The sequence below is a fragment of the Rhodothermales bacterium genome (assembly GCA_040221055.1).
Classification (GTDB): Bacteria; Bacteroidota; Rhodothermia; order Rhodothermales; family UBA10348; genus 1-14-0-65-60-17.
The window spans coordinates 1-57,671 of sequence record JAVJVN010000022.1; the positions used below are offsets into that span (position 1 = coordinate 1).

Below are 57,671 nucleotides of genomic sequence, written 5' to 3' on the forward strand. Positions count from 1 at the left end.
GGGGGGGGTGGTTTGTGTTCCCGCCCCCTCAAAAAATGGGGGGGGGGGCCGCTCCCGCCCCCCCCCCCACAGGGTTCGTTCGTTCCGGCACACCGGGTTACTTCATGAGCACCATGGAGCGCGTGAAGACCTTGCCACCGGCTTCCATGCGGACCAGGTAGTTGCCGGTCGGCAAATCACCTGCTTCCCACGTAATCCGGTGCTGTCCAGGCTCCATGACCCGGTCGACCAGCATGCTGACCTCACGGCCGAGCACGTCGTAGACGGCTATCCGGACCGGGCCGCTTTCCGTCAGACCGAACGGGATGGTGGTCTGCGGATTGAACGGGTTCGGATAGTTCTGGTCGAGCGAGAACGCCGACGGCAATTCGCTTCCGGTCGGAGCTTCCTCCGTATCGGTGGCGAAGCTCGCCCGGATGTTGTGGTTCAGGTAGACGCCCGATCCACTCGTTCCGATGACCAACGTTTCGCTGGCCTGGTGCACGGCGAATGCGATGACCGGGATGTCGGCCAGACCGAGGTCGGTCCAGTCGCCCGTACCGCTGTCGTAGAACACCAGTCCTGCATTCCATGTGCCGGCGTAGATGTCGGAACCGACGAACTCGATGGTCCGCATCTGATAGACTTCACTGCCGTTGCCGTACAGGCTCCACGTGTAGGTCGGGAATCCACCCTGGTCATCATACACATAGACCCCAGCGTTGGTGGCAGCGAAGAGACGTCCGGTCGGACCGAACTTCAGGTCGAAGCCATTCGGATCGGCCAGTCCGTTTGCCACCGCACCGATCTGGTTCCACGTGGCGCCCTGGTCCAGGCTCTCGTAGATGCCATCGCCGAGCGTGCCCACGACAATCCGGTTGGAGTTATTCGGGTCGATCTGGATGGCCCACACCGGCTGGATGAAGGACTGCAGCTGCTGCCACGTGTCGCCACCGTCCAGGGACCGTACGATGGATCCCTCACCGGCCAGGTTGGCGCCGGCGTAGATGATGTCCTCGTCGTTCGGATCCACGGCCAGCGAAATGATCTGACGATCACCATAGGCCAGGAATTCCCAGTCACGACCGTTGTTCGTGGAGCGCCAGATGCCACCCAGTCCGTCGGCCCAGATGCCGATGAAGAGTGTACCGTCCGACGTGCGTGCAATTCCGAACGTCCAGAGGTTCTCCAGGCCACGGTTCATGCGCGTCCAGCAGTTGCCACCGTCGCTCGAGTAGAGGACGCCGTAACCATAGCTGGCGGCATAGATGTCGCCGTTGGGGGCAACCACCATGTCCTGGATGACCGCACTGGTCATGAAATTGGCCACCTGATGCGCCTGATCCGGGATGCCGTCGAAGTCCGTGTCGTAGATGACATAGATGCCTTCACCCGGCGCACCGGCGTAGACTTCGCCCTGGGCTCCAGCGGTCATGGATGCGACCGTGAAGATGGGCAGGTTGCCGATGGACTCCCATTCGAAGGAGACCTGGTTGAAGTAGTAGGCACCCGACTCACGTGCACCGGCGAGGATTTCGCCGTTGCCGCCCAGGCCGAGTGATTCAATCGGCTCGCTGTCGAGACCCATGCCATACTGGAACCAGCCGCCGCCACCGAAGACGTACACGCCGTCGGAGTTGGTACCGGCCAGCACAGCACCGGCAGGCGTCTGCAGCATGGTGTTGATCTTGCCGATGGGCAGACCCGCGCTGACGTCCGTCCAGGAGCCGGCCTCGTACTTCCACGCACCCGCTCCGGCCGAGGCCGCAATCAGACGGTTCGTATTCTCATCATAGACGAGCGAGAGGACCTGGTCGTTGAACGGGTCGCCGGCGACGGTACCGGTCGTGCCGGTGCCGAGGTCGATGAACATGACCTTCCCTTCCACAGCTGCATAGAGCAGGTTGTTGTTCAGGTCGAGGTCCAGGTCATTGACCGTATTCGTGCCGAGCTTGTACTTGCTCCAGTTTTCACCGCCGTCCGTCGAACGCCATACGCCGTCTCCGAACGTACCCACGTAGATGGCCGAGCCATTCGGGGTGGCCACGATGTCCTGGATGGCAGCGCCACCGTTGGACTGCATGAACACCGGCCAGTTCAGGCCCTGGTCGTTCGAGATGTGGACGCTGCCCACTTCCGAGCCGGCCAACACGATGTTGTGGTTCGGCTCGTACAGGATGGCATTGATGGTGCCGATGTCGGCGCACTCGGCGCGGGTGATGTCACCCGCTGCTCCGGGTCCGCGGGATTCCACCAGGGCGTTGTCCTGGTCATCCTCACTCGGTATACCGTTGCCTGGCGTCGAGTCGATGTCCGGCTGATCGACGGCCACCACCTGCGCGATGTTCTCGATCATGTTGGTGATGACCACCGTCGTGGTGATGGTGAGCACCTCCGTCTGTCCGGGCTCCAACGTTCCGATGGTCCAGTACCCGAGCTTCGTGGCTTCGTAGCCACCCTGCGTGGCACTCGATTCGACGAAGACCAGGCCGACCGGGATGATGTCACGGACAATGACGCCCGTGGCCGTACCTGGACCCTGGTTCCGGATGGTGATCGTAAAGGTCACGTCATCGTTCAGGGCCGGGCTCGACGTATCGACTTCCTTGACGAGCTCCAGGTCGACCGTGGTCAACTGGGGATCGTAGTAGTAGCCGAAGTCCGCATCGTCATAGGCATCACCCTGGGCCAGCGTGACCGTCATCGGGTCGTTGCCGGTGGACAGGACGTAGCCGAAGGGCACCGTATCGTCCCGGACATCCACGCAGTAGTCGCCTGCGGGCAGACCGGTGAACAGGTACGATCCGTTGGCCTGTGTCGTGCGGAGGGCGATCGGCGTACCGTTCGGTCCGCATGCACCGGCGTAGAGACGCACAAGGACGCCACCCAGACCGGGTTCGCCCGGATCCCACTGGCCGTTGTTGTTCTGATCCTGGAAGACCAGATCGCCAATGGAGCCCGTGACGGGTGCATTCACCGTGATCTCGACCGGGAAGCAGTCGTAATCGTCCTCGTTCACGTTGCCGTTGCCCGGCGTGGAGTCCGGGTCGTTGCCCGTGGCCGTGCCCACCTGGGCACAGTTCACTGCATTCCCGACAGCCGTGGCTTCGGCAAGGATGGTCAGCTGGGTCGACGCACCCGGCGCGAGGCTCGGGATGGTCCACTTCAGCGTTCCGTTGTTGTTGTTGAATACCACACCTGCGGCCGGAGCCGTCGACTGGATTTCAATCAGGGCATGCGGGAACGTATCCCAGATTTCGATACCGGTGGCCGCCTGTGCCGCCTGGGCGCTGTTCGTGAGCGTCAGCGTGTAGGTGATGAATCCACCCACCTGTACGGCGTTCACGTCAGCCGTCTTCTCGAGACTGAGGTCGATTTCAGGACCCTGCTGGGCCGCAAAGAAGCCGAAGTCATTCCCGGAATCCACGTTCCAGTAGTTGGCGAACACGGCGGTTTCCACGTTGTCCGTGGTCAGGGCAGAACCGGCCGGATAGGATCCAGGGAAGTCCGTGGTGACCACGAACGATCCGGTTTCCGGTACGAGCACGGCGTAGAAGCCGTTGGCCGGCGTCACGGTCGAGGAGAACACCGTGTCACCGCCGTCTACCTGGCCGTTGGTGTTCACATCGCGGTACACCGTGACCGTCACATTGTCCTGACCCGGCTCGCCGCCGTCACGCACGCCGTCCTGGTCGAGGTCCAGGAAGACCGTACCGGTGATGAAGTTCAGACCGGGATCGTCGACCGGAGGCGTCACTGTGGTGAAGCACGACGCGTCGTTGTTCGGGTTTGCATCCATCTGATCCAGTGCATGCACGGTCAGGCAGTTTTCCAGCGCGTCCGGAGCCGGTGTCGCCATGAAGCCCCAGTCCGATGCGGAGTAATAGCCCATGTCGCCGGGGCCGTCGTGGCTGAGCCATCCCCAGCCGCTCACGCCCGGTGTGGAACGGAATCCGAGGTCGTCATCCTCATTGCCGAGACGGAAGGTGTAATTGCCGTCCGACTTGCCGGTGAGGGCAAACGGGTCGCCGGCATTGAAGTAGGCCGTCGTGTAGAGCGGGGTGATGGTGCCGTTGTCGGTTTCGACGGTGACCAACAGGTCATCATCGCCACCGGCCGGAGCCACCGTGCCGTCGTACTGCATGTAGATTTCCCACAGACCGTCCTGCGAATAGGCCGCTCCGGTGTCGATCCCGCCCCAGGCGGTACCGAACAGGGTCACGGTCGATCCACCGTTCTCAATGCGCATGCGCATGTCCGACTGCGGGTGGTCGAAGTTGAACGTGATGGGCCCCGTTCCGGCATACAGCTGGTCAAGACGCAAGCCGTACGGCGGCGGTGCCTGCCCGTGCACCGGATGGTTGATGAGGCGGTAGAATCCATCCTGCAGGAAGCTGCCGGAGAACGTACCCGTCATCCAGTCCACCAACACGTTGACCGTGATCTGGGACGATGCACCGCCCGCCAGCGTACCGACGGTCCAGGTGATGGTGTGGGTGTTGGCGTCATAGACCACCCCGGCATTCGGATTCGCCGAGACAAACGATACGCCGTAGGGCAGTTCGTCCGTCAGGACCACACCGGTCGCCTGGGCATTTCCCATATTCGTGGCTGTGAGGGTGTACTCGATCGTGTCACCCAGGTCCGCGGCGCTCAGATCACCGTCCTTCTGGACCTTGATGTCCACCTCCGGAGGTGCCTGCTGCACGTAGAAGCCGAAGTTGTTGTTGGCATCGTGGTTGCCGAAGGAGGCAAAGAAGGCCGTTTCCACATTGTCGGTCGTCAGTACGGCGTTGGCCGGGTAGGTGGCCGGGTGAACCGACTCCACGACGAAGTGACCCACGGTCGGGATGGCCACCGAGTAGGTGCCGTTGCCGGCCGTCACGGTGGTCGCGTAGAGCGGCTCGCCGCCGTCCTTCACGCCGTTGCCGTTCAGGTCACCGTAGACGTTGATGGTCACGCCACCCTGGCCCGGCTCACCGCCGTCCAGGATGCCGTCCTGGTCGTTATCCTTGAATACGGTACCCGAGAGGCTGTTCGCACCCGGATCAACAGGCGGCGTATCCACACACGCCTCGTTGTTGGCCGCATTGCTGTCCGTCTCGTTCATGGCCGACAGTTCGACGCAGTTCTCCATGGCATCCGGTGCAGGATGTGCGGTGAACAGGAAGTCACTCGTGGCCTTGTGCGACAGCTGTCCGTCGCCGTTGTGCTTGAGCCATCCCCATCCGGAGATTCCGTCGAAGCCGCGGTGTCCGTTGTCATTGTCCTCGTCGCCGAGGCGGAACGAGAAATTGCCGTCGGACTTGGGCATGAGGTGGTAGACCTGGCCCGCGTTGAAGTATGCCGTCGTGTACAGGGGGGTGACACTGCCGTGATCGGTCTCGGCCGTCACGTAGAGGTCGTCGTCGCCAGGGACCTGGGAAACCGTCGTGTTGTAAACGAACTGGATGTTCCAGAGTCCGGCATTGGCATAGGCGCCACCCGTGTCGTTGCCGCCCCAGGCCTGGCCGTAGATCTCGATGGACGTACCGCCATTCAGGATGCGCATGCGCATGTCCGACTGGGCGTGCTCGAAGTCGAACGTGATGGGCGTCTTGCCACCGAACAGCTTGTCGAGACGCAGCCCGTAAAGGGGAGGTGCGACGGAGCCGTCCGGATGGTTCTGAAGCGTGTAGACGCCGTCCTGCAGGAATCCACCGGTATACGAGCCGGTCATCCAGTCGACCATCACGTTCACGACAAGTTGGGTCGATGCGCTCGGCGCCAGCGAACCCACCGTCCAGGTGATGGTGTGTGTATTGGCGTCATACGATACGCCGGCATTCGGGTTGGCCGATACGAATGCGACACCGTAGGGGAGCGCATCGGTCAGCACAACGCCTGTTGCAGGACCGTCACCGATATTGGAGGCCGTCAGCGTGTAGGAGAACGCATCGCCCAGATCCACGTCCGTTTCGCTGGCGGTCTTTTCGACCTTTACGTCCGGCGTGCCTGGATCGCGTTGCGGCTCATAGGAATGGCAGTCCTGATCATCCTCGTTCGCGTCGTCGTTGCCAGGCGTGGAGTCCACATCCGGTTCGTTGGCCGTCATGACTTCCGCGCAGTTCTCGACCGTGGAGGTCGCTGTTGACGTAGCGTTGATGGTCAGCGTCACCGATGCGCCCGGTGCCAGGTTGGCCGGCGACCACACCTTCGTGCCATTGTTGAATGAGCCCGAAGCGGTGGATGCCGATACGAACGTAGCGTTGGCGGGGAACGTGTCGGCGACCGAAATGCCGGTTGCCGTCGTGAACGTCGTGAAGAAGAAATCGTGGTCGTCCGAGCTGCCTCCGAATCCGGCGAAGGAAACGGCTTCGATGTTGTCGGTCGGGTTGACCGCCAGGTTGGCCACGCTCGAAAGATCGACGCGGACCAGGAAGTCGCCGTTGGCCGACACGTCGAACGTATAGCTGCCGTCGCCGGCGGTAACCGTGGAAGCCAGCAGTTCGTCTGTACCTGGCTCGTAGGTGCCCACCGTGCCGTTGTCACGGAACAGCTCGACCGTCACACCCGGAGCGGCAACGCCCGAGTTGGCCTGCGGGCTGTTGGCCAGGTCCGTGGTGGCATTGGTCAGGGTCACTGTGTATTCGATGGTGTCGAGGGCCTGCGTTTCCTGCACGGAGGCGGTCTTGTCGAGCTCCAGGTCGATGAGTGCCGGGTCCACGAAGACCGAGCCCATGATGACGTTGTCCGGCTCGGTGAGGCAGGCAATGCCTTCATAGTCGCCGAATCCGTTCACGCCCAGGTTCTCGATGAGGGTCGTGGTGGAGGAGAAGGGGCTGAGGCTGATTTCCACGACGGAGCGCGTGGCGTCACCGGTAATGGCCAAGAGGCGGCCGTCCGGGTAGAAACCGAGTCCTTCGACGTTCGGAACGTCCAGGTCACCGATGTCGGTGGTGGTGCCGTCGGTCTTGTTGATCAGGATGAGACGGCTGTCCTGGCCGCTCTCGTTCTGGATGGCGTACATCTTGCCGTCGAAGGTCGAAATGGCAATGTCATCGATGTCGTCCAGGTTGTTGATTTCATCGACACCCACGTAGTCGACGCCGGGTCCGAACGCATTCTTGACGACCTTCCCGGTGGTCACATCGACCTGGAACAGGACGTCCTCACCATTGCGTCGGGACGTGGCGTACATGATGTCCTGGAAGGGATCCCACGTCAGGCCGTCCACATCGCTCAGCGAGATGGTACCGAATTCACCCGATCCCGAACCGAATGAGCCCACCACCGTGGCCGCTCCGGTCAATACATTGATGGTGACGAGCTCATTGGCATCACCCCCATACAGGATGCCTGTCTCCGGAACGAACGCCAGCGCCTCCGTATTCGGCGTGCCCGTCATGCCGATATAGAACTCGTTGAACGAGCCATCCAGGAAGGTCAGCCCATCGGCGCTCCCGGATTTGAAGTTGTCATTGTCCGCAATCAGGTAGCAGAATGCGTCCTCAGGGTCGGGTACGGGATACACGTTCGCGTCGCAGAAGTCGATGTTCGAGATGCCCATGCCCGTCGTCCCGCTGGGATGCATCCACGACGTGCCGGAGAACGTGTAGGTGGTCGTACCGGCCTTCACTTTGCCGTTCTCGATGTACTTGTCCAGCGTGAACCCGACGTATTCAGTCGACGATCCGGACTTGAAGATCCAGCTCGTGACAGTGACGTATTCGCCGTCCACCAGGATCTGGACGTTGTTCTTGCCGATGTCCAGCCCTTCGATTTTGCACTCTGTTGCCACCCCTGCAAAGGTGGCGGGCACGGCCTGTGCCGTATTGGCGAACCAGCCCGGCAGGGCGGCGGCCAGAACGAGCACCAGGAAGGTGGATGCAACGAAGAGGGAACGGAATGAGGTTGTACGCATGGTAGTCTGGAAGCGGGAGTTGCTGCGGATTCCCGTGGGCGCTTCGCTTTTTGGGGTTGGTTGTGTAGTGCGCATGGTTGGCGCAGGACACGCTTTCTCAAACGGCGTGCCAAACGGGCTGAAAGGCCTCTATTTGGCTGGAAACACCGCCTGTCCGTGGTATCCGTCTCACTATGGAACCCGTAATTGACTTTTCTGGAATGTGCGGGTAGCTTCAATCCATCCATCCACCATTGCTCCTGTATGCTCCGGGTCCTGCTCGCCCTTCTCGCCGTCGTTTCCATTGTGCTGGCCATCGTCTTGGCAAGGCCCGAGCTGTATGGCGTCGCGGTCCTTTGCGTGGCTGGAGCCGTGGTTCTGACCACCGTCGGCATGAAGCGGCGCCATCGCGACGTGCCGGAGATCTACAGCGAGCTTCCCGAGCGGGAGGATGACGACCTGTCGGCACTGGGCATCATGGAAATCAAGCCCAAAGCCCCGTCTGCCGACCGGAAGCCTGCGGACGTACGGAAGCCCGTGGACATGCATGTTTCGGGTGACGAGGTCCGGGTCGGCTCGGATACGGACGATCACGTGCCGGCCGGCGTGGAGGCGAACGCCACCGGGAGTTCCGCCGAAGGTCCATCCCGTGAAGGGTCGCTCGGCAAGGCCCGGACGCGACCGCCGCGCGTGCGCATCATGGTTTCCGAGGCGTCCACGCCCCAGCAAGCCGATATTCTTATTCCCGCCTTCCGCTCCCTGCGCGCTTCAATCGATGCGTACACCGTGTGTCTGCTGCGGCAGGAGAATGGCACGCTGCGGTACCATGTGGAAGTCATGGTCAGCCAGAATTCCTACGCCCGGAGCGGCGGATCCTTCTCGGTAAGCGATCCACTCCTGGCCGGCAATCGGGCGTTGGTCCCGGTGGTTTACCCGCGCGTCGGTCCCAACGGCTTCGCCAAGAACAAGCTGGGGTATTACCACGAACCGATCGCCGTACGGCAGGTCGCCATGGTCCCGGTCGTTCCCAAGAAGCACGACGACCTGTTCATCCTGGTGGTCGATACCGTGAGCGACGGCGGTCTGGAAGCGGCCTCGGTCCGCGTCCTGCTCGAGCAGTACGCCCGTCTGGTGACGGCCATCCTGGATACCGCCGCGGACGGCGGATTGGCCGAATCGCGGGTGGACCACGCGAAACCCCGGCGGGACATCATATCCGACGAAATGGAGCGTTCCCGGACCCTCGGGAATCCGCTATCTTTGGCCCTGGTATTCCTGAACAAGGGTGAGGCGTTGGACGGAGAGGACCGGGAAACCCGGGTCGCGGAACTCGAAATCGCGTTCGAAGGCCGGCTGCGCGAGGTTGCCATCGATGCCCGGATTGAGCGGTTCGGCGAACTCACCTTCGGCGTATTCTACCACGGCGCGCGGCAGAACGTGGCCGCCTGGGCCAGTCGCATCCAGGATGCGTTCCGGGAGGACGAATCGGAATTGGTGGGCGGGGTGAGCGTGGGCGTGGTCGTGTATGGTCCCCAGCACGAATCGCCCGACGACCTCCGGTCCCATGCCACCGCAGCGTTGCAGGAAGCCTTCGAGACCGGGGAGTGCACCATCGTTGAATAGCCTGTTTGTCACCATCGTGCTTGACGGCGTCGGCATCGGCGCGGCGCCCGATGCCGCCGCGTACGGCGACGAGGGGAGTCACACACTGGGGCATGTCCTGGAAGCCTGCCGGCCGGACCTGCCGAATCTGGCGCGACTCGGTCTGGGCAACATTGCTCCGCTTCCCGGTCTGGCTCCGGTGTCGGATCCTGGCGCGGCCTACGGACGCATGCAGGAAGTATCGGCCGGCAAGGATTCCACCACCGGGCACTGGGAATTGGCCGGTATCCGGCTGGAAACGCCGTTTCCGACCTATCCTGACGGGTTTCCGGAGCCCGTCATAAAGCAGTTCCTGGACGTTACCGGCAGCACGCGCGTACTGGGCAACCGTCCGGAGTCCGGAACCGCCATCATCACCGAATTCGGCGCCGAACACCTTGCCACGGGCAATCCCATCGTGTATACGTCGGCCGACAGTGTCTTCCAGGTTGCGGCCCACGTGGACCGGGTTCCGCTGGAAACGCTCTACGACTGGTGCCGTCTGGCCCGCGAACAGGTCTGCACGGGCGAGCACGCGGTGGGGCGGGTGATTGCCCGACCCTTCACCGGGGAGCCCGGTGCGTTCGTCCGGCTCTCCGGAAAGCGCCACGACTATGCGCTCGCGCCCACCGCCGAGCCTCTCCAGTCCACCCTCCAGGTAGCCGGCATCCGGACGGTCTGTGTCGGGAAGGTGGCCGATCTGTTCGCCGGGGTCGGTTTCGACGAGGTCCGCAAGACCAGTGGCAACGCCGAGGGCATCCGGGAGACGCTCGTGGCCATGCAAGCCGCTACCGCCCAATCCACCTTCATCTGGACCAACCTCATTGACTTCGACCAGGAATTCGGCCACCGCAACAACCCGGAGGGATTTGCCGGTGCACTGGAGCAGTTCGACCGGGCCCTTCCGGACCTTCTGGCGGCGCTGCCCGACGGGGGACGCCTCCTGATTACGGCCGACCACGGCAACGATCCGACGACCGCGTCCACCGATCACGCCCGTGAATACGTCCCGCTGCTCTACGTCGGCGTGCCTCCGGTGGACCTGGGCATCAGGCACGGCTTCACCGATCACGCCGCAACAGTCGCGGATTATTTCGGTGTGCCGTACCCTGTGGACGGACAATCATTTGAACCCGCATGATACTCGGAAAGGTAATCGGCACCGTCTGGGCCACCCGCAAGGCGGAAAGCCTGCGCGGCTTGACGCTCCAACTCGTCCAGGAAGTCGAGGCGGATGGCTCGCCGAAGTCCCGCGTGGTGGTGGCCGTGGACAGCGTAGGCGCCGGTGTGGGTGAACTCGTGCTCTTCGCCCAGGGCTCAAGCGCCCGGCAGACCCCGGTCACCAAGGACAAGCCGGTCGATGCCGTCATCATGGCCATCGTCGACAAGATGGACCTCGAATGAACGTGGGCCGGGTCATGGGCACGGTGTGGGCCACCCGCAAGCAGGCCTCCCTGGAAGGCCGGCGCATGCTGGTCGTACAACCCATGACGTTCGCCGGAACGGACATCGGCTCGCCGCTGGTTGCCCTGGATTCCGTAAATGCCGGCGTCGGAAGCACCGTGATCTATGTCACGTCCACCGAGGCGACCATTCCGTTCAAGCCGACGCCCACCCCGGTGGATGCCACCATCGTGGGGATCCTGGACCGCATAGATCGGAAAGGATAGGAACTCAGCGCGACGTATCGCTCAAAAGCGGAACGAACTTGAAGTCGTCCAGGATTTCCTCTTCGAACGCATCGTCCCCCATCCGCGTAATCCGGTACATCTGCTGGACCGACCGGTCCCCGACCGGAATGACCAGGCGCCCCCCGGGCTTCATGCCTTCCGGCGCCCGCAACTGGGCCAGCAGCGGCTTGGGCACGGACTCGGCGCCGGCCGTGACGAGGATGCCGTCGAACGGCCCGACCGATTCCCATCCGTGTGTCCCGTCCCCGTACCGGCACACCGCCCGGTAACCCAGGCGCTTCAGCAACTCCGATGTCTTGTCATACAGGGGGCGGATCCGCTCGATGGTAAACACTTGCGCCCCCATTTCACACAGGACGGCGGCCTGGTATCCGCTGCCGGTCCCGATTTCCAGGATCCTCGAATCCGGTTTCACGCCCAGGATGTCGGTCTGGTAGGCTACCGTGAAGGGCTGCGAAATCGTCACGCCATGCCCGATGGGCAGGGCCACGTCGTCGTAAGCCCGGGTCAGCATGCCATGCTGCACGAACGCATGGCGCGGCACGGAGCCGATGGCGTCCAGGACCCGCTCGTTCGCTATGCCCTTTTCGCGGAGCAATGCAACCAATTCCTGGCGCCGTCGCTGGTATTTCGCTTCGGACGTGTTCATGCCTTTTCTACCGCGGACTCAGGTTCCGGAACGGCAATCCGGGGCGAGAGCGCCTCGGTCACATACTTGCTGATGGAAAGCACGGGAATATTCTGTTTCAATTCGCCGTCGCGGGCCACGGAAATCTGCCCCGTTTCTTCCGATACCACGATCACGAATGCATCGGAAACCTCGGTGACCCCCACCGCCGCGCGGTGCCGGAGCCCGAGATGCGGGCTCAGTTTCATGTTGGTGGATACCGGCAGGATGCATCGGGCGGCCTCTATCCGGCCGTCCCGGATGATGACCGCGCCGTCGTGCAACGGGTTCTGGGAATAGAAGATGGTCACCAACAGGTCCTCGCTGACCTGGGCATGCAGTTGCGCGCCCGTTTCGATATAGCTGCGCAGCCCGCTGGAGCGCTCGAACACGATGAGCGCGCCAATGCGCCGGTCACTCATGATTTCCACGGCGCGCACGATTTCGGATATCCGTTCCTCCTGGGCCGGCGACCGCATGATGCGCCGCACCAAGGGGTTCTGTCCCAACAGCAACAGCAGCCGCCGGATTTCCGGCTGGAACAGTACGATGACGGCCAGCACGAACACTTCGGAAATCGAACCGAACAGCGCGCGGAGGATGGTCATATCGGCCGCCGTCACGAGCACCTGGACAATATAGAGGGCCAGGATCCCCACCCCGATCTGCACGGCAATCGTACCGCGCATGAGCTGGTACAGTTTGTACAGCACGAACGCCACCAGGCCGATCTCAATGAGATCGACCACGCGGATGGGTATGATCCAGGGGATCAGGGTCATGCTGATTGGAGGTGTTGCCGGGCCCTGCAAAATACGCGCAGGAAGTCAGCGGTTTCCTTCACGTCGTGCGTGCGCACCATCCGGGCACCTCCAATGACGGCCAGCGCCGTCAGCGCGAGGCTGCCGGAAAGTCGGTCGTGGGGGGGTGGCACGGGAGCATCCTCCGGGTATGACGGGCGAAGTGCAGCACCAACGCTGCTTTTTCTGGATACACCGACCAGCACGGGAGAACCTACTGCCACGAGTTCCGGCAGGCGCGCGATCAGCGCGAGATTGACGTCCACCCGCTTGCCGAACCCGAAGCCGGGATCCAGCCATACGTCCCGGGCGCCGGACTCGAGGGCCCGCGCGCGCGCATCGGACAGCTCGGCCACAACCGATTCCACCGTAACCTCCGACGCATGCGGCATGGTGCCGGGCATGCCGACCGAGTGCATCAGACAGATCGGAACGTCAAACTCCGCTGCGACGGCCGCCATGGCGCGGTCGAACCGCAGGGCCGTGATGTCATTCAGCATGGCGGCGCCGGCCGCCAGGGCCTCGCGGGCCACGTTCGAGCGGAACGTATCGACGGAAATCCGGATGTCCGGATGATGCGATGCAAGGCGCTCGATGACGGGCAGAATGCGGCTGAGCTCCTGGCTCCCGGAGAGGAGGGGAGCACCTTCGCCGTATACCCCACCACCCGGCCGGGACGATGCGCCCCCGATATCGATCACATCCGCGCCCTCGGCCACCATTTCGGTGGCGCGGGCGGCGGCGGCATCGGGATCCATGAACAGGCCGCCGTCCGAGAAGGAGTCGGGCGTCACATTCAGGATGCCCATGATGAGCGGTCGGTCGGTATGGGGGATTCCGGGCATACCCGAATATAGAGCCTCGGGAGCAGACTGCACGGATCCGGACGGCTCGCATGGCATTGAACCAGCCATGCAGCCGACGGCCCCATGATCACCCTTCCCAAGCATTCCCAACCCCAGATCCTGAAGGATCGCCCGTGGCCTCCGCCCATCACGCCGCTCTGGATTGTACGGGCGTTCAAGGACGACCCGGTCGGGACCCAGACGCGCGTGCTGGTTGAACTCCTGGAGCGGGCCAAGGACACCGAATGGGGCCGGAAGTACGGATTCGAGGCCATCGCGCATGCCCGTGATCCGCGGGCCATGTACCGCGAGCGGGTGCCCGTGCATACGTATGATGCCATCCGGGCCGACGTGGATCGGCTCAGGGATGGGGCCGCGGACATCATGTGGCCGGGTCGCTTCCATCACTTTGCGGTCTCGTCGGGCACCGCATCTGCGGGCAAGATCATTCCGCTGTCCGTGGAAATGCTGGACAAGAACCGCTCCTTCAGTCTGGCGGCCGCCCTGTCGTATTTCGAGTCGACCGCCGACCCGTCCATGTTCTTCGGCAAGCTGCTGTCCATCCCCGGGCGCATTGAACCGGACCCCCGGTCGGCCGAAAGCCACATCGGGGAAGTATCCGGACTGCAGTTCCTGTTTGCGCCTTGGGTCATGAAGAACTATCTCCAGGCGGTTCCGGAGGATATCCTGTTCATGCCGCACTGGGAGAAGAAGCTCGATGCCATCGTGGCGCACACCATGGACATGGACATCCGGGCCATTGCCATGGTCCCGTCGTGGGCCATCGTCCTCTTCCGGAAACTGATGGCGGCCTGGAATGCCCGGCACGCCACGCAGGTCACCTCCGTCAAGGAGGTCTGGCCGAACCTGAAGGTGTTCTTCTCCGGCGGAGTGGCACTCTCGTCATACCGTGGGTTGATTGAGCAGCAGTTCGGGGGTTCGCTGGACTTCGTGGAGAGCTACGGCGCGAGCGAGGGATTCATTTCCTTCCAGGACGACCCGGCGCGACGGGACATGTTGTTGCACCTGGACAACGGGGTCTACTTCGAATTCGTGCCGGTCGATGAGCCGGAGCGCCGCCTGTCGATTGCCGAAGTGGAGGTGGGCGTACGTTACAGTATCCATGTCACCACCTGCTCCGGTCTTTGGTGCTATCCGGTCGGGGATGTGGTGCGGTTCACGTCCGTCAACCCGTATCGTCTGGAAGTGGCCGGCCGGACGAACGAAATGCTGGACAAATACGGCGAAGCGGTGTACGGCGATGAGGCCCGGCAGGCGCTCGAGAAAGCCTGCGCGGAGACGGGCGCCCGCATACGGGATTACCACATTGCCTCGGTCGAAGCCGCCCCCGATGTGCTGCCCGGACACCAGTGGCTGATTGAATTCGCGGTGGAGCCGGCCGATCCGGAGCAATTCGCCGGGATCCTGGACACGTACTTGATGGACGTCAACCGGCACTATGTCATCCGGCGTGAGGCGCAGGCGTTCCAGCCCCCAACCGTCGTTCCGTTGCCTGTCGGGACGTTTTTGTCGTGGCTCCAGGCGACCCGCGATCGCGTTGGTGCGCAATCCAAAGTGCCAAGAATGAGTGAGGATCGGAAAATTGCCGATTCCATCCTTCAAATTTCCGGAAACAATCCGTAATCCTGTCATATAAGGTTGTCCGAACGCCGAGCAGCCCAACGTCACGGCACTGTCACCAGGAACCAGATAGAGGAAGGGGAACATGTACGTCCCACGCCAGCAACGCATGCTGGACCAGTACCTGCAGGAAATCGGGCAGATTGCCCTTTTGACCCCGCAGGAAGAGGTCGAACTGGCTCGTCGCATCAAACAGGGTGACCAGGAAGCCCTGCACCGCCTGACGCGGGCCAATCTCCGTTTCGTCGTATCGGTCGCCAAGAAGTACCAGGGTCAGGGCCTGACGCTGGCCGATCTCATCAATGAAGGCAACTACGGCCTCATCAAGGCTGCCCAGCGGTTCGATGAGACGCGGGGGTTCAAGTTCATTTCCTATGCCGTGTGGTGGATCCGCCAGGCCATCCTGCAGGCGCTGGCCGAGCAGAGCCGCGTGGTCCGTCTGCCGTTGAACCGGATTGGCACCATCTCCAAGATCCGCAAGACGAGCGCCCGCCTGTCGCAGGAGCATGAGCGTCAGCCGAACATCGAGGAGCTGGCCAAGGAACTGGATGTGGACGTGGAGAAGGTCCGCGAAGCCATGCAGCACACGGGTCGGCACCTGTCCATGGATGCGCCCTTCAACGAGGACGACGACAACAGCCTGCTCGACGTGCTTCCGGACGAGGATGACATCAAGCCGGACGACACGCTCATGGACGAGTCGCTCAAGATCGACATTGAGCGCGCCCTCAGCCTGCTGCACCCCCGGGAAGCTGAAATCACGCGCCTCTACTTCGGGATTGGCCGAGAGCATCCGCTGACGCTCGAGGAAATCGGGCAGCGCTTCGGTCTCACGCGCGAACGCGTGCGTCAGATCAAGGAGAAGGCCCTCCGCAAACTCCGCCAGAAGCACCGCCGCGAAGAGCTGCAAATGCACATCGGCTGAGTATCACCCGCCCATCCATGGCGGGTTTGTGGCCGCAACCTCACGGTGCACCGGACACGGTTCCTGATGCGCCCCCGGCAGATAGCCGATGCTCATGAGGAATTCCCCCGTGATCTCTCCCCCCGTGAACCGGAAGGTCTTCCTGAACAGCTTCACCCATTCCGGTTTGGAAAGGGGATGATGATGCGCCAGCCAGGCGGCGAATGAGCCGAATCCGGCCTGCAGTTCCACGATGCGCCGCGCGTTGTGGATGGCCGCATCCACTTTCAGGCGGTTCCGGATGATTCCGGCATCCGCCAGCAGCCGCGCCCGCTCCGCGTCCCCGTATCCGGCCACCGTTGCGATATCGAACTGGTCGTACGCCTGCCGGAAGCCCTCCCGTTTCTTCAGGATGGTCAGCCAGGAGAGTCCTGCCTGGTTGATTTCCAGGATGAGCCGTTCGAACAGCACCCGGTCGTCGTCCACCGGAAACCCGTATTCGGTATCGTGATAGGGACCGTGGAACGGGTGGTTCGGGGCGGCTGAGCAATAGCCGGAGAGGGCTGCCTTATGGGGGTGATTGTCTGGGTCGGGCATGGATGCAGGGGTTTCGGGTCAATCAGGCGTCAAGTCAATCGGGCGCCAAACGCGCTCCGCCTCGAACGCATTTGGTGGGCGCCGGTTTATCCGGTTCAGGCTATTCGTACATTCCGTTTATCGACATCAACTGACCGCGCGCACCCATGTCCTGGCTCAAGCACGTTATCGTGGACCTGGCCATCACGGCCGTCATCATCCTGTACGCCCTGCAGGGCCCCGAATGGGCCTGGTGGATCCTGGTCATCTACACGCCCCTGCTCATCGTCCTGAAGTTGCTGGCCATGTCATCGGGCGTGGCGGGCGCGGTCAAGGCGAAGGGGGGCAACGAGCCGCCGGACTGGTTCTTCCACGTCATCTATGCCGTGAGCGTCCTGCTCCTGTTGCGCGCCGACGATTACCTGTTGGCTGCCGGCTGGGCGGTCATCTGGATCCTGTCGGCGGTCGGCCTGGCCCGTTCGCGCCCGTCAAAGTCACGCTCGACGAAATCCAACGCAGCGAAGAAGTAACCCGTGCTCACCAACTGGTACACACTGTACCATCTTGTGGCGGAATGGCGCCCGGACATGGTGGGCGCCCGCGTGGTCGATGCGTATTCCCAGCACCGCGGCAGCCTGAAGCTGGTGCTCGAATCATCAACCGTACGCACACTCTCCATTTCCCTCCAGGCCCCGCACCGGCACCTGTTCATGTACGAGGGATCGAACCGGGCGCGCAAGAATGTCGCAGACCTCTTTCCCGACGCCCTGGGTCGCCATGTAACGGATGTGCGCTTGGCGGACCGGGACCGCATCCTGTACATCGATCTTTCGGAGGGGCTCCAGTTCGTGGTGGTTCCCTTCGGTCCGCGGGCCAATGTTTTCCTGATGCGCTCCGCGCCCGGCACCGAGCCCATCGATACGTTCCGGGGAGACGATACGCCTCCCGATCCCCGACCGGCTACCTCGCCGGATGCCCTTTTTCCGAAGCCCCTGAAAAAGGAGGTCCAGCAGGTGCTGGCTCATGAGCCCGGCCTGGACCAGGAAGAGGCGGCCCAGGCCCTCCACGCCCGGCTGTTGGCCTCGCCCGAACCGGTGGTCTATTGGGACGGCGACTGGCCGGAGGTGCTGTCCGTGGTGCCGCTGGGCCACCTGGAGGGTGCGCTCCGCCCCGAGCACTTCGCCAATGTGAACGCTGCGGTCCGGACCACCGCCCGAAGCCGGATGGCGCAGGCCCGGTTCCACGCCCGCTGGAAGCCGCTGGTCCAGCGGGTCGAGGCGCGGCTCGGCCAGGTCTCGTCGTCGCTCGAGCGCATGCTCGAGGAACTCGACCGGCCGAGCCGCGCCGACACCTACGAGCGGAACGGGCACCTGCTCATGGCCAGCAGCCACGCCATTCCGGCCGGTCTGGACGGCGTGGAGCTCGAGGACATCGTGGGCGGGGAGGGTGTCGTCCACATCGCGTTGGATCCCGCCCTGTCTGCTGTCCGGAACGCCGAGCGCTACTACGACAAGGCGCGTCGGACACGACTGGCACGCGAGAATGCCCTGGAGCGTCTGGAAGACGTCGAGGCCGAGCGCGACCGGTTGCGCGTCGTGTCCGACGCGCTGGCTGCCGTCCGGACCCTCGATGAGCTGGATGCGGTCCAGGAAGCGCATGCCGGCGTCATCGACGGGCTGCAGCGCGGCGGTGACTCCAGCGATGCCGTTCCGTACCGGCGATTCGCCCTGGACGGCGGGTACGAAGTATGGGTGGGCAGGAATGCCCGGCAGAACGACCAGCTGACATTGCACGACAGCCGCAAGTATGACCTCTGGATGCACGCCCGGGGCGTGGCGGGGTCGCACACGGTCCTCCGCGTGAAAGGCCGGACCGATCGGCCACCCCGGTATATCATTGAGCAGGCGGCGGCCATTGCCGCGTATTTTTCCAAGGCACGAACGAGCGCCATGGCCCCGGTCATGATGACCGAACGCAAGTATGTCCGGAAACCCCGCAAGGCCGTGGCCGGCGCCGTGGTCGTGGAACGTGAAGAAGTTGTCATGATCGAACCCGGATTGCACGGAAAGGCGTTTTGAATCCAGCTCCATCCCCAACGTCCCACCTCGTGGGCGTAATGCACCAAACCGGACCGATTGAATGACGTGGTGGGAATCCCTGTTGCTCGGCCTCATCCAGGGCCTGACCGAGTTCTTGCCGGTGTCCTCGTCGGGGCATCTCGTGCTGGCACAGCACATCCTGGGGATCGCGCCGGGTGAGGACGGGGTATTGTTCGAGGTCATGGTGCACTTTGGGACGTTGCTGTCCATTGTATTCGTGTACAGGGCGCGCATCGGTTCGCTCCTGGCCGGCTTCCTGGGCACCGTTGTCCGCCCGGCCGCCTGGCAGGATCACTACAGGGAAAAAGGCGAATTCCACCTGGGCGTCATGATCCTCCTGACCATGATCCCGACCGGACTCATCTACGTCCTGTTCTCGGACTTTTTCGAGGCATCGTTCTCCCAGCCCCGGTTGGCCTCGGGTGCGCTCCTGGTGACGGGGGTGTTGCTCATGCTGACGGTTCTCCGGCCAAACCCCGACGGTCCGCTGACGGGCGGGAAGAGCCTCCTGGTCGGTCTTGCCCAGGCCATGGCCATGATCCCCGGCATTTCCCGGTCCGGCTCCACCATCTGTACGGCGCTGTATCTCAACGTATCGCCCGTACGGGCCGCCGACTTCTCCTTTCTCATGCTCATTCCCGTGGTTTTCGGGGCAACGCTGCTGAAGGTGGGGGAGGCGCTGTCTGTCGCATCGCAAGCGAATTGGACACTCATGATCTTGGGTGCGGCGGTGGCATTCGTGTCCGGAATCTTCGCCATCCGCATTGTCCTGGACTTCGTCCGGCGCGGAAAGCTGCAGTATTTTGCTGTCTACTGCTTTATTGTCGGCGGGCTTGGTCTCATTTTGATATGAAACCCTTAAGCTGGACGCGGGCTGCCCGATAACGAGGGTGTAACCAACACCATCACCCCATCGGAATGAAGTACCGCATCTATGTCGTCGACGACGACCGGCACTATGCCCGCATGCTGAGCTACCGGCTCGACAAGAATGCGAGCTACGAGGTCGAAGTCTTCAACAACGGGGAGGACGTGCTCAAGAATCTGGGTACGCCACCCGACCTCATCCTTCTGGATATCATGATGCCGGGTATGGACGGGGTCGAGGTACTCAGACATGTGGTGGCCCGTGCGCCCGGCGTACCGGTCATCATGGTTTCCGCGCAAGGGGTCATCGATACGGCGGTCGAAGCCATGAAGCTCGGCGCCTATGACTACATCACGAAAGGTCAGGACGACCTGGTGAAGCTCGATTCCGTGGTCCGGAACGTGCTCGAGAAAGTCTCCCTGGAACGCGAAGTGGAGACGCTGCGCGACGAAGTGAAGGAGAAGTACCAGGTGAAGGGGCTCATTGGCGACAGCGGCCCCATGCACCACGTGTACCGCCTCATCCAGAAGGCAACGCGCGGGGATCTGACCGTGGCCATCCACGGCGAGAGCGGGACGGGCAAGGAGCTCGTAGCCAAGGCCATCCATTTCAATTCAAGCCGGAATCGCGGCCCCTTCGTGGTCGTGAACTGTGCGGCCATCCCCCGGGACCTCATGGAAAGTGAGTTCTTCGGGCACGAGAAAGGGTCGTTCACCGGCGCGCATGCCCGCAAGATCGGCAAATTCGAACAGGCCGACGGGGGCACCATTTTCCTGGACGAAATCGGCGAGTTGGACCTGGACCTCCAGGCCAAACTGCTGCGCGCCCTGCAGGAAGGCGAAATCACCCGGGTGGGTGGCAGCGATACCATTGAATTCAATGCCCGCGTCATCAGCGCGACCAACAAGGACGTCGTTCAGATGATTCGCAACGGCACGTTCCGCGAAGATCTGTACTACCGGCTGTTCCAGTTCCCGGTCCCGCTTCCACCCTTGCGCGAACGCGGATCGGACCTGCTGGTCCTGGCCAATTACTTCCATCGCGAATACACGAAGGCGCATCCCGAATTCAAGGGCAAGACCCTGTCGGCGGGCGCCCGTCGCGCCATTGCCAACCACCGCTGGCCCGGCAACGTGCGTGAGCTGAAGAGCGCCATTGAACGCGCTATCCTGCTCTCCGACGAAGAAGAAATCTCGGCCGCGGACCTCATGATTTCCGACGTCAACCCCATTTCACCGTGGGCCGACCGGATGACCCTGGCCGAAGCGGCGGAGACCAATTTCTCGGCACCGTCCACGAACGGCGTTCATTCGGACGACGACGATGATGACGCCGACGAGGATGCCATCAGCATTGAAAGCTCGGACGGCGGCATCGTGTCGCTGGAAGAGTTGAAGCACCGGGCCGTAGAACGGGCGTACCGGCTGTGCGAACAGAACGTGGACCGGGCCGCTGTCGAACTGGGCATTGGCCGGGCTACCATGTATCGGCTCCTGAAGAAGTACGATATGATGTAGGCGCACCTTTCGGCCGGGCACGCGTACAACACGGGGTGCTTCAACGGTATATTGCGCCATGCGACTGACTGAATACGAACGAAAGGCCCAACGCGAAATCGAGGAATGGCAACACGGGGATGCATCCCTGATTGCCCAGGCCATGAATTGGGCCATGCAGCCCATGGATTGGGTGGTCCGCCGGGCCGTTCCGGCCGACATGGTGGATCAGGCCGATCGCTCCATCAGTGATTTCCTGTCCATGCTGAGCGATGCCTCCGCATGGACGTACGACCCCGATGAAGTCCTGGCCGCCGCGCGCAATGCCGGTCTGGAGGTGGAACAGGTCCGGGATCTGAGGGATCGTCCGCTCGAAACCCTGGACAAACTCGCCAAGGCATACGTCTCGGAAAACGCCATCCTGGCGGCGGTTGAAGGAGGTGGCACCGGCCTGGGCGGCGCGTTCCTGATTGCCGCCGACATCCCGCTCCTCTTCACCATCAACCTGCGGCTCATCCAGCAGATCGGTGCAGCGTACGGGTTTCCGGTGAAAGGCCCCGAATACCGGGCCATTGTGCTCTCCATCTTCAACGTCGCTGCCTCATCGGGACGCGAAGCCAAGAACGAAGCGCTCCGCGAAATCACGGTGGCCGCGGCTGCGTTTGCCGGTGAGCTGGGGTACAAGGGCCGCGTCAGCGGCACGTTCCGGGACCAGAACCGGCATCTGCCCCGCGAAATTGCCAAGAACATCGTGGGCCGGAAGCTCGCGCAAGCCATTCCCATTGCCGGAGCGGCTGTCGGCGCCGGAATCAACTATTGGTTCACAACCGAGACCGCCGAAACGGCCTATATGTTGTTCCGGGCGTTGTACCTTGAGCGAAAAGAACGCTCCTGATGTCCCTCGTCGCCATCGTGGGTCGCCCGAATGTGGGCAAGTCCACGCTTTTCAACCGCCTCACCGAGGATCGTCGCAGTATTGTGGACGATCAGCCCGGCGTTACACGTGACCGCGTATATGGTCATGTGGAATGGGGTGGCCGCACGTTTTCCGTGGTCGATACGGGAGGATTCGTGCCGCAGTCCGAGGATCGCTTCGAGGCTGCCATACGGGAGCAGGTGCTGCTCGCCATCGAGGAGGCCGACCTCATCCTGTTCGTCGTGGATGTCACGGTAGGCATCACGGATCTGGATGATGAGATGGCCAAGCTCCTCAGGCGCAGCAATCGGCCCGTCCTGCTGGTTCCCAACAAGGCGGACAACGATGAGCGCCGGTGGGATGCGAACGCGTTCTATACGCTGGGATTCGAAGAGATGTATGCGCTGTCGTCCATCAACGGGATGGGCACCGGAGACATGCTGGACCGCGTCCTGGAGCTCTTGCCCCCGGAGCCCGAGCCTGAGCCCGATGCACGTCCCCGGATTGCCATCATCGGCCGCCCGAACGTGGGCAAGTCCTCGCTGACGAATGCCCTGTTAGGCACGGACCGGTCCATCGTGACCGAGATCAGCGGCACCACGCGTGACTCCATAGATACCGCGCTCGTCTACAAGGGTCGGGACATCGTCCTCGTGGATACCGCAGGTCTGCGCCGGAAAGCACGCATAAAGGAGAACGTGGAGTTCTACTCCTGGCTTCGGACGGAGCGGGCCATTGAGACCTGCGACGTCGCCGTGTTGCTCATTGATGCCAGTGAAGGCCTCGAAGCCCAGGACATCCGCGTCTTGACGAGCGCCGAGCGCATGAAAAAAGGCCTCGTGATCGGCATCAACAAGTGGGACCTGTACGCCGAGAAGGAGACCAATTCCGTGCGGGATTACGAACGGCTCATTCGTGCCCGGCTGAAGACGCTCGAGTACATCCCCATTTTCACGATCTCCGCCGTCACCAAGCAACGCATTTACAAGGTGCTCGACGAGGCCCTGGCCGTCATTGACCGCCGCGGCAAGCGCGTGACGACGAGCGAGCTGAACGACGTCATCCTGCCGGCCATCCAGCGGGTGCATCCGCCCACGTACCGCGGGCACCACGTCAAGATCAAGTTCGCCACGCAGGTCCGCGCCGATCCGCCGGTCTTCAACTTCTTCTGCAACTACCCGAAGGGTGTGAAGGAGTCCTACCGGCGCTACCTGGAGAACCAGCTCCGCGAAGCCTTCGACTTCCAGGGCGTCCCGCTGACCCTGACGTTCAAGGAAAAGAGCTGAACTGTCCGCCGCAGGTCGCCAATCGAGAATGCGCTGCCGGTGTGAAGTCCGGTTTCACGGGCACGAATTTGTGCACTGGAATGGCAGCGCAGCGTCGCGTATGCTGAAAGGAGGGGCATTGCTGTGATGTACCCAGGTTACACCAAGCCCCGTCTGGCACCATGAAGTTTGCTCACCTTCTCAGAACCTGTGCTATCCCCCCCCTGATTCTCTTTGTTGCCATCCTCCTCGGGATATCGCGTCCTGCGGGAGCGCAGATTGAATTGGACAGTGCAGGGAGAATAGGCGTTGGATCCGCGACTCCTGTCTCAAACACGCAGCTGAAACTGAGCACGAGTTTGGCTGGCGGCATTTCCATCTTTTCAACCGGAAGTTCCGGAGCTGATACGTACGGCTTGTATTCAAGCATTTCAACCGGCGGTACATATCAGTATGGAGTGTATGGAGAGGCGTCAACGTCTGCGACCAAGAATTATGGATCAGCAGGAAAGGCCACCGGAGCGACGCACAATTATGGTTCCTACGGTATCGCGGGGTCAGGCTCTGCTATTGGTGCGTATGGGTGGGCTCTGTCTGGTACAACTCGCTACGGGATATATGGCGGTGTAACTTCTCCGGGAGCGAGTGATTATGGCGTGTATTCGTACGGCAACATGTACACGACCGGTACGCTGACTCAAATGTCCGATGGGAGATTCAAGAGAGATATATCAGGAATTCCCGACAACATCAAGTCTGGCCTCCTGAGTAGCAATCCGGCCAGATACAGGTTCGCCACATCTGCGGAATTGACAGCCTCAGGGCTCCCCGAGGCATCACTTTCATCCGGGATTCGCTATGGCTTCGTTGCTCAAGAGATGCAGGTTTATTTGCCAGAACTGGTTACCAACGAGACGTTGACCGTCCTTCCTCCCGATGAGGACGCGTTGGAGCCGAGCTTGACTGAAACTCTGGGAATAAATTACATCGAACTGATCCCGATTCTAGTCGCTATTGTCCAGGATCAACAGGCTCAGATCGAAGCTCTTCAGACGGCCGTTCGTGGCGCGGGTATTGAGCTGCCTGATTCAGAATCAGACAATAAATAACTGAGTCAATTCACTTGGGTCGTGAATTTGCAGCATGATGAGATTGAAAGAACTTTCGACTAAGCAGTCAAACCCGGAATACACTCTTCATGAAAGAATGTCGATACGAGAGGATACCATATGAAAGAGTTTTTAACAAAATTTATTATCCTGTTAGGTTTCTCAGTCGTTTTAATAACACTTGATGTTTTAGCTCAGAGTGCTGTCGTCTCTCTTGACTCAGATGGAAACCTTCTGATTACTGCAGAAATGGACTATGCCGAGCAAACCTTTGATGAATGGTGGGCAGAACCATATGGGAACTCATCAGATCCGGCAGCTAACATCTACAATTGGCTGTATTTTGACATCTACAACGGAAATTTCGAGAACAATTATACATGGTTTACTCTTGATGAACAATCGTTCAGAAATACGTGGCCAAATTTTGACAGTTCACATTCGTATTGGGATAGTTTTCTGAAGCATGCCTACTATTTCGGACTGTATATATTCGGCGACGACACATTTGGCGAAGATTATGCGAACAATACGACGGGAATTGACAGTTTGCAATTCAACGGTGCGAATTCGTATATCGCAGGCAAGTATTATGCGGGAATCAATTCTTCATGGAATGGCACACTGCATTACGATCTTGAGATTCCTTTTGATCCGCCAGTTAACGACCCCTTGGATGGAACGCTGACACAAGGCACAAACACGCCTCGAACAGACCCTGTAATTCATACTATTGAAAGTGGTTATGGAACGGGGAGTTGGATTGTCGGCCCTTCGGGTGTTGTAGATTATGAGTCTGTTGGTCTTGTGAGTGGTTCGTACGAGTTCGTTGGGTACATCAACACCCACGACGATGTGGGCCCTCCAAAGATAAATTACATCTCAGCATGGCAGCCCAACGTGCCGTATGTACGGTTTACGATTGTGGATGAGGATAACCCAATGACTCCGCGAACTACAATTGGTCACTCTACGTCGTATGTGGGCGAAGCCAGCATTGTGACCAATGACACTAAATTCGTCATCGAAAGTGGAGCCCATGTGAAGTTCATCGTCAAGAATGATGCGATCACACTTTCAAGTGGCTTTCATGCAAAACTAGGCAGTAGTTTCAGAACGTATTCAGACGGTGGTTCGACATCTTTGTCTAAGCGTGGTTATAACAACATGCCAGACGCACAGATACATACAGAAGACGCTACGCAAGTTGTTGAACCTGGACTTCTGTCCGTGTATCCGAATCCAACCCGAGGATCTGTTCGTATTGGATATACCATTCTGGATGAAGGTCCCGTATCGATGGTCGTATATGACATATTGGGTAGAGAGATCTCGGTCTTGGCACGTAACCTTGTTCAGTCTGAAGGAGGACATAGTGTAACGTGGAATCTGAACGATGTTCTGGTTAACCGTTCGTCGAGTGGCGTGTACATAGTCAGATTTGTGGCAAATGACCGCGCCAGTACAACCATGTTTACCGTAATACCGTGACTTTCGTCACATGACAACGATATGGCGCCAGTGTAAAATTAGACTGCGCCTTTGCTGGGGAAAATGTGACCTGCTGCCAATTTACGTCTGTCTGTCTCGTTCTATTCGTTGGCATTTGGTCTGATGCTGAAGCACAAGACGTCAGAGATGAAACGGGTGAGTGCCTCCCGGCACTTGGCGCGGATCATTTGTCCGTCGGTAATGTCCGAGCGCTGATAACGAACAATGGAGAGCTGTTCGCGAGCCGAGACACGCTTGGTTATGAGGTGCCGCGTGGCTCAGGGCTTCACTCACTGGGAGGATTGAATCTGTGGATAGGGGGGATAGTCGACGACCAGAAAAGTGCATCAGGGGCGGAACGAGCTGTTCAGACGGCATATGCCGAATTTTGGCCGGGTCCGATTCTTGATGACGAAAATCCACCTTCTAATTGCAACGAGTATGACCGACTATACCGCATCGTTTACAACGATGATATCATCGGACAATTGCACCCGTCCAACGCGGTACTGACCTGGCCCACACATTTGGGTGCTAAGTACGAAAACGTGAACAAGGTTGATGAATATCAGCCACGCGATGGAGACAGACCGCTGGTCTTCGGAGACGAGATGTTGTGGTGGCTCATGAACGACCGGGGTAATTCACATCTGAATACCAGAGGGAGGCCAGTTGGCGTTGAGGTCAGAACCATGGCATATGCCTTCGGCGTGCCCGGTACGGTTGGGAATACAACTTTCTATCGATACGAAATCAAAAACAGGAACAGTGTACCCATAGACAGCATGTTCGTCGGTTGGAAGATAGACGGTATTGATGATCGCGCCAGTGATCCCGACAATTACATGGGCACGGACACGACATTGAGCCTCATGTACATCTACAACAGCGATGCGGATGATATCGCGTATGGCTCTCAGCCACCCGCAATAGGTGTCTTCGTTCTAGAAAACGAGCTGAAGCGTTCATCTGGTGCTGGATACGAAAGGCGCGTTCTGGCACCCGAGTTCACATCTACTATCCCGATCTATCCTCAGATTGGCACGGCAGTGCGAAGTGCTGACGATATGTATACTTGGCTGAATGGGCAGTGGCCAATACTTCGACATTTATCGACTCTCCCATACGATATGCGTGAGGGTGGAGACGGGGGGTATCTACATCCCGTTGATGGTCCATCGGTATCCTTCATGTATCCGGGAGACCCGATAAACGGAAGCTTCTGGTCCATGATGAATACAGACGGTAATGGACACCAGGCTCGCCGTGAATACCCGGTAATGTTGGGTAGCGTCGGCCCCGTCTCGCTCCAGCCGAATGATATCCACGTCGTCACCATCGCGATTGTATGGGCGCAAGGGCAAAACAACTGGGATTCTGTTCGGAAACTTCGCGATGAAGTTGCTTACATACGCAGTATTGCCCCAATACTGACTTCTCCCAGGTCTATTCCAAAATCGACACCTACTGAACCGTCGCTTTCGTTGTCGTTAGGTATTTTTCCCAACCCATTTCGCAGCTCAACCTCCGTTTCCTTTTCCATCCCGACTTCGGCAGACATTGAAATCAGCGTATTCGACGTACTTGGGAGACAGGTCGGATCTGTGGCTGATGGCTTCTTTGAGGTGGGTACGTACACACGGTCATTTGATGCATCCGAGCTGACGCCGGGCGTCTATTATATGCGCTTCAGTATCATCGGCAAGAGCTTCGCGCGCAGCATCGTCGTTATGTAGTGTTCAGCCTCTCATCAATACCGTTTGAAGGTCGCGGGAAGGGAGGAATCTGACGCCGCCTCGTGTTATCTTGGGCGACTGACACACTTCACACACGTGATATGGCTGGTACCTACAAAAACACATCCACTCCGAACGAACGGAAACTGAATTTCTGGGAGAAGCTGTATCTCCCCGAGGTGTTCAAGGGGCTGGGATACTCCTTCCGGAAGATCTACCAGGAGCCCATGTACACCTTCCAGTACCCGGAAGAGCAGTGGTATCCGCCGGACAGCTATCGCGGCCGACCGGTGCTGGTGGAAGAGGAGGGCAAGCCGCGTTGCGTGTCCTGCAACCTGTGTGCCCGCGCCTGCCCGCCGATGGCCATTTCCATGCAATCCGGTGAGATTGACGGCCCGAAGGAACGCGAACCGGCGTGGTTCGAAATCAACATGCTGCGCTGCATCTATTGCGGATTCTGCGAGGAAGTGTGTCCGGAAGAAGCCATTGTGATGTCCAAGGAATACGACCTCACGTTCCAGCACCGGGATGAGGCCATTTTCGGGCTCGACCGCCTGCTGGTCCCCAAGGAGCGCCTGGCCGATCGCCTGGACTACCTGGATCGCCAGCGGAATCCACAGTACGGGTCGGATTGGTCCTACCGCAAGGACAACAACCGGCATTCGCTCCGTGACAGCCCCTTCCTGGGTGCGTTGGCCGCAGACATGCACGCGTCGTGAGGACGGACCGGGACACCATCCTGGACCAGGTGGCGTATTTGATCGATGAACTGACCGCGCAACTCCCCCACCTGGAGCGGCTTCCGGAGGACCGGTTCACGCTCGCCCCGTTCGGCGGCCAGGGCTCCATCCGGGATCGATACGCCGACATGCTCCGCCTGGAACGCGAAGAGCATTTGCCGCACATGGGGGCCGTGCTGCCGACCGACACGCCGGAGGACGACGCATCGACCGTTGCCATTGTGGAGGCGATCGTGGCGCACAGGGAAGCGCTGGTCCAGGTGCTCAGCAGCGCGGACGAATGGGACGAGGCGCGGGCATCGTATCTTCACCAACTGGCCATCCGGGATGCCGAGCGGCTGCGGGATGTGGCCGAGCAATTCTTCGAAATGAGGTCATAGTGGCCAAAGGCAACGCGTGGAAGGAATTGATGACCGCGGTCAAGGCCGGTCGGTTCGAGAATCTGTACCTGTTCCACGGGGAAGAGCGCTGGTTCATCGATACGCTCCAGCGCGCCATCATTGACGCGGCCATTCCGCCCCACGAACGGGATTTCAATTTCGACCTGCTGTACGGCGCTGAAGTCGATGCGCAGCAGGCGCTGTCAGCCTGTCAGGCGTATCCCATGATGGCGGAGCGGCGTCTGGTGGTCATCCGGGACTTCGACCAGATGAAGGACAACACGGTCTTCAAGGTGCTCGCCGAACGTCCGAATCCGGCGGCCATCGTGGTCCTGGTCTGTTCCGGAAAGCCGAACATGTCCCGGCATCCGTACAGGGCGCTCAAGGATGCTGCCCGGGTGGAAGCCTTCAACGCCCTGTGGCCCAACGAGGTACCTCGCTGGATAGAGGTGCTGGCCCGCGAAAAGGGGTATCGCATGGACCCCAAGGCGGTACAGATGCTGGCGGATTCGGTGGGGACCTCGCTGTCGACGGCCGCCGCCGAACTGGACAAGTTGTCGGTGTACGCGGGAGACCGGGAAGTCCTTACGGCCGATGATGTTGTCCAGGCTACCGGTCAGACCCGCGAGTTCAATGTCTTCGAATTGCAACGGGTTGTGGGCGAGGCCTGCTATTCTGACGCACTCCGCATATCGGAACGATTGTTGCAGCAGTCTTCCAATACAAGGGGAGAGTGCGCGAGAATAATCGCGGTACTGTCTTCGTTCTTTCTGAAACTGTGGCAACTGACAGGATTGCAGAAGCAAAGAATCGCTGAAAAAGACATGGCCCGGGCGGTCGGGGTTTCGCCCTACTTCCTCAAGGACTATCTTGGTTCCCTGAGGCAATACGACCAGAATGGCCTTGATCGCGCGATTTCGTCGCTTCTTGCGGCCGACTTCGAGCTCAAGGGCGGCAGCGCCCGCGACGAGCGGACCATCCTCCACGTCATGTTGCGCCGAATGATGATCGGCCGGTAACGCGGACGTTTTGTCAGCATCCAAAGAACCATGAGTACAAAGACTGAACAGGCTGGGACGTTGAAGAAGCGCACACTGAAGGTGAAAGCATCCGATTTCGGACTCGGGGGAAACCTGAATCCGAACAATCGGCATTACGATGCGCTCAGCCAGATGAGTGACGAGGATCTCATGTCGCAGTTCCAGATGGGAACGGTCGAGGCCTTTGACATCCTGGTCGGTCGGTACAAGGATCCGCTGACGAATTACATCTACCGCTTCCTCGGCGACATGAAGGAGTGTGAGGACCTGCTGCAGGAGACCTTCCTGCGCGTGTACCGGAACCGTCACTCCTACCGCCGGATTGCAAAGTTCTCGACGTGGCTGTACACGATTGCGGGCAACCTGGCCCGGTCGGAGTACCGCAAGCGCAAGCGTCGCCGTCTGTATTCCCTGCAGTCCGTGAACCGCGACGACGAGGAATACGAGGTCGAAATCCCGGACGAGACGTTCTCCCCGGACAAGCACGCCGAGAGCACCATCCAGGATTTCTTCATCCAGGAAGCGCTCAAGCAGATCCCCGAGGAATTCCGGGAAGTGGTCGTGCTTCGGGATGTCCAGCAGCTCGCCTACGAAGAGATTGCCGACATCACCGGTCTGCCCATGGGTACGGTCAAGAGCCGGATCAATCGTGGCCGGACGAAACTGCAGAGCCTGCTCAAGGAAGTCTACACGCCGCAGTCGGACGACTGAGGCGGGACAGGTGTTGGCGTTCGGGCCTGAAGGCTCGGGCGAAACCTTGCGCACATATCGTGGTACGGAAATCAGAACACGTACCACGGCCTATGCACGAAGGATACAGCCCTGATTTCCTGGAAGACCCGCTCGACGAACTCATGTGTGAGTACGTGGACGGTACCATGGATCCCGCCGTACGCGCCGCATTCGAGGAGTTCCTGGAAGCCAATCCCGAATTGCTCGAGGAAGCCAAGTGCCTCTGCCAGACGCGCGACATGCTGTGCTCGTACGGTTTCCGAAATACGCAGTCAAGCCAGTGTCAAATGCGCCGGCGCGTCGTTGACGAAATCGGTCGCAAGGATCGGTCCGAGAAAGTGATTGCGGACAGGTTGGCGAATATTGCGCTGGTGACTTCGGCGGTCGGGCTGGTACTGATTTTCGGAATGATGGTCGGGTTGACCAACGATGCCGTGCCGGTCGTGGTCGGAGAGCAGGTGGCGTCGGAAGAGCCGGAAACGCCCGTGGACAGCATGGTTCAGCCGGTCGATGCGCATTTTGGACTGTCGGGCGGTGTTCCGCTTGAATGGAGAATCGACCAATCCCGCACCGGACTGGTTGCCCCGATATCCTCCCTGCCCGTACTTTCCTCGTCTGTCCACATGACCCCGTCCGTGTCGCGGGCCCGATCGGGCTTCCAGACGGCATCGGCCGCGGTTTCGGCTTCGGCCTCGGGGTCCAGGTAGGTCAGACGGCCTTTCAGTTTTTTTCCGGTCTCCACCGAGTCCGGGCCCTTAGCTCAGCGGTTCAGAGCGCTCGCCTCACACGCGAGAGGTCACAGGTTCGAATCCCGTAGGGCCCACAAAAAATCCACCCTTTTCGGGGTGGATTTTTTTTTGGCCCGGAGGGTGAGAACCGTACCCGAGGGAGGTTCAAACGAGCGGGCTGGGCGTCTGGAAGCCGACAGGAGGTTCGTCCTCGACTTCTTCAACAGCCTTCCAGAGGTTATCGGGCCGACACGATCGTCATGACATTGGCCGTGAATTCGGCGTTGCCGGAGGCCTGGATGGAGGAGTTGGACTCCAACGCGGCCTTGGCTTCCGATTCGAACTGCGCCTTGGCGTCAATGATGGCATCCACACTCGAAGACGAATTAACCTGAGCGTTGAACGCGGCCCGGGCATTGCCGAGTGCACCGGAGACGAGGGCCGAGAGGTCGAGACCAAGATTCAACCCACCGTTGACTTCGACGGCCACATCACTGGCGAAATCATCCCAGGCGGCGTTCATTTCCGCCTCGGACTGGGCCGAAAGGAGGGATGCGCGCAGGGCAGCAGCAGAACTGGCCACGGCCGTAGCTCGGGCCGATGCGGTTGCGTGTCCCTGGAAGGCCGATACGACGGCTTCTCCTGTGGCGTCGGCCTCAAGCAGATGAGCCCGCTGACGCAGGGCAAACCGAGCCTGGGCGGAGAGTCCACTGGACAGGGCTTCAAGCGTGATCCGGGCTACCTGACGCGAATGTGCACTCGTTTCAGCGTCCACTCCGGCGTCCGTATGGACGGATGCCATGGACGATTCAAATGCCGCCATGGCATTGGCGCGGGCCTGGGCCGTCGCATCCGCATGCAGGCTGGATTGGAGCTCACCGAATACACGGGCCTTTTCCGACACCATGAGTTCAAGGGTCGCGTCCGACTCGTTGGCCTGGTGACGCATCCAGCGCCCTTCGGCCTCTACGGCTGCACGGATGGCTGCGGCAATCTGGGCGTTCGTGGTCGCGCTGGATTGGAGGTCGGCGGCAGCACGACTGTCCACGAACAGTGCGACGTCGGCTGGCGTGACGGGTTCGTTGTTACCGTCCTGCTGCTTGGCCGCAACATACACATCAGCCTCGGCGGTGGTCTCTGCGTTGATGTTCATGGCCGAGACCGCCCGGGCAGTGCCGTTGGCCGTCGCCAATGTCCGTCCTTCAAAACCGTTTTTGGTGGCGACGACCATCATGACGTCGGCATCGGCCTGGGTCTCCAGGGTATAGGTGCCGTTTTCGTCGGTGGTCGTTTCACCTTCGGAAGGCTGGACAGCACCGCTGTCGTCGATTTCACGGGCCGAAACCTTGGCATTCTCTACGTCGCCCTGTTTGGCGACGGCATTCTCGTCCGTGACCCGGCCCGTGATGACCGTGGTTTCGGAGGAGGAATCAGCCGGATTGGAATCACTGTCGCAACCCGCAAACAGCAGGCCGGCCATCAAGATGGGGGCAAAAAGTATTCTACGCATGGATACACCGTGGGATTGTTCAACAAGTTGTGACCATGTTATCGCACGGGGAGCATGTGGCTCTATCGGCAGAGTCGGAATCCGGCGTCAGACTGCACCGGTTCTGGTGTAGGAATATTCCTACACCGGCCCGAAGAGGTCGTGCTGCATGGCGTACTTGACCAGTTCGGCGTTGGAATCCAGGTGCAGTTTCTCCAGGATGCGCGAGCGGTAGGTGCTCACCGTCTTGACACTCACGTTCAGTTGCTCTCCGATCCGGGTCAGGGAGTGACCGTTCACAATGCCGTGAAGCACATCGAACTCCCGATCGGACAGGGAGGCGTGCAACGGGGTGTCGTTCGGGTCGTCAAGTACGTCGAGCAATTTTTCAGCCAGGGTCGGCGAAATGTACCGCCGGCCGTCCGCTACCCGGGCCACCGCATCCAACAACGTATCCGGAGCCGTGCCCTTGGCGACATATCCCGCCGCGCCCGCCCGCAACACGCGCACGCCGTACTGCTCCTCATCGTGCATGCTGAGGACAAGCACGGGTGTATCCGGATACGCCGAGATGATATGCTCGAGTACCTGGAAGCCCGACATTTCCGGCATGTTCAGGTCCAGGACGACCACGTCAAACCGATCCCGGGCGAGGGCGTCCAGGACCTCCTGGCCTGACCCGGCCTCCGCAATCCGCGCAATCAGGTCCGACTCCAGCAGAATCTGGGCCAGTCCTTTCCGGACGATGGCATGGTCGTCTGCAATCAGGATGTTCATGAGTGGATGACGGGTACGAGGACTTCCACGGTGGTTCCATGGCCGGGGGCTGAATGTACGGTCAATCGACCATTCCATGGGGCAATCCGCTCCCGCATCCCCAACAGTCCCAGCGATTCTCCGGCCCGTCCGTCCTTCTCCCGGATGCCCACACCGTCATCCTTCACGACCAGGACCAGGTTTTCCCCTGGACATGTCAGGCTGACGTCAATGGCGGCGGCTTGGGCATGCCGGGCAATGTTCGTCAGCAGCTCCTGGAATATCCGGAAGATGGCCGTCGTCAATCCGTCAGGCAATTCGCGGGTTTCCATGGCACCGAGTCGAACGGTCAACCCGGACCGCTTGCCGAACTGGCGCGCCTGCCAATCGATGGCGGCCGCCAGTCCAAAATCATCAAGGATGCCCGGCCGCAATTCGTGGGCAATGCGACGGGCCGTTTCGAGCGTCGAAGAAAGGCGGGCATCGATGTCCCCGAGGCGGCCGAGGGCTTCATCTTCCCCGAAATGACGAACCACCCATGCCACGTCGATCTTCAGGGCCGTCAATTCCTGTCCGAGTACGTCGTGGACTTCCCTGGATATCCGGGTCCGTTCGGCTTCCAGCAGGTCGCCCTGGTGGCGACTCAAATTCCGCAGCAACGCTTCGTGTCGCAGGCGCTCCCCTTCGTCGCGCAGGTAGACGATCTGGATATCCCCGTCCGGCTCGGCGATGGCGTTCACGTGGGCGGTGACCGGGTGCATGCTCCCATCGTGCAAGAGGACATCCACACGGCCTTCGGGGAACGCGCGTCGCTCCATCCCATCCGGGCCTTCCGAGCGGAAGTCCGGTGCAAGAAGTCCATGGAGACGTGTTCCGGCGAGCGAAGTTCGGTTGTCCCCGGCGCCCGGACCGAACAGCCGGGTCGCTGCATCATTGGCATCGAAAATGACGCCGTTCCGATCGGCAAGCAGGATGGCGTCCGGGCTCAGCTTGAAGAGCTCACGGAACCGATTCTGGGTGAGCCGCGCCGCGGCCTTCGAGCGTTCAGCCTCCGTGACGTCGTGGCTGGTGCCGAACATGGCTACGGCGTGCCGACCCTCATCCAGGACGACCTCCCCGCGGAGATGGATCATCCGCTCCTCCCCGTTCGGACGCACAATCCGGTGGTTCATATCCAGCGGCTCATGGGTATCCATGCTGCGCGAAATCGCATTCCGGACGGCATCCCTGTCATCCGCATGAATGGCGTCCTGGAAACGATGATAGGAAACCGGCGATCCGGGCTCGAATCCGTACATCCGGCAATGCTCCGCTGACCAATCCAGTCGGTCCGTCCCCACGTCCCATCGCCAACTCCCGATGTGGCCGATGCGTTGGGCCTCGGAAAGCTGGTCCTCCCGGTGCTTGATTTCCGACATGGCGGTCCGGAAGTGGGTCACATCCCGGGAACTCACAATGACTTCCATCGCGCCGGACGTCGTACGTACGGTCGTGGCCCGGCTTTCCAGGATCCGCCAAGATCCGTCGGCATGCCGGAACCGGTATTCCACGGTCACGCGGACGCCTTCACGGTGTCCATACTCCGACAGTTTGGCCAGCAGGCGGCCGCGGTCGTCATCATGGACATGATCGCTGAAGGACCGTCCAATGAGGTCCTCCGGCTTCCAACCCAGTACGGTGGTCAATGAGGGGCTCTCGAATTGAATGATCCCTTCCACGTCCAATACGGTCAAGACGTCCTGCGAATGGTTGATCATCCGTTCGTACCGGGCGGACGGCTCCATCCGGAACCGGCTGCCGGCGGCCCGGGCCGCCAACATGTGCAGTTCACCACGCCGGCTGACATGCGACAGGGGCAACACGTCCAGGCATCCGGACGCAAGCAGGTTGCCCCGGGCCCGCACGGAGGGCAAATGATCATCCGAGTGGATCCATGCGACCGCGCGATGCGGGAGATTCTCCGTCAGCAGGGTCAATGCCCGCTCGCCTCCATCATCCGTGGCAACGAGCACCACATGCGCATCGGACAGGTGCGGTACGGACCCGGGCTCGGCGATTTCCACCCGTTGGAACGCATCGTGCAGCAGCCGGACCACGTCCATTTCCGGGGTCTCGACCGAGACCCAAATCGCCGATTGCGTTTTCATTTCATCCGGAGTGCGCATCGCATATATTTCATGAACCCAATACCCCCCTGTCATGATCGGAAAAACTGTCGCCCAATACCAGATCCAGGAGCAATTGGGCTCCGGAGGCATGGGCGTCGTCTACAAAGCGGTGGACACGAAGCTCGGCCGGACGGTCGCGTTGAAGTTCCTCCCGGTCTCGTTCCATTCCGACGAAAAGGCCAAAGAGCGATTCATGCAGGAAGCGCGCGCAGCGTCGAGCCTGGACGATCCGCATATCTGTACCATCCACGATATCGCCGAGACGGATGACGGGAAGTTGTTCATCGTCATGGCGTTCTACGACGGCCAGACGCTCAAATACCTGTTGGAGGAGCACCCGCCCTCGATTGCAGAGGCCTGTGGTATGGTGCGCCAGGTTGCCAAGGGACTGACGGCAGCGCACGAAGCGGGTATCGTGCACCGGGACATCAAGCCCGCCAACATCATGGTGACCGAGAAGGGGCTGGTCAAGGTCCTCGACTTCGGCGTGGCGAAGTTGAGCGGGCTGTCCGATCTGACGCAGGCCGGCTCGACCATGGGCACGGCGTCCTACATGAGCCCCGAGCAGGTGCGCGCGGAAACCATCACCGCGCAATCGGACATCTGGTCCATGGGGGTCATCCTGTACGAACTGCTCGCCGGGAAGCGTCCGTTTTCCGGGGGATACGAAGCGGCGATCACCTATTCCATCCTGAATGAAGCGCCCGATGCGTTGCCCGATCGGGTGCCCGCCGAACTCAAGGAAATCGTAACGCGCTGTCTTGCGAAGTCCCCATCGGACCGTTTCGTCTCGGCGCGGGAGCTGGCCGATGCGTTGACCCCGTTTGCCGACCCGACGCTCGTGCAGACCGTAGAGCGGCCGGCGGTCCAGGCGGCGGCTTCACGTGGAGTGGGTACGGGTGTTCCAGGCGCAGACCCGGAACGGGCGGTGCGTCAGGCAGCCATCAAATTCAGCATTTTTGCCACCGTGGGGCTGTTGGCGGTCTATATGGCCATGCTGGCGTTCGGTCTGCCGGACTGGGTTCTTCCGCTCGGGGTCGTGCTCATGCTGGCCGGCCTCCCCATCGTGCTCTATGCGGCATCGCTGGAGCGGAAACGGGCGGTGTTGAACTCGGGAGAGCGGGCCCGCCTGTCCGGCCTCAGCGCATGGCTGACCACGCGTCGGGCCTTCCAGGGGGGGCTCCTGGCCCTCGGTGCGCTTGGCTTCATGGCAGGCGGTTATCTGGGCTTGCGTGCGGCAGGCGTGGGGCCGTTCGCCACCCTCATCAGTTCGGGCGCCCTCACCGCCCAGGATGTCATCCTGGTGGCGCATTTTGACAACAGTACGGACGACCCTTCATTGAGCACCACCGTGACGGAAGCGCTCCGGATAGACCTGTCGCAGTCGGGTGCCTTTCGACTGATGGACCGGTCCGCCATCCAGGACGGGCTCATCCGTATGCAGGTGAATCCGGATACGGTGCTCACGTCCAGTCTGGCCAGGGTGCTGGCCGAGCGGGAGGGCGTCAAGGCGGTAATCGAGGGGGATATCAACCGGGCCGGTGCGGGGTACATCCTGAATACCCGGATCGTGTCGTCGTCCGATGGTCGTCAGCTGGCGGCATTCCGGGAAAACGCCAATTCCGATGCCGACGTCCTTGGGGCCATAGATCGGGCCTCGGCGCGGCTGCGCGAGGAAATCGGCGAATCCATCACATCCATCCGCAGCAGCCAGCCCCTGGAGCAGGTCACGACCAGCAACACGGAGGCGCTCAGGCTGTACACGGAGTCCGAACGCTTGGCCGATACCGGTGCTTTTCCCCAGGCCCGGGACATGATGCAACGGGTGGTCCGCATGGACCCGGACTTCGCGATGGCGTACCGGAAACTGGCCGTGTTGAATGCCAACGCGGGAGGACCGCAGGATTCCACGCGGGCGTGGATATCACGGGGGTATGCGCTTCGCGAGAATCTGCCCATGCGCGAGCGGTTGCTTACGGAGGCGTACTACTATTCAATCGTGGAAGATGATGACGACAAGGAGGCAGCAGCCTATGAGGAGGTCCTTCGCCGGTACCCGTACGATGAGACCGCGCTGAACAATTTGTCCATCATTTACAACGACGACTCCCGTCATGCTGAAGCCGAAGAGCTCATCCGGCGGGCGTTGACGGTGCGGGACGGGTCGACGTTCCGCAGCAATCTGGTCCGTGCGCTTGCCGGGCAGCAACGTTTCGATGAGGTCAGAACCGAACTGGAGGCCTACGACCGTGCGTTTCCCGGACTGACCCGCGTGGCTTTGGAGCAGGTCTACCTGGCCTTCGCGGAGGATGACATCGAGCAGGCGTACGCGTGGGCGGACAGTATGGAAGATCGGGCTGTGTCCACCGGTGATCAGTGGCAGCATGCTCGTTTCATGGACAATCTGCTTTTGGCGCAGGGCCGGATCCGGGAAGCGAGCGCCTATCGGGCCCAATCGGATGCGTTTGAGCGCTCGAATTGGAGGACCTTGCCCGCTGCGGAAGCCGCTGTCCGGGACCTCGGGATCCGTGTACGCGGGCACTGGGATACCGCTATTATGACCGGCAATACGCGGGAATTGGACGCCGCCATCGACTCGCTCATGACGCTGGACGCGCGGGCGAGCTGGGACCGGGCGAATGTGTTTCGTCTCTTTCCGGCGGCGGGGGCGCTCGCCATGACCGGCCGGTACGAACGCGCGCTCACGGTGCTGGACACCATGCAACAGCGGGCAGATCAGGTCGGTGAGGAAATGTTTCCTTTTGGTGACATGCTTCGTGCGTTGTCAGACGGTATGCTGGGAAACCGGCCCGCGGCGCAAGCGGTAGAGGACATCCGAGCGGCCGAGAAGAAACTGGGATGCCAGGATTGTGGAGGAGCCTTCCGGGCCATGCTTCATGAAAAGGCCGGAGACCTGGAAGCCGCCGCCGCCAGTTTGGAAGCCTATACGTCGGGTCAGAACTATTTGGCATTGGAATTTGACGAGGGCCAGACAGCCCTTGCCCTCTTCCGCCTTGGATCCGTGAATGAAGAGCTGGGCCGTCTGGACGAGGCCATTTCTGCCTATGAGCGGATGGCGGACCGTTGGAGTCAGGCCGATCCCGAGCTGCAGTCCCAGGTGGCCGAGGCGCGGCGGCGCATCCAGACCCTGCTTGACCGGAAAGCGCGCGAGGGTTCTTGATTCCCATGATGGACGGACTGGACACGGGAGCTGCAGCGTGGGACAACCTCGTGGCGATGGCACCGCGTCTGTTGGGTGGCGTGGTGATCCTCGTAGTCGGGCTTGTAGTGGCGCGGCTGTCCAGCCGTGCCATGAAGCTGTGGGTCGCTCGTCAGGCCGTGGACGGGGAGCGTCGTCGACGGCCGAGCAAGGCGCCGGAGCGCGTGGTCCGTTGGGGTGTTTCCACCCTGGCGATAGTCCTGGCACTCCAATTCGTGGGATTGACCGGTGTCGCCGCCAGCCTCCTGGCGACCGGCGGTGTCGTGGCCATCATTCTCGGCTTTGCCTTCAAGGAAATCGGTGAGAACCTGTTGGCCGGTCTCTTGCTTTCTTTCAGCCGGTCCTTTGATGAGGGCGACCTCATTGAAAGCAACGGATTCGTCGGGCTCGTCAAGGACATCCGGTTCCGTGAGGTCCATGTCCGCACTGCCGACGGCCGGGATGTATTCATTCCCAGTGCAGCCATTTTCCGGAACGCTCTTCAGAATTACACACGTGACGGACTCCGGCAAGGGGCGTTCATTGTCGGCGTGGACTACGGGGATGACCCGGAGAAGGCGCGCCAGTGCGTATTGGACGCCATTCGATTTGTGGACGATGTACTGCACGAGCCTCCACCAGCTGCATTCGTCCACGAACTCGGCGGCAACTGGGTTGAACTCAGGGGTACGTTCTGGATAGATACGTTCGCCGGTGGGCGTGCGTTGCCCCACGTCCGAAGCGCTGTCCTCGTTGCCGTCCACAAGACATTGCGGGACAATGGATTCACGTTCACGACGAACGTGTCCTCCGCGCACGAAGTAACCATCCTCCAATCCGAAACGCCATGACGTCTGTTTTTTTCCGCCAGCCTATCCTGGTCGTTGTAGCCGCCCTGCTTTTTTCCGCCTGCTCGACGACCACCCCCGATTCCACGGCGGATCTCGTCCTGCGCGGTGGCAAGGTGGCTACCGTGAATCCGGACCAACCGTATGCCGAAGCCGTCGCCGTCAAGGCGGACACCATCCTGTTCGTGGGCTCCAACGCCGACGTGGAAGCCTTCATCGGTGCCCAAACGGAAGTCATTGAACTCGAGGGCCGATTGGCCACGCCGGGGTTCATTGAGGGCCACGGGCACTACATGGGATTGGGCGCAGCAAAGATGAACCTGGACCTGACGACGGCCAGGACCTGGGACGAAATCGTCCGGATGGTAGGCGATGCCGCAGGTGACGCGGAGCCCGGTGAGTGGATTGTGGGGCGCGGGTGGCATCAGGAAAAATGGGATGAAGTGCCGGAAGGTGCCGTGGAGGGCAATCCAGTGCATGCGAGCCTGAGCGCCGTATCGCCGGACAATCCGGTCTACCTGGGTCATGCCAGTGGTCACGCCGCCTTCGTGAACCGGGAGGCCATGCGACTGGGTGGGGTGAGCGCGGAAACACCCAATCCGCCGGGTGGAGAGATCCTGAAGGATGTCCGCGGAGAACCGACGGGACTCCTCCGTGAAACCGCGCAAAGCCTGGTTTCACGGGCGCGGGCCGAGGCGCGTGCGTCCATGACCCAGGAAGAGCGGGTGGCCGAGGCCCGCGAGCAGGCCCGGTTGGCCGCCGATGAGGCCCTGCGTCATGGCATCACCTCGTTTCAGGATGCGGGCAGTGGATTCGGCACGATTTCCTTCCTGAAGGTGTTGGCAGACGAGGGTGCGCTCCCGGTGCGCTTGTATGTCATGATCCGCGAATCCAACGATGCGCTCCGCGAAGATCTTTCCGACCACCGGTACGAAAGCGATTTCCTGACCGTACGCAGCATCAAACGGACCATCGACGGTGCGCTCGGCGCCCACGGGGCCTGGTTGCTGGAGCCCTATGCCGACCTGCCAAGCAGCTCGGGTCTGAACACGTCGTCCATCGAGGATCTGGAGGAACTGGCCGACATGGCCGCTGCTGCCGGTTTCCAGTTGAACGTACACGCCATAGGCGACCGGGCCAACCGGGAGGCCCTGGATGTCTTCGCGCGCCACACGCCCGGAAAGGATCTGCGCTGGCGCGTCGAGCATGCGCAGCATCTGCATCCGGATGATATTCCGCGATTCGCCGAACTGGGTGTCATTCCGGCCATGCAGGCTATCCATGCCACATCCGATGCGCCGTGGGTCCTTCGTCGCTTGGGTGAAGAGCGCGCCGAAAGCGGGGCCTACATGTGGCAGTCGCTGTGGCAATCGGGCGCCGTCGTGACCAACGGAACCGACGTACCCGTTGAACCGATTGACCCGATTGCGAGCTACTATGCCACGGGTTCCCGCCGCCTGGCCGACGGCTCCGTCTTCTACGCCGACGAGCGATTGACCCGCGAACAGGCCCTCCAGTCCTACACGCTGAACAATGCGTTCGCGGCGTTCGAGGAAGAGATAAAAGGCTCCCTGGAAGTCGGAAAACTGGCGGACATCACGGTGTTCGACCGGGACATCCTGACCGTACCGGATGAGGACGTGCAGGCCGCGACCGTGACCCATACCATTGTGGGTGGAAAGGTGCTCTACCGCGCCGGGGGCAACTGATTTGGGACCCATCAGCGTCTTCGACATGCTGAAAATCGGGGTCGGACCGTCCAGTTCCCATACGCTGGGCCCGTGGCGGGCCGTGCAGCGCTGGCTGGGCGAACTGGAGCAGCGTGTGGACCTTCGGGAAATCGACCATGTTCAGGTTCAACTGTATGGCTCCCTTGCGCTGACAGGGCGCGGACACTGCACGGACACGGCCGTGTGCCTGGCCCTGTTGGGCCACGACCCCGAAACGATCGACGTGTCCGCCATGGACGGCATGATGGCCGACCTGATGGAGCGTCGTACGATCGAGCTCGTGCCCGGGCACCCCATTCCGTTCGACCCGGTGGCCGACATCCTTTTCCTGAAATGGGAGCGCCTGCCGGGACATCCGAACGGGATGAAGCTGCGCGCATCGGTGGGCGGGACGCTGGACGAGTCCGTCTGGTACTCCATCGGGGGAGGCTTCGTGCTGAAGGAAGGCGAAGCGCCGGACGACGCATGTGATGTGGTCTTGCCGTATCCGACCACGACGGCGGCTGAACTGGAAGCCCACTGCAAACGGGAGGGCCTGTCCATCGCGCAGATGGTCCGTGCGAACGAATGTGCCTGGCGTCCGGAATCGGCCGTGCGCGAGAAGGTGCACGGCATCTGGGAGGTCATGCGGGAATGTGTGTTCAGGGGATGCCACACGCGAGGCACGTTGCCGGGCGGCCTGAACGTGGGGCGCCGGGCCGCCGACCTGCATGACCGATTGCTGCCCGATGCGCCGAGCTCGGACGCCGATGTGTGGATGCGTGTCCTGAAACGGCGCACCTTCCGGTTCAATGAAGTCCTGAAGTGGGTCAGTTGCTTCGCGATTGCGGTGAACGAAGAAAATGCGGCGCTGGGGCGGGTCGTGACGGCCCCCACGAACGGCGCGGCGGGCGTCATCCCGGCCGTTCTCATGTATCTGGTGTGTTTCGTTGAGCAGGATGTAGAGGACGAGGACATCCACAATTTCCTCCTGGTCGCCGCCGAGATCGGATCGTTATTCAAGAAACGGGCCACCATTTCGGCTGCAGCGGGAGGGTGCCAGGCCGAGGTCGGCGTGAGTTCGGCCATGGCCGCGGCGGCGCTCACCGAAGCCCAGGGCGGGACCGTGGCCCAGGCCCTCATGGCGGCCGAGATTGCCATGGAGCATCATCTGGGCATGACGTGCGATCCCGTGAGCGGGCTGGTCCAGATTCCCTGCATTGAGCGCAATTCCATGGGGGCGTTGAAGGCGATCACGGCCGCCGAGCTGGCCCTGAACGGAGACCCGGCCACGGCAAAAGTCAGCCTGGACGACGTCATCCGGACCATGGACGAGACGGCCCGCAACATGAGCGACAAGTACAAGGAGACCAGCGAAGGGGGGTTGGCGGTCAATATCTCGGTGCGCGTACCCGAGTGTTGACCAGGGCCTGCAGCCCGGCCCGCAGGACCGTATGCTTGCTAAAATGGTGCCCATCGGGTAGAATGCGGAATCATCCACCCGATCGTCACGACCATGAACCTGCCCTTCTCCCGCCTCTCCGGCGGCATTCCCGTCGTCCCGTTTGCCATCCTCGCCGTGCTGGCCGCCCTTCCCATCCTCGACGTACGGGCCCAACTCGGTCCCCAGTTCGGGTCCTCGGTTGCCATGAGCGGCGACAACCTGTTCGTGGGAGAGGGACGGAATCTGCTCCAGCCCGGCAAAGTCTACGTATACGAACGGATGGGGGACGGGGCGTGGCAGGAAGGAGAGCCGTTGGCCGGTCGGGACGTGAACGATTCGGCCGATGGATTCGGCATGGCGGTATCCGCCCGCGGCGCGTGGCTGGCCGTGGGCGCGCCGGAAGCCATGTTGGTCCATGTCTATCGCAGACAGGCAGACGGTTCCTGGCAGGAAGCTCTCCGACTCGGGCACGATGCGCCGGGGTTCGGTTCGAAGGTATTGCTGGATGGCGCCAACCTGATTGTCACGGCCGAGGCGACGGTTCACGCGTACCGGTTGGACGGCGACGAATGGCTGCCTTTCGGTGACGTGACGGGCCATGACCGCTCCGGTGGAGACCGGTTCGGGGACGCCCTGGCCCTGACGGGCGACCGGCTCTATGTGGGCGCTCCGGATGCCCAATCCGGAGAAGGCCGTGTGTATGGATTCCTGGCCGGGTCGGACGGCTGGGTGCCGGAGCCGGTGCTCACCGCCGTGTCGCCCACAGCGGGCGACCAGTTCGGCGCATCGTTGGCCGCGAGCGGGGAGCGGCTGTTCGTGGGTTCTCCCGGCGCGAATGGACGTCGGGGCACGGTCGTGTCGTATCTCCTGGAGGACATGTCCGCCGACCGGGTCTACCAGGCCCCCATCGCCGAGCCGAATGATCTGTTCGGACAGGCCCTGGCCCTTGACGGCGACGTACTCCTGGTGGGCGCGTCCGGCGCGAACCGGCAGGCCGGCGCGGTGCATGCGTTCCATGGGGCCGATTGGTCCCTGTTTACGCCGCAGTACCTCCAATTCCGGTCCGGTTTCGGTTCGGCCATTGCGTTGAACGGCGGTGTCGCCGTGGTCGGAGCGCCCGGACATGACAATTTCGAGGGCGTGGCCTTCACGATGTACCGGGAGGTGGAGAGCGGTGCGTGGCAGGAAGGCGAGAAGGTCTACAGCGACTCGGGCGTATTCGCCTCCATCACGGGAGCACCCGTGGAATGTGCAGAGGAGGCGGCCGCCGGATTCCCGTGTTCGGACGTCGACCTGGTGTCGTTCCTGTCGCGGTCGGACGTGGGGGCGAAGCGGGGCATCCAGATGTCGGATGTATGGGGCTGGACGGACGAAGAGACCGGACGGGAGTATGCCCTGGTGGGGCGAACCGACGGGACGTCCATCATCGACCTGACGGACGCCGAGCATCCCGTGTACGTGGGCGATCTGCCCATGACCGCCACCGCCAACCAGAGCCTGTGGCGGGACGTCAAGACGTACCGGGACCATATGTACGTGGTGGCCGACGGGGCCGGAGCGCATCATGTGCAGATTTTCGATTTGACCCAGCTGCGGGATCTGGATATGTCCCAGGCACCGTTTACGTTTACTGAATCGAACATCTACAAGGGCGTGTACAGTTCGCACAACATCGTGATCAACGAGGAGTCCGGGTTCGCCTATGCCGTCGGGTCCGACTCCGGGGGCGAGGCCTGCGGCGGGGCGCTGCACATGATGGACCTGTCCGATCCGCTGAACCCCACCTTTGCGGGCTGCTTCAATGACCCGCGCACGGGACGGGGTGGATCGGGAACGACCCACGATGCGCAATGCGTCATCTACCGGGGACCCGACGCCGACTATACCGGACGTGAGATCTGCCTGAGTTCGAACGGAACAGGGCTGTCGATTGCCGATGTGACGGACAAGGCCAACCCGGTGGCCGTATCCGTGGCCGAATACCCGGCCGTGGCCTATGCCCACCAGGGATGGCTGACGGAAGACCATCGGTATTTCTACCTGAATGATGAGGGGGATGAGGCCTCGGGTCTCGTCGAGGCCACGCGGACCCTCATCCTGGACCTCGCGGACCTGGACGAGCCGACCATTTCCGGAGAATATTACGCACCGGACAATGCGATCGACCACAATCTGTATGTGCGCGACAACATCATGTACCAGACGAATTACGTGGCGGGATTGCGTCTGCTGGATGTCAGCGATCCAGAGAATCCGGTCCTCGTGGGTTCGTTCGATACCGTGCCCTACGGTCCGAACGACAATTCCCCGGTATTGGGCGCATGGAGCAATTACCCGTACTTCAAGAGCGGGGTGATCGTGGTTTCATCAGGCCGGGAAGGGGTGTTCTTCCTGAAGAAACGGCAGGTGGACCTGTAAAGAGTCAGCTCCCCAGCCGCCTGACATCCAGCGCCCTAACACCCCAGCGCCAGCCGGGCTTCCGGATCGTTGGCCGGAAAACAATTCCCGCTGGGCAATGCGGATGGCACGTAGCGGTGGAGGTCGGGGTCCCGGAGCGCATGCTCCAGGAATGCGACCAGGTGGTCCATTTCACGTTCCGTCAGGGAGAGCGGGTGGAACTGGGACGTGACCCGGTCAGCGGGCAGGGTCACGGCCGGAATGCCCGCATTGTAGTACTCCACGACCTCCCGGATGGAGTTGAACGTACCGCCGTGACCCAGGAACGGCGAATCGGCCAGATTGTAGAGTTGGGGGACTTTGAACGTGTGCCGGTCCGGCTCCAGGCCCGTGAAGCCTCCCCGTCCCGCGGCGGTCTGCGAGTCCAGCGTGACACCCGGCATGTCGGGCATGCCCAGCGCGTAGAACGCCATCTGGTTCAGCGCCGGCCCCGTGTGGCAATCCGAACACTTGGCCTTTCCGAAAAACAGGATGGCCCCCTCTTTTTCTGTGATGGACATGGCTCCGAAATCGCCCCGCAGCCATCGCTGGAACGGCGCCCGATTGGCCAGCAGGGTGCGTTCGTATGCGGCGATGGCCAGGCCCATGCGCTCCAGGGAAACGGGTTCTCCCGGCCAAACGGCGTCCCACATGGCCGCATAGGTGGCATTGGACTCAAGAATGGTGTTGTCCAGGTTGTCCATCCGGTGAACGGACAGTGCCGCAATCGCCTGCGTTTCCAGGCCGTCGTATCCCAGGTCGTTCACGCGCTCCGGACTGCCTTCCGGCCATGCCGTCGTGACGAATGCATTGGGCCCGTTGGCGCCCAGGTTTCCGCTCCACATGGTGACTCGTTGCCACGCGCTGTTGAGCGCGGATGGTGACCGGATGGGCAGCATGTCCACGTCCTCGATGGGCCAGGCGGGATTGGGTCGGCGACTGGCGCCCCATCCGAGTCCGCCCTCGGAAATGGCCCGCTGGGCACCGGCCTGGAACCCCGCATCGGCATGGTGGCACGTTGCACAACTGTAGGTGCCCAGACCGGCAGCCTGGCGTGGTCGGGTCGCCAGTGCCGTCTCGTGGAACAGCAACTGGCCCAGGGCCACCTTCCCGGGAGTCAATGGATTGCGGGGATCCTGCGGCAGCGTGGCGAGGTCGCCGTCGTCCGGCAATATGAACGTAGAGACCGGACGCTGACCATTCGCGGTGACCAGGGACTCCAGGGCAAGGTCGAGCGCGGTTTCGTCCACCGGGTCAGGTTGGGAGCAGGCACTCAGACCGACGCACACGATCGCGCCAAGGACAGCGTTCATGGCCCAATGGCTGGACATCCGGGTCATGGCTCGTCGCGTACGGTAAATATCCAGACCGGCGACCATGGGCCGTACCCGTCAGGGCCGAGGGCACGAACCTTCCACCAGTAGGGATAGGTGTAGATGAGGGACGGCAGAAAAAGCTGTGTGTCCTCTATCCCCTCCAGATTGGCCTGGTACAGCCGCATGTCTTCGTCGATGGTGGCCAGGACATGATACGACAAGGCACCGGGAACCGGATCCCATTCAAGGATGGCCCATGCCGGCATGTTTTCGATGCCGTTCGGCGGGTCGGTCTGGGCCGGACTCGCCACGGGATGCGGGGCCGTGAGCGCCGTGAACCGGAGGACCGTCGTCCACGGGCCGGTATCTGCACCACGAACGGAACGGACGCGCCAGTAGACCTCCGTTCCTGGGGTCAAATCCGAAAGCAGGTGTGTGAGCCCGGTCGCACGCGCGGAGTGGGTATCCACGGTCTCCCGCGACCATCCCCACTCCACATCATAGGCAAAGGCGTGTTCCACGGCGCGCCACGTGAGAACGGCCGTTGTCGGCGCATTGGCCATGCCGTCCTGCGGGTAGATGACACCCGGTACGGCCAGACCCACTTCGGTGGTGACCGGCGTGGGGGCCGTGTCGCATCCGGACAGGACCAGCAACCCGACAAGCGCGAAGTACAGGGATCGAAACACGTTCATATGCCTGAATCTACGGTATCCCGGCATGCTGTTCTGTCGGGAAATCCCCGGCAGATGAAACCCCGTTGAATACTTGTAATGACAAGAACACGCGCCGGCGGGGACGGTAGTAAAAGGTGCGAAAAACGATAAAAAATGAACTTTTCCAGCGTCATAATGACTGACCAGAATACAATGACCGCATTTGAAACCCGCATGGATCTGGATGAATCCATCCGTGAACCCATGGCGGCGCTTTTGAACCAACACCTGGCCGACTTGATAGACCTTCGCAGCCAGACGAAGCAGGCCCATTGGAATGTGCGAGGCCCACACTTCATAGCCTACCACGAACTTTTCGACACCCTGGCGGAGCAGCTGACCGAACCGGTGGATACCGTCGCGGAGCGGATAGGTGCGCTCGGCTATCGGGCCGAAGGCACGACCCGTATGGCGGCCGGAAACAGCCGTCTGGTGGACTGGCCGTTGGAGTTGACGGACGGACCCACGATCGTCGAGGCCGTCGCCGACCGGTTTTCGTACGTGGCGGCCTTCACCCGTTCGGCCATCGACAAGGCCTCGGAATCCGGTGACGAAGTCACAACGGACGTGCTGACGGAAGTCGCCCGTGGACTGGACAAGAGCCTGTGGTTCCTGGAGGCCCATCTGCAGGGCTGAATCGATCGCCGCGGGTCGCGAACCGGACGCGCAATCGCATTTCTTCCCGAATGTATTGCAGGGTTGCTACATTGAAGGCGTGAGTCATCGCCCAATCACACCTGAGAACCATGCCTTTGACACTCCGAACCTCGTCGCTCAGCCTGCTCCTGCTGGCTATCCTCTTTCTGCCGACTTCCCTGGAAAACGACATGCGGGACCGCTACGGCGGCGCCCTGCTCTTCGTTGACAACCAGTTGGTAGTCGGCGAGCCGGCCGGATTTTCGGATCCCGGAATGGTGCATGTCCTGGCCGACAACGGGCGGCAGTCCTGGAACATCATCCAGACCCTGACCGCCCCTGACGCAGCCGTCGGGGACGGCTTCGGTTCGGCCTTTGCCTATGCGGATGGCTGGCTCGCGGTTGCAGCCCCGTCTGCGGGCGACGGTGCAGGAGCCGTCCATGTATTCCAATCAGGTGCCGACGGTCGGTGGGAGCATGCCGGTCGGGTCGACGGTACACCCGGCGATCTGGCCAGTGGTTTCGCGGGATCGTTGAGCATAGGCGGGGGATACCTGTTCATCGGTGCGCCGTCGGCCGACGGCAGGAACGGAGCAGTCCACGTCCATAGATTGGGCGACGGGTTTGCGCACGTGACCACGCTGGCCGGAACGGATCAATTCGGTACGGGACTGGGCGTCCGGGGCAAGCATTTGCTGGTCGGTTCGCCGGGCCACGAATCCAATCGCGGACGGATCCAGCAATTCGATATCACGAACGGCTTCAGCCCGGTCGGTGAGACCGTGCTGTCCGATGCCTCCGAGGGAACGCGTCTGGGCGGAGCCCTGACCGTTGTGGGAGATCGCCTCTTCTCATCCAACCCACGGGCCGACCGGGGAACCGGTGCCGTCCACGTATTCAACTTGACGGAGGGACGCGTGTCGCTCGAAGGTGTCCTGGCCCCATCCGGGGATTCAGAAAGCCCCCGCATGTTCGGTGCCTCGGTTGCGGTTTCGGGGGATGAAGTGCTCATCGCCGCGCCGTTGGACGGGACCTCGGGCGTCGTGCACCGGTTCGCCGGGTCCACGCTCCGCCCCCTGGGAACCGTGCCCAGCGATGCGCCGAGCGGGCGATCCCAGTTCGGGGCCGCCATGGCCGCGAATGCCACCTTCCTGGCATCGGGTATGCCGGGTGACGATTATGGGCTGGGAGCCATCACCCTGTTCGAGCGGGGCGATGCCGGATGGTCCAAGGTGGGCGTGTACAGCCGGCCCGTACCCTCCATGGAGCGCCTGGCGAGCGGCATGGTGGAGTGCGAGGACGGTGAAGCGAACGGGCATGCGTGCCAGAACGTGGACTTGGTCTCGTTCATTCCGCTTTCCGACATGCGCATGAACCGGGGCGTCCGGCTGAACGATGTCTGGGGGTGGACCGATCCGGAGACCGGAAAAGAAATCGGGATCATCGGTCACATGGAAGGGTCGGTTTTCGTTGACGTAACGGATCCGCAGCGACCCATTGTACTAGGTGAAATGACGCGGACCCCTGGATCTCCCGGATCCACCCACCGCGATATGAAAGTGTACAAGGATCATGTCTTCGTCGTGGCCGACGGATCGGGTGAACACGGCATGCAGGTCTTTGACCTCCGGCGCCTGCTGGACTGGCCGGGCGAGTACCAGTATTACGAGCCGGATGTGCTGTACACGGAAATTGCCAGTTCCCACAATATTGTCATCAATGAGAACACCGGATACGCCTACACCGTCGGCAACAGCTCCGGTGGCACGACCTGTGGGGGAGGACTGCACATGATCAATGTCCAAGATCCGCGGAATCCGACGTTCATGGGCTGTTTCAACGACTCGAAGACGGGCAACAACGGCTCAGGCGCCACCCACGATGCCCAGTGTGTCACGTACAACGGACCGGACACCGATCACCGTGGAAAGGAGATCTGCATCGGTTCGAACGGTACGGCCATCTCCGTGGCTGATGTATCCGACAAGGACAATCCGATTGCCATTTCGCAGGGCACCTATCCAAACTCGGCGTACGTTCATCAGGGTTGGTTCACGGACGATCACCGCTATTTCTACCAGAATGATGAGGCCGACGAATTGAACGGCCTGACCGATCGGACGCGGACCATGATCTGGGACCTGACCGATCTGGACGAGCCGGAGATGATTGCCGAGTATTTCGGGGACTCCAACTCGACCGATCACAACCTCTATGTCGATGGAGACTTCATGTACCAGACCAACAACGCCAGCGGCTTGCGCGTCATAGACATCCGCGATCGGACGAATCCGGTCGAATTCGGCTTTTTCGATACGACGCCCAAAAACCGGAATGTCGCCGGGTTTGATGGAACGTGGAGTTCGTATCCGTATTTCAAGTCCGGCAACATCCTGGTCACCAGCCGTCGGGAGGGCGTTTTCGTCCTTCGATCCCGGCAGCTGGACCTGTAACCAACCACGAAACGCATGCAGCCACATGTAGCGTCCGAATACGCGACGCAGGAAGCCCCACTCCACGCCCAGGTACAATCCCTGCTGGCGGAAGCCTCACCGATTGACCTGGACTTCAGGGTCAGTGCCATCGTGGTTCCGGACGCCAACCTGGTCCAGGGAGGACCGGTGTCGGCCGACGTCTATGCCGCCATCCGTGACCTGGATGTCGAAACCGTCATTGTCATTGCTCCGAGCCCGCGGCATATCCAGGACTTCCGGAGGATCGGTATTTGCAGTCTGGATGACTACCGAAGCCCGCTGGGCAGTGTGGCGGTGGACGAAAAGGTCCGGAACGAGCTCTGTGACGAAGATGACGACATCTTCATTGATGACACCGGTCACTTCCATCAAACCGGAATGGATGTCCAGTTGCCGTTCCTGCAGTCCGTGTTGTCGGATTTCAAGGTCGTTCCCCTGGTCATGGGGTCTGAGTCCCTGGACTTCTGCAAGGAACTGGGCAATGCCGTCGGAGAGATCATGTTCAATCGGCCCACCCTGGTCGTGGCGTGTGCGGATATCGAGTCGGCGACGGAAGATGGGCTTAAGGCGTTCCGGAAGGCGTTGGAGTCCCTGGATGTGGATGCGCTGCACCGGGTCCTGAACCGGGAGTCCGACATCGTGGTCCGCGGAAAAGGAGCCGTTCTGACGGCCGTCATGGCTACCGTACACCGCCGTGCCAACGCCGTCCGTATTGCCAACCTGCATGCCCCCGATTCCGAGCGACCTGGATTTGCCGGAGTCCTGATAGGCAGGCGCTGAGTCGCCATGGAGAGTCTGCAACGCTTTGCATTGGTCGGATCGGGTGCGCTCGGGTCCCGGCTTGCAGCAGCGTTGGAAGAACGGGGTCTTGAGCAGACGCCCGATCCGGCCGACTCCGATGTGCTGTTCCTTTGCGTACCGGACGATGCCATCCAGGCCGTAGCGGAGCGGCTCGCTTCTCCGAAGGCCGATTGGACGGGCCGCACCGTGCTTCATACCTCCGGCGCCCACGATGCAGGCGTTCTTTCCAGTCTTGCCGACCGGGGTGCCGACACCGGGTCATTCCATCCGGTCCAGACGTTTCCGGCCGGAACCGTCTATCGCGCGGGCGAGGAGGATGCCCTGGCCTTGTTCAAAGGCATTGCGGTCGGCATTGAAGGCTCGCGTGGCGCAGTGGAGATGGGCGTGCATCTGGCGGGTGCGCTCCTTGCGGAGCCCGTCCTGCTGACATCCGATCAGAAAATCCTGTATCACACGGCATCGGTGATGGCCGGCAACTTCGCCATTGCGTTGTTGGCGGCGGCCGGGGACGTATGGGAGTCAGGCACGGCCGGCCAAGCCGATTTTGCACGTGCCCTGGGCCCGCTCGTGCAGAAATCCGTTGCCAATACGCTGGCCATGGGGCCTGAAGCCGCGCTCTCGGGCCCGGTGAGTCGCGGAGACATGAAGACCGTGGAGCGACAGATGCACGCGCTGTCCCAGGCAAGTCCCCATCTCTTGCCCCTGTATGGCGTGCTGGCTGTGGAAACCGTACACTTGGCCCAGAGGGCCGGACACCTCTCCGTGGGTCGGGCCGTCGAACTGTTGGACCTCATTCACTCCTTCCTGGCATCGGATGACTGACGCCGCACATCGTCTGACGGACATCATAGAGAAAGTGGAGCGCCGGGATGCATCCTTCCATTCCGTCTGTGCCGTCATCATGCAGGTGCTCATGAAGGTCCTCGCGGCGGAATCCATGGCTGCGACGGCCGCCATTTCCCTCGCACAGCGTGACCGCCTTCGAGGCATGAGTGCCGAGCTCCGTGACATGATAGACGTGCTGGCACCCTGGGTCCCGGGTGGTCCCCGCATGCCGCATCAAACCGTGTCTGAAACGTCCTGGTGGTATGCCCTGTCCGAGGCCATGCACCTGGTGGAGGACTCGGCGGAACAGCTATCGGTGGTGGTGGCCCGCCAGGAGAAGCGGGCCAATCTGCGGAACATGGCGGCCCAGGCCGTCCGGGTCCTTCGCGACCACTACAACATCCTGCTGGCCGAATCGAAGAACTTCCTGGATACCTGAGAGCAGAACAGGAAATCATGAAAACGGGTGGTCGGTATGGGTTTTTACCTCGCTGCGCCCGATTCTGTGGAATTGCACCCAAGACAAAATCATCATCCAATACCATGCGCCAGCTTCGACTCGCACCCCTGGTTTTCGCCACCATCCTGTTGGTTTCGGGCTGTTCGAAGGCCGATGTCGCACCGGAAAGCACCATGACTGACTATTACGAAATCGAAACCCGTTTCGGGACCATGACCATCGGTTTGTACGATGCCACACCGCAGCATCGCGACAACTTCCGCAAGCTGGTCGAGGAAGGATTCTATGATGGTACCACGTTCCATCGCGTGATTGCCGGATTCATGGCGCAGGGCGGGGACCCGAACTCCAAGGATGACGACCCCATGAATGATGGTGCCGGTGGCCCGGGATATACCATTCCCGCTGAATTCAACACGGAGTATTTCCACAAGAAGGGCGCCATCGCGGCCGCTCGTCAGGGGGACCAGGTCAATCCCACGCGCGCGTCCAGTGGCTCCCAGTTCTACATTGTACACGGACAGGTGACGGACAGCGCCACACTCGGGCAGATGGAAGCCCAGATGCAAGCCATGGACTCCACGTTCGCCTTCTCGGATGCCGCAGTCGAGGCCTACACCACCGTTGGTGGCACCCCGTTCCTGGATTCCCAGTACACCGTGTTCGGAGAAGTGGTGGAAGGCATGGCCGTCCTCGACTCCCTGGCCACGACCGCGACCGCCCGTTCCGCTGGCCGCCAGGTTCATCCGGCGCTGCAGGATCAGCCGGTTGAGAAGGTGGAAATGACGGTCCGTCATCTGCCCGATTATACCCCTTCCAACTGATGGCACGGACGTACTCGGAGCAGGAACGCATCCGCAGGGACGCAAGACAAGCCCTGGAAGACGGTGGCATCCAGCCGTATGCGTACTCCTGGGACCTGTCGCATCATACCACGGACATCCTTGAGACGTTCGACGATGCCGTGCACGGGGTGACCGACGACCAGGCACCGCGCGAGCGGATGGATGTGTCCATTGCCGGCAGGATCATGTCGCGCCGCATCATGGGCAAGGCGGCGTTCATGCACATCCAGGATGACCGTGGACAGATCCAGGTATACATCCGACGGGACGACCTGCCGGAGGGGTTCTACAACGAGGTGTTCAAGCGCCACCTGGATATCGGTGACATTGTCGGTGTGAAGGGCTTTGCCTTCCGGACGAAGATGGGCGAGGTGTCGGTCCATGCCGAAGCGCTCAGCCTGCTGTCCAAATCGCTCCGGCCCTTGCCGGTAGTCAAGGAAACCAACGGGCAGGTCTTCAATGAGGTCACCGACAAGGAATTCCGGTATCGACAACGGTATGTGGACCTGATCGTGAATCCCGAGGTCCGGGATGTATTCCGGCAGCGGGCCCGACTCATTTCCGGGATGCGCGCGTTCCTGGATGCGCAGGGATACATTGAAGTGGAAACGCCCGCATTGCAGCCCATGTACGGTGGTGCGGCAGCCCGGCCCTTCAAGACCCACCACAATGCGCTGGACATGCCACTCTTCCTGCGCATTGCCGATGAGCTTTATCTGAAGCGGTTGATCGTGGGCGGATTCGAAGGCGTCTATGAGATCGCCAAGGATTTCCGGAATGAGGGCCTGTCCCGGTTCCACAATCCCGAATTCACCATGATGGAACTGTACGTAGCGTACAAGGACTACCGGTGGATGATGGAGTTGGTGGAGGAATTGATTGAGCACCTGGCGGAGTTGCTGCACGGAACGACCGAGGTGCCGGTCGGGGAAAATGTGATCTCGTTCCGGCGTCCCTGGAAACGGATCCCGTTGCTGGATGCCATCCAGGAACGGACGGGGCATGACCTCCGGGGCAAGGACCGGGAGGATATTGCCGAGGCGGCCCGTGCGCTCGGCCTCGAAATTGATGACACCATGGGAGCCGGGAAGCTCATAGACGAGATCTTCGGCACCTTCGTGGAACCGCATCTCATCCAGCCCACGTTCATTACGGACTACCCGGTCGAACTCAGCCCGCTGGCCAAACGCCATCGCACGGAAGAGGGCCTCGTCGAGCGATTCGAGGCGATCGTCAACGGGAAGGAGCTCTGCAACGCGTTTTCCGAGTTGAACGACCCGGACGATCAGCGCCGTCGTTTCGAGGATCAGGTAGCGCTCGGCGTCCGGGGAGACAAAGAGGCCATGCAGCTGGATGAGGACTACCTCCGCGCGCTGGAATACGGCATGCCTCCGACAGCCGGACTCGGTATTGGCGTGGACCGTCTGGCCATGCTGCTTACCGGTCAGGACTCCATCCGGGATGTCATCCTGTTTCCGTTGCTGCGGCCCGACGCAGCCGAGTAGCCTGCGCTGCGTTGTCCGCATGGGGTGTTCTCGATTTGGGACTCGGACAGACGACAGCCGGACCCCGTTTCGCGGGCCTTCAGACGGCTCAACGGGCTGGAATGGCGCTTGCCCGGAAAAATGAGGTTTCCCTGCGGGTTTTTCTGTCCGCTCCTGCGGGTTTGGCACTGTATTGGCAGAGGTCCGGGCAACCCATTCCCCGTTGCCATTCATGTCCCTGGACGCTCTTCTTACGTTTGTTTCGAATGCCGCCGGCCCGTCCGAGCCGGAGCAGGAATTGGCTTTTGTTGAAGCCGACGCCTCCGGACGTGTCATCAGCCTGAACCCCCAGGCCCGTCTGGCCTGGAATTGGCGGGCCGGGACGTCGTTGCCGACAGAGATTTGTCTGGCCATGGCCGACCTGCCAGCCGACGAACCCACGGACCTGCCCATTGCCCAGGACGGCCTGCGCCTCAGGGCCATGGCCAAAGAGGGCGGAGACGGATGGTTCATAGTCGGCTACGCTCACGGCGGAGCGCATCCGTCGGGCGCCGACCTCCAGCCGTCCGTCGCATCGTTCCCGAACCCGTCTCCCCGAACGAATCGAACCGGACAGCCCGGGCGTCATGATCTCATGGACCGCCTGCCGGGACCGGCCATGCGGCTGGGTGCGTCGGGATTGGCCTCCTACGTGAATCAAGGTGCAGCCCGCGCACTGGGAGAGGAGGGACCGTCCTTGCTCGGTCGTCCCGCGCTTGCGGAGATCCTGCACAGCGAGGATCGTTGGAAAATCGCCGAGTTGATGGAAGTCGCCGCCGGAAACGGGGCAGCCCAGTCGGCGGTCCGGTACGGCCGGGATGCACGACACGGCATCCTGCACGTGGTACAGGATCCGGAAGGGGCCTACGATGTCCTGATTGTGGATACGTCCGATGACCGGCCCGGTACGGATGCGGTCCGTCATGCACTCCGTGAGCTCGCCACATCGTGCGCCGATCCATGGATGTTCCGCGACGGCGCCCTGCAGATCCTGGAAACCGAACTCGAACTCCGGTCTGCCGTGCTCTATGTGCGTTCACCCGGCGGCCAGGACCTGGTCCGGGTGGGGCATTCGGCGGCCGGGACGGATTCCCTGTCGGCTGCAGCGGTTGCTCCCTTCATGGAGCGGGGCGGTATGGGAACGCCCACCCGACCGGCCGCACCGGCCTGGACCGCTCCGGTGCGTGACAACGGGACCTGGATAGGCGTTCTTGTCCTGGAATGGCCGCCTGACCGGACCCTGCCCACGGCCCAATCCCTGGACGAATTGGCCGGACTGTTCGAAAGCCTGTACTCATGGATCCAGGTGGGCGTCCGGTATCGGACGTCGGTCAACGCGATCGACGATGCCCTTTTCGGATTTTCCTTCAGTCCGGACGAACAGCGCATCTATCATTTTGCAACGCACCAGATCGAGCAGCTGACCGGACGCTCCGTGGCCCTGCTGACTTCCGGTCAATTGGATTGGACGACGTCCATCGTGGTACCCGAGGACGCATCCCTGGTCCGGGCCCACAACAAGAACCTGCTTGCCGGGAATGAAAGCCGGATCACCTATCGTGTCCACCATACAGACGGATCGGTCCGGTGGCTGCGGGAGCATGCCACGCCCCAGGTGGAAGCTTCGGGGCATCTGTCCATCAACGGTATGCTGGCCGATGTGACGGAGCAGAAAACGGCCGAGATGGTGTTGGTCCAGGCCAAGCGGGAGGCCGAACTGGCCGCGCGCGCCAAGACCTCCTTCATTGCTACAATGAGCCATGAAATCCGTACGCCGCTCGGCGCGGTGAACGGGTTTGCCCAATTGCTTCAGCGTGAAATGGAGGAGTTCGAAGAGGAGTTGGGAGAGGACCTGCCCGAGCAGATCCACGAGTTCGTGGCCGCTATCGGGGACCGCTCCCAGAAATTGCTTTCGCTCGTCCACGACCTGTTCGAATTGTCGAACCTTGAAATGGGGCAGACCACTGTCCAGCAGACATCCGTGAACATCGCCCCCATCCTGCAGCGCGTTGCGGACAGGCTGGAGCCGCTGGTGGCCGATCGGCCCGTGGATCTCCGCCTGGAAATGAACGCCTCGCGCTACCTGGTTTCAGGAGATGCGCGGCGCATTGAGCAGGTCTTCGAAAACCTGGCGTCCAATGCAGCCAAGTTCACCGAAGAGGGCGAAATCGTTTTCGAAGTCTTGGATGCGTCCAGTGAAATCGAAATCCGGTTGCGCGATACCGGCGTCGGGATTTCCGACGATTACCGGGATGAACTCTTCGATGCGTTCTCCCAGGAAGAGGACTGGAAAAACCGGCGATTCGAGGGGACCGGTCTCGGTCTGGCACTCGTCAAGCGCTTGCTGACCCTCATGGGCGGGCGGATTTCGGTCGAGAGCGAGAAGGGCGCAGGATCCACGTTCATTGTCCGTCTGCCGAAAGCGGAGGCGGAGGAGGACGGCGATCGTCCGGCCCGGACGTCGACGGCCGCTCCCGGTTGGCCTGAGCGATTCGGACATTCCGCTTGAATCCGTCCAGCTTGGCCCGCTTCACCGGGCTGTACCTGAACCGTTCCCGGAACGTCTCCAGGTCGAGTTCTTCCCATTCGTCGAGGGGTGTCGTGGTCGTGCCGGGGCGTACGGTGTAGCGTGATTCCCGGGTTTCCTTGCGGAACTTGTTCCACGGGCAGACCTCCTGGCAGATGTCGCATCCAAAAATCCAGTTGTCGTGCCCGGCAGCGATGTCGGACGGAATGTCATCTCCCCGGTGCTCAATGGTGGTGTAGGAAATGCACCGATTGGCGTCCACGGCATACGGTC

At 61.4% G+C, this 57,671-nt stretch carries 44 protein-coding genes and 1 tRNA gene (1 of these 45 running past the window's edge); 34 read left to right on the forward strand and 11 right to left on the reverse strand.

The window, feature by feature from the left end:
- Positions 1–97: 97 nt before the first annotated feature.
- Entirely contained in the window at positions 98–7,882 is a 7,785-nt protein-coding gene (locus tag RIE53_13695; GenBank protein MEQ9105738.1) for an SdrD B-like domain-containing protein, read from the reverse strand.
- Positions 7,883–8,125: 243 nt separating this feature from the next.
- Here RIE53_13695 and RIE53_13700 point away from each other — a divergent pair, with 243 nt between their 5' ends.
- The 4 genes from RIE53_13700 to RIE53_13715 are packed head-to-tail and all read left to right on the forward strand — an operon-like array spanning position 8,126 to position 11,172.
- Positions 8,126–9,484, forward strand: coding sequence for a hypothetical protein (locus RIE53_13700; protein MEQ9105739.1), 1,359 nt, complete (start codon positions 8,126–8,128; stop codon positions 9,482–9,484).
- A 16-nt stretch (positions 9,485–9,500) separates the two neighbouring features.
- Positions 9,501–10,643 carry a phosphopentomutase gene (locus RIE53_13705; protein MEQ9105740.1) on the forward strand — a complete coding sequence of 381 codons (1,143 nt, stop codon included), beginning with the start codon at positions 9,501–9,503 and terminating at the stop codon, positions 10,641–10,643.
- Positions 10,640–10,906 carry a EutN/CcmL family microcompartment protein gene (locus RIE53_13710; GenBank protein MEQ9105741.1) on the forward strand — a complete coding sequence of 89 codons (267 nt, stop codon included), beginning with the start codon at positions 10,640–10,642 and terminating at the stop codon, positions 10,904–10,906. The genes RIE53_13705 and RIE53_13710 overlap by 4 nt, the downstream gene beginning before the upstream one ends.
- A 14-nt stretch (positions 10,907–10,920) precedes the next feature.
- Positions 10,921–11,172: a EutN/CcmL family microcompartment protein gene (locus RIE53_13715; protein MEQ9105742.1), complete on the forward strand. Its 252-nt coding sequence runs from the start codon at positions 10,921–10,923 to the stop codon at positions 11,170–11,172.
- 4 nt (positions 11,173–11,176) lie between these two features.
- Here the strand turns inward: RIE53_13715 and RIE53_13720 are convergent, their stop codons facing one another.
- From RIE53_13720 to folP, 3 genes are read right to left on the reverse strand one after another with little or no spacing between them, the layout of a single operon-like run.
- Positions 11,177–11,842, reverse strand: a complete 666-nt coding sequence (locus tag RIE53_13720) for a protein-L-isoaspartate(D-aspartate) O-methyltransferase (protein ID MEQ9105743.1) — start codon at positions 11,840–11,842, stop codon at positions 11,177–11,179.
- Complete coding sequence (gene cdaA / locus RIE53_13725) at positions 11,839–12,642, reverse strand: diadenylate cyclase CdaA (protein MEQ9105744.1); 804 nt, start codon at positions 12,640–12,642, stop codon at positions 11,839–11,841. Before cdaA ends, RIE53_13720 begins: the two co-directional genes overlap by 4 nt.
- Entirely contained in the window at positions 12,639–13,505 is an 867-nt protein-coding gene (gene folP / locus RIE53_13730; GenBank protein MEQ9105745.1) for a dihydropteroate synthase, read from the reverse strand. Before folP ends, cdaA begins: the two co-directional genes overlap by 4 nt.
- Before the next feature lie 84 nt (positions 13,506–13,589).
- Between folP and RIE53_13735 the strand changes: the two genes are divergently transcribed.
- The gene (locus RIE53_13735; protein ID MEQ9105746.1) at positions 13,590–15,149 is read left to right on the forward strand and encodes a GH3 auxin-responsive promoter family protein; all 1,560 of its coding nucleotides are present in this window, start codon (positions 13,590–13,592) and stop codon (positions 15,147–15,149) included.
- 82 nt (positions 15,150–15,231) lie between these two features.
- Positions 15,232–16,071, forward strand: coding sequence for an RNA polymerase sigma factor RpoD/SigA (locus RIE53_13740; GenBank protein ID MEQ9105747.1), 840 nt, complete (start codon positions 15,232–15,234; stop codon positions 16,069–16,071).
- Between the two features lie 3 nt (positions 16,072–16,074).
- On the opposite strand, the gene RIE53_13745 is transcribed toward RIE53_13740, so the two are convergent.
- Positions 16,075–16,647 carry a DNA-3-methyladenine glycosylase I gene (locus tag RIE53_13745; protein MEQ9105748.1) on the reverse strand — a complete coding sequence of 191 codons (573 nt, stop codon included), beginning with the start codon at positions 16,645–16,647 and terminating at the stop codon, positions 16,075–16,077.
- Between the two features lie 146 nt (positions 16,648–16,793).
- Here RIE53_13745 and RIE53_13750 point away from each other — a divergent pair, with 146 nt between their 5' ends.
- The 15 genes from RIE53_13750 (at position 16,794) to RIE53_13820 (ending at position 31,321) form a co-directional block, all read left to right on the forward strand.
- Positions 16,794–17,156, forward strand: a complete 363-nt coding sequence (locus RIE53_13750; protein MEQ9105749.1) for a hypothetical protein — start codon at positions 16,794–16,796, stop codon at positions 17,154–17,156.
- Between the two features lie 3 nt (positions 17,157–17,159).
- Positions 17,160–18,704: an NFACT RNA binding domain-containing protein gene (locus RIE53_13755; GenBank protein ID MEQ9105750.1), complete on the forward strand. Its 1,545-nt coding sequence runs from the start codon at positions 17,160–17,162 to the stop codon at positions 18,702–18,704.
- Between the two features lie 61 nt (positions 18,705–18,765).
- Positions 18,766–19,578 carry an undecaprenyl-diphosphate phosphatase gene (locus RIE53_13760; protein ID MEQ9105751.1) on the forward strand — a complete coding sequence of 271 codons (813 nt, stop codon included), beginning with the start codon at positions 18,766–18,768 and terminating at the stop codon, positions 19,576–19,578.
- A 65-nt stretch (positions 19,579–19,643) separates the two neighbouring features.
- A complete protein-coding gene (locus tag RIE53_13765) occupies positions 19,644–21,110 on the forward strand; it encodes a sigma-54 dependent transcriptional regulator (GenBank protein MEQ9105752.1) in 1,467 nt (488 codons plus the stop codon).
- A 58-nt stretch (positions 21,111–21,168) separates the two neighbouring features.
- Positions 21,169–21,984, forward strand: a complete 816-nt coding sequence (locus tag RIE53_13770) for an EcsC family protein (protein ID MEQ9105753.1) — start codon at positions 21,169–21,171, stop codon at positions 21,982–21,984.
- Positions 21,984–23,291, forward strand: coding sequence for a ribosome biogenesis GTPase Der (gene der, locus RIE53_13775; protein ID MEQ9105754.1), 1,308 nt, complete (start codon positions 21,984–21,986; stop codon positions 23,289–23,291). The genes RIE53_13770 and der overlap by 1 nt, the downstream gene beginning before the upstream one ends.
- A gap of 161 nt (positions 23,292–23,452) precedes the next feature.
- Positions 23,453–24,379: a tail fiber domain-containing protein gene (locus tag RIE53_13780; protein MEQ9105755.1), complete on the forward strand. Its 927-nt coding sequence runs from the start codon at positions 23,453–23,455 to the stop codon at positions 24,377–24,379.
- Between the two features lie 120 nt (positions 24,380–24,499).
- Positions 24,500–25,870, forward strand: coding sequence for a T9SS type A sorting domain-containing protein (locus tag RIE53_13785; protein MEQ9105756.1), 1,371 nt, complete (start codon positions 24,500–24,502; stop codon positions 25,868–25,870).
- Positions 25,871–26,172: 302 nt separating this feature from the next.
- Positions 26,173–27,606: a T9SS type A sorting domain-containing protein gene (locus RIE53_13790; protein MEQ9105757.1), complete on the forward strand. Its 1,434-nt coding sequence runs from the start codon at positions 26,173–26,175 to the stop codon at positions 27,604–27,606.
- Between the two features lie 101 nt (positions 27,607–27,707).
- Positions 27,708–28,325: an NADH-quinone oxidoreductase subunit I gene (locus RIE53_13795; protein MEQ9105758.1), complete on the forward strand. Its 618-nt coding sequence runs from the start codon at positions 27,708–27,710 to the stop codon at positions 28,323–28,325.
- Positions 28,322–28,726, forward strand: a complete 405-nt coding sequence (locus tag RIE53_13800) for a hypothetical protein (GenBank protein ID MEQ9105759.1) — start codon at positions 28,322–28,324, stop codon at positions 28,724–28,726. The genes RIE53_13795 and RIE53_13800 overlap by 4 nt, the downstream gene beginning before the upstream one ends.
- A complete protein-coding gene (holA, locus tag RIE53_13805; GenBank protein MEQ9105760.1) occupies positions 28,726–29,745 on the forward strand; it encodes a DNA polymerase III subunit delta in 1,020 nt (339 codons plus the stop codon). Before RIE53_13800 ends, holA begins: the two co-directional genes overlap by 1 nt.
- A gap of 30 nt (positions 29,746–29,775) precedes the next feature.
- Positions 29,776–30,477, forward strand: coding sequence for a sigma-70 family RNA polymerase sigma factor (locus RIE53_13810; GenBank protein ID MEQ9105761.1), 702 nt, complete (start codon positions 29,776–29,778; stop codon positions 30,475–30,477).
- 92 nt (positions 30,478–30,569) lie between these two features.
- Complete coding sequence (locus RIE53_13815) at positions 30,570–31,205, forward strand: hypothetical protein (protein ID MEQ9105762.1); 636 nt, start codon at positions 30,570–30,572, stop codon at positions 31,203–31,205.
- Between the two features lie 42 nt (positions 31,206–31,247).
- Positions 31,248–31,321, forward strand: a tRNA-Val gene (locus RIE53_13820).
- A 143-nt stretch (positions 31,322–31,464) separates the two neighbouring features.
- On the opposite strand, the gene RIE53_13825 is transcribed toward RIE53_13820, so the two are convergent.
- From RIE53_13825 to RIE53_13835, 3 genes are all read right to left on the reverse strand, one after another.
- Complete coding sequence (locus RIE53_13825) at positions 31,465–32,736, reverse strand: carboxypeptidase-like regulatory domain-containing protein (GenBank protein MEQ9105763.1); 1,272 nt, start codon at positions 32,734–32,736, stop codon at positions 31,465–31,467.
- A gap of 120 nt (positions 32,737–32,856) precedes the next feature.
- Entirely contained in the window at positions 32,857–33,492 is a 636-nt protein-coding gene (locus tag RIE53_13830) for a response regulator transcription factor (protein MEQ9105764.1), read from the reverse strand.
- Positions 33,489–35,618 (reverse strand): PAS domain S-box protein, encoded by a 2,130-nt coding sequence (locus RIE53_13835; GenBank protein MEQ9105765.1) that lies wholly within the window; start codon positions 35,616–35,618, stop codon positions 33,489–33,491. Before RIE53_13835 ends, RIE53_13830 begins: the two co-directional genes overlap by 4 nt.
- Positions 35,619–35,670: 52 nt before the next feature.
- Between RIE53_13835 and RIE53_13840 the strand changes: the two genes are divergently transcribed.
- The 5 genes from RIE53_13840 to RIE53_13860 all read left to right on the forward strand — a co-directional run bounded on the left by RIE53_13840 (position 35,671) and on the right by RIE53_13860 (position 45,257).
- Complete coding sequence (locus RIE53_13840; GenBank protein ID MEQ9105766.1) at positions 35,671–38,820, forward strand: protein kinase; 3,150 nt, start codon at positions 35,671–35,673, stop codon at positions 38,818–38,820.
- Positions 38,821–38,825: 5 nt separating this feature from the next.
- Positions 38,826–39,689: a mechanosensitive ion channel family protein gene (locus tag RIE53_13845; GenBank protein MEQ9105767.1), complete on the forward strand. Its 864-nt coding sequence runs from the start codon at positions 38,826–38,828 to the stop codon at positions 39,687–39,689.
- Positions 39,686–41,395 (forward strand): amidohydrolase, encoded by a 1,710-nt coding sequence (locus RIE53_13850; GenBank protein MEQ9105768.1) that lies wholly within the window; start codon positions 39,686–39,688, stop codon positions 41,393–41,395. Before RIE53_13845 ends, RIE53_13850 begins: the two co-directional genes overlap by 4 nt.
- Positions 41,361–42,818, forward strand: a complete 1,458-nt coding sequence (locus tag RIE53_13855; protein MEQ9105769.1) for an L-serine ammonia-lyase — start codon at positions 41,361–41,363, stop codon at positions 42,816–42,818. The genes RIE53_13850 and RIE53_13855 overlap by 35 nt, the downstream gene beginning before the upstream one ends.
- A gap of 93 nt (positions 42,819–42,911) precedes the next feature.
- Positions 42,912–45,257 carry a choice-of-anchor B family protein gene (locus RIE53_13860; protein MEQ9105770.1) on the forward strand — a complete coding sequence of 782 codons (2,346 nt, stop codon included), beginning with the start codon at positions 42,912–42,914 and terminating at the stop codon, positions 45,255–45,257.
- Positions 45,258–45,292: 35 nt separating this feature from the next.
- On the opposite strand, the gene RIE53_13865 is transcribed toward RIE53_13860, so the two are convergent.
- Positions 45,293–46,588, reverse strand: coding sequence for a cytochrome c peroxidase (locus RIE53_13865; protein ID MEQ9105771.1), 1,296 nt, complete (start codon positions 46,586–46,588; stop codon positions 45,293–45,295).
- Positions 46,589–46,611: 23 nt separating this feature from the next.
- On the reverse strand, positions 46,612–47,280 hold the full coding sequence (locus RIE53_13870) for a fibronectin type III domain-containing protein (GenBank protein ID MEQ9105772.1): 669 nt from the start codon (positions 47,278–47,280) through the stop codon (positions 46,612–46,614).
- A gap of 162 nt (positions 47,281–47,442) precedes the next feature.
- On the opposite strand from RIE53_13870, the gene dps reads away from it, so the two are divergent.
- From dps to RIE53_13910, 8 genes are all read left to right on the forward strand, one after another.
- On the forward strand, positions 47,443–47,943 hold the full coding sequence (dps, locus tag RIE53_13875; protein MEQ9105773.1) for a DNA starvation/stationary phase protection protein Dps: 501 nt from the start codon (positions 47,443–47,445) through the stop codon (positions 47,941–47,943).
- 110 nt (positions 47,944–48,053) lie between these two features.
- Positions 48,054–50,396: a choice-of-anchor B family protein gene (locus RIE53_13880; GenBank protein ID MEQ9105774.1), complete on the forward strand. Its 2,343-nt coding sequence runs from the start codon at positions 48,054–48,056 to the stop codon at positions 50,394–50,396.
- 15 nt (positions 50,397–50,411) lie between these two features.
- Positions 50,412–51,197 (forward strand): AmmeMemoRadiSam system protein B, encoded by a 786-nt coding sequence (gene amrB / locus RIE53_13885; GenBank protein MEQ9105775.1) that lies wholly within the window; start codon positions 50,412–50,414, stop codon positions 51,195–51,197.
- Between the two features lie 6 nt (positions 51,198–51,203).
- Positions 51,204–52,040 (forward strand): DUF2520 domain-containing protein, encoded by an 837-nt coding sequence (locus tag RIE53_13890; GenBank protein MEQ9105776.1) that lies wholly within the window; start codon positions 51,204–51,206, stop codon positions 52,038–52,040.
- Positions 52,033–52,482 (forward strand): hypothetical protein, encoded by a 450-nt coding sequence (locus RIE53_13895; protein ID MEQ9105777.1) that lies wholly within the window; start codon positions 52,033–52,035, stop codon positions 52,480–52,482. The genes RIE53_13890 and RIE53_13895 overlap by 8 nt, the downstream gene beginning before the upstream one ends.
- Positions 52,483–52,586: 104 nt before the next feature.
- On the forward strand, positions 52,587–53,327 hold the full coding sequence (locus tag RIE53_13900; protein ID MEQ9105778.1) for a peptidylprolyl isomerase: 741 nt from the start codon (positions 52,587–52,589) through the stop codon (positions 53,325–53,327).
- Positions 53,327–54,853 carry a lysine--tRNA ligase gene (gene lysS, locus RIE53_13905; protein MEQ9105779.1) on the forward strand — a complete coding sequence of 509 codons (1,527 nt, stop codon included), beginning with the start codon at positions 53,327–53,329 and terminating at the stop codon, positions 54,851–54,853. The genes RIE53_13900 and lysS overlap by 1 nt, the downstream gene beginning before the upstream one ends.
- Before the next feature lie 211 nt (positions 54,854–55,064).
- Positions 55,065–57,380, forward strand: coding sequence for an ATP-binding protein (locus RIE53_13910; protein ID MEQ9105780.1), 2,316 nt, complete (start codon positions 55,065–55,067; stop codon positions 57,378–57,380).
- Here the strand turns inward: RIE53_13910 and queG are convergent.
- Positions 57,274–57,671, reverse strand: the final stretch of a protein-coding gene (gene queG, locus RIE53_13915; GenBank protein MEQ9105781.1) for a tRNA epoxyqueuosine(34) reductase QueG. 634 nt of this gene lie beyond the right edge of the window; the window shows 398 of its 1,032 coding nt (coding positions 635–1,032); its start codon lies beyond the right edge, outside the window; its stop codon occupies positions 57,274–57,276. The two genes, RIE53_13910 and queG, sit on opposite strands and share 107 nt — an antisense overlap.

Coding starts and splice junctions, on each gene's coding strand:
- RIE53_13700 (MEQ9105739.1), top strand. CDS start 8,126: ATGCTCCGGGTCCTGCTCGCCCTTCTCGCCGTCGTTTCCATTGTGCTG.
- RIE53_13765 (MEQ9105752.1), top strand. CDS start 19,644: ATGAAGTACCGCATCTATGTCGTCGACGACGACCGGCACTATGCCCGC.
- RIE53_13710 (MEQ9105741.1), top strand. CDS start 10,640: ATGATACTCGGAAAGGTAATCGGCACCGTCTGGGCCACCCGCAAGGCG.
- amrB (MEQ9105775.1), top strand. CDS start 50,412: ATGCAGCCACATGTAGCGTCCGAATACGCGACGCAGGAAGCCCCACTC.
- RIE53_13845 (MEQ9105767.1), top strand. CDS start 38,826: ATGATGGACGGACTGGACACGGGAGCTGCAGCGTGGGACAACCTCGTG.
- cdaA (MEQ9105744.1), bottom strand. CDS start 12,642: ATGACCCTGATCCCCTGGATCATACCCATCCGCGTGGTCGATCTCATT.
- RIE53_13890 (MEQ9105776.1), top strand. CDS start 51,204: ATGGAGAGTCTGCAACGCTTTGCATTGGTCGGATCGGGTGCGCTCGGG.
- RIE53_13835 (MEQ9105765.1), bottom strand. CDS start 35,618: ATGAAAACGCAATCGGCGATTTGGGTCTCGGTCGAGACCCCGGAAATG.
- RIE53_13900 (MEQ9105778.1), top strand. CDS start 52,587: ATGCGCCAGCTTCGACTCGCACCCCTGGTTTTCGCCACCATCCTGTTG.
- RIE53_13720 (MEQ9105743.1), bottom strand. CDS start 11,842: ATGAACACGTCCGAAGCGAAATACCAGCGACGGCGCCAGGAATTGGTT.
- dps (MEQ9105773.1), top strand. CDS start 47,443: ATGACTGACCAGAATACAATGACCGCATTTGAAACCCGCATGGATCTG.
- RIE53_13880 (MEQ9105774.1), top strand. CDS start 48,054: ATGCCTTTGACACTCCGAACCTCGTCGCTCAGCCTGCTCCTGCTGGCT.
- RIE53_13815 (MEQ9105762.1), top strand. CDS start 30,570: ATGCACGAAGGATACAGCCCTGATTTCCTGGAAGACCCGCTCGACGAA.
- RIE53_13850 (MEQ9105768.1), top strand. CDS start 39,686: ATGACGTCTGTTTTTTTCCGCCAGCCTATCCTGGTCGTTGTAGCCGCC.
- RIE53_13810 (MEQ9105761.1), top strand. CDS start 29,776: ATGAGTACAAAGACTGAACAGGCTGGGACGTTGAAGAAGCGCACACTG.
- RIE53_13770 (MEQ9105753.1), top strand. CDS start 21,169: ATGCGACTGACTGAATACGAACGAAAGGCCCAACGCGAAATCGAGGAA.
- RIE53_13735 (MEQ9105746.1), top strand. CDS start 13,590: ATGATCACCCTTCCCAAGCATTCCCAACCCCAGATCCTGAAGGATCGC.
- RIE53_13760 (MEQ9105751.1), top strand. CDS start 18,766: ATGACGTGGTGGGAATCCCTGTTGCTCGGCCTCATCCAGGGCCTGACC.
- RIE53_13840 (MEQ9105766.1), top strand. CDS start 35,671: ATGATCGGAAAAACTGTCGCCCAATACCAGATCCAGGAGCAATTGGGC.
- RIE53_13715 (MEQ9105742.1), top strand. CDS start 10,921: ATGGGCACGGTGTGGGCCACCCGCAAGCAGGCCTCCCTGGAAGGCCGG.
- RIE53_13830 (MEQ9105764.1), bottom strand. CDS start 33,492: ATGAACATCCTGATTGCAGACGACCATGCCATCGTCCGGAAAGGACTG.
- RIE53_13750 (MEQ9105749.1), top strand. CDS start 16,794: ATGTCCTGGCTCAAGCACGTTATCGTGGACCTGGCCATCACGGCCGTC.
- RIE53_13740 (MEQ9105747.1), top strand. CDS start 15,232: ATGTACGTCCCACGCCAGCAACGCATGCTGGACCAGTACCTGCAGGAA.
- RIE53_13780 (MEQ9105755.1), top strand. CDS start 23,453: ATGAAGTTTGCTCACCTTCTCAGAACCTGTGCTATCCCCCCCCTGATT.
- RIE53_13795 (MEQ9105758.1), top strand. CDS start 27,708: ATGGCTGGTACCTACAAAAACACATCCACTCCGAACGAACGGAAACTG.
- RIE53_13865 (MEQ9105771.1), bottom strand. CDS start 46,588: ATGAACGCTGTCCTTGGCGCGATCGTGTGCGTCGGTCTGAGTGCCTGC.
- lysS (MEQ9105779.1), top strand. CDS start 53,327: ATGGCACGGACGTACTCGGAGCAGGAACGCATCCGCAGGGACGCAAGA.
- RIE53_13745 (MEQ9105748.1), bottom strand. CDS start 16,647: ATGCCCGACCCAGACAATCACCCCCATAAGGCAGCCCTCTCCGGCTAT.
- RIE53_13910 (MEQ9105780.1), top strand. CDS start 55,065: ATGTCCCTGGACGCTCTTCTTACGTTTGTTTCGAATGCCGCCGGCCCG.
- RIE53_13825 (MEQ9105763.1), bottom strand. CDS start 32,736: ATGCGTAGAATACTTTTTGCCCCCATCTTGATGGCCGGCCTGCTGTTT.
- folP (MEQ9105745.1), bottom strand. CDS start 13,505: ATGCCCGGAATCCCCCATACCGACCGACCGCTCATCATGGGCATCCTG.
- RIE53_13785 (MEQ9105756.1), top strand. CDS start 24,500: ATGAAAGAGTTTTTAACAAAATTTATTATCCTGTTAGGTTTCTCAGTC.
- der (MEQ9105754.1), top strand. CDS start 21,984: ATGTCCCTCGTCGCCATCGTGGGTCGCCCGAATGTGGGCAAGTCCACG.
- RIE53_13860 (MEQ9105770.1), top strand. CDS start 42,912: ATGAACCTGCCCTTCTCCCGCCTCTCCGGCGGCATTCCCGTCGTCCCG.
- RIE53_13895 (MEQ9105777.1), top strand. CDS start 52,033: ATGACTGACGCCGCACATCGTCTGACGGACATCATAGAGAAAGTGGAG.
- RIE53_13695 (MEQ9105738.1), bottom strand. CDS start 7,882: ATGCGTACAACCTCATTCCGTTCCCTCTTCGTTGCATCCACCTTCCTG.